Here is a 56,991-nt window from a genome sequence, read left to right on the forward strand (position 1 = left end):
CAATACAGGCTGTAACACCGTAATTTTGTCATGGTGTGTGTGCAAAAAATGTTCAGACAGTCGGGTTTGTGGTTTCGTAAAAGGACAAAAAAACAGTGACGGTGTGGGTGGGAAAACAAGGGTGCGCATAAAGGGGTGGAATGTTCTGCACGGTTTTGCCCTGACAGCGAATCGCGTCATCGCGGGGTTTTCGTTGTGCAGTGTGGCAAGTGCAGGATGTGCATGGGCAGCAGATCCACAGCCCTATGTGACTCAGCTTAAACCTACCGGACAGGGTGATCTGGATGCCGCCATAAAGGCTTCTTCAGATTTGCTGAATCTTCAGGCAACCCATGCCGTTGGGCCCTTTGCGTTATCTGGGCGTATCCGCAACGATTACGACCGGCTGCGCACAGCCTTGGAAAGCTGTGGCTATTACGAAGGCACAGTAACCATTACCTTGCACCGGATAGGGGCGGGGAAGGACGTGGTTAAAATTGATGGCCAGTCAGCCGATGTTGCTGGTTGGATAGACTCGGTCCCTGCAAAAGAAAAAATTGCTGTGGATGTGAGCGTTGAAAAAGGGCCGCTTTATCACGTTGGGGTCGTGACGCTGCGTGACCCGAAAACTGGTGCACCCGTTGACCTGACAGCACAGCAGAGCACAGCATTTGGCCTGAAGCCGGGTATGCCCGCCATTGCGGAGACAGTACTGGGTGCAGGTGGCCATTTGCTGGATGCCTTGCGGGAAGACGGCCATGCTCTGGCCACAGTAGAGACGCCTAAAGCCTATTTGCGCCCCCAGACGCGCACTTTGGATATTGCCTACAAGGCTGCACCCGGCCCCGTGCTCAACATCGGCCAGATTTCAGTGGCTGGCTTGGAAAAGGTGAACGAATCCTTTGTGCGGCGGCGCATGACCATCAAGGAGGGGCAGTTGTATCAACCGTCCCAGATTGATGCGGCCCGGCAGGATCTGACCGGGGTTGGCGTATTTTCAAACGTCGCGGTCAAGGATGGCTCTACACACGCCGTAAACGGTACCATGCCGTTAGATTTTACATTCAAGGAGGCCAAGCGCCACGCCATAGGGGCTGAGGCAGGCTATTCAACTGACCTTGGCGTTCGGGGCGGCGTGAACTGGACGCACTTCAACCTGTTCGGGAATGCAGAAAGACTCAAGCTGGCCGCATTGGTGACGGGTTTGGGCGGGTCTGCCCAGCAGGGGTTGGGCTACGACGTCTATGCTGATTTTTTCAAACCTGATTTTTACAGCCGCAAGCAGAACCTGAGTGTGCGGCTTGAGGGGCTGCGCCAGTTGTTCTGGTCTTACCAACAGACGGCGCTGTTAGCCCGCGCGGGCCTGACACGCCAGATTGGCCGATACTGGAATGTAAATTATGGCTTGTTGGCCGAGCAGGAAAATATCAAGCAGTTTGGTGTCTCACGCGACTACACCATTCTTGCCGCACCTCTTGGGGCTACGTTTGACAATACAGGCGTTGGCAACCCGATCGAACCTGCAACTCATGGCATGCGGGCCAGCATAAATGCAGCACCTTCGGTTTCCTTGGGGAACAAAGGGAGTGGGGTTTCCTTCTTCACTATTCTGAATGCTACAGCCTCGGCTTATCTCGACCTTACACATATTGGCATTAGCAAGCCGGGACGGAGTATTCTGGCGTTTCGGGGTACAATAGGCAGCATTCAGGGTGCTGGCACCTATGATATTCCGCCAGACCAGAGGCTTTACGCGGGTGGGAGTGCCACCGTGCGCGGGTTCCGCTGGCAGGGTGTAGGACCGCAATACAACAAGACCCGTTATGCTATTGGCGGGACCTCGTTGGATGCAGGTACGGTGGAATACCGCCAGCGTATTCTTAAAAGCTTTGGCATGGCCGGGTTTATTGATGCCGGGCAGGTGGGAAGTAGTAGTTCTCCTTTCACAGGCACGTTGCGTGTGGGTGTAGGCGGAGGTGTGCGTTACTACACGCCTATCGGCCCTATCCGGCTGGATGTGGGCGTACCCCTTAACCGGCCGGACCGTGGCGATAAGTGGGATTTATATATCGGGCTTGGGGAAACATTCTGATGGCGGCGCATGATGAGGCAAACGGAGCACCCCGGCGGTCTGCTCTGCGTCGTACACTTCGGATAGCTGGCCTGACGGTTGGCGTGCTGGCCGGTGTGGCCGGAATTGCCGTGGGTGTTATTCTGGTAGGGGCCAATACAGGTGCCGGACGCCGTTTGCTCATGCAGCAGACAACGGCCCTGACAGGCGGTACCGTAAGCATTACCGGTCTTTCCGGCCGTTTTCCTGACAATCTGCATGTCGGTGAAATAGCGCTTAAAGACAAGCAGGGCGTATGGCTCAGCCTTAAAAATCTGACTCTCGACTGGTCCCCGCTGGCTTTGGTGGGGCGTACAGCCAAAGTCTATGCTGTAACAGCGGATGAGCTTGATATCCCACGGCTCCCGGTTGCGGATGACACTCAGGCCACGACTGCACCGTCTACCGCTCCTTCCAAATTGGGAATGGGCATTGATATCCGTAAGTTGGAAGTGGGCCGGATTCAGGTTGGCCCTGCGCTGGCCGGTGAGGCCGCAAGCTTTGCCCTGTCAGGCCATGCAAGCCTGTCTTCCATTGATGATGTCTTGAACGGGGTTTCCCTACCTCATCTGCCAAAATCCAACATAGGTCTGAGCGTAAAGCGGCTGGATAAGGAAGGGCTGATTGACCTGACCACCAGCACAGGCACAAAAACGCTGGCTCTGCACCTGACAGCCAAAGAGGGCGCTAACGGGTTTGCCGCAAGCAAGCTGCAAATGCCTCAGTTGACCCCTCTTAGCCTGACGCTTGACCTCAAAGGCCCCACCAATGCAGCCGCTCTGGGGTTTGCTGCCAATGCAGGCCCGGTAACAGCCAAAGCCGAGGGTGTACTGGACCTGATAGATCAGCGCCTTGGTAAATTGAAGGCCCAGCTTGATTCGCCGCAACTGGCATTACGGCCCGATATGGGGTGGGGTGCCATTCATCTGGTGGCGCAGCTTAAAGGTAAAATGGCTTCGCCTGATGGTACGGGTACCCTCCAGATTGACCGTCTGGCAGCTAGTGGTGCGGAAGTGGGTAGCCTTAAAGCCTCCTTTGCCGGCCAGAGCGGGCACGTTGGGCAGGACGATCTGTTACACCTGCTGGTGACGGCGGATGGCATACGTATACCGGGCTCTGCGCCGACTTTGCTTGCCAGTGCGCCGCTGACGCTTGACGCAACCTTGAAGCCCCAAGGGCCGGGTAAACCGCTGGTTCTTGATGTCTCACACCCCTTGTTGCATCTGAGCGGCCAGATACAAAGTGCGGCCCCGCAGCGGGGAACGCTTGCGCTTGTTTTGCCGGATCTCAAGCCGTTAGGGCAGGCTGCGAATACTCCGCTGCAAGGGCAGGCGGCTATGAACGCCCGCTTTGATCTGCCAGCAAAAACCGAGGGTGACACACATGTCAGCGCTGATGGTACGCTGGCCATTACGGGGGGGCAGCCGCAGGCCGCCGGGCTGATTGGCCCAAAAGGGACGTTTGCGCTTGAGACGACCCTGCGCCCCTATTTCCCGCACACCGCACCCCCTGTGCAGCCTGCATCACCAGTGGCGGAGCAGTCTGGCCACAAGATTGATAAAGCCAAAAAAAGCACAGAAAATCAGCAGCCCGCGCCGCCGCCAGTTAAGGCAGAAGGGCAACAGATTGAATTGAAGAAATTTGTGCTGGATGGGCAGGCCCTGCATCTGGCAGCACAGGGGCAGGTGAATACGGGCCACGATATGGCATTGTCTTCCACCTTATCTTTGCCAGACTTACGTAAGGCATTGCCTAGCTTGCGGGGTGGCGTGACCGTGGCGCTGGACGCTACTGGCCCCATGCAGGACTTTGCAGCTAACCTGCATGTCAAAGGTGATCCCGGCACAGCAACTATGCCTCAGGGGCCGATAGTGCTGGATGCAGCACTTAGTCATTTACCCTCAACGCCTACCGGTACGCTGGATGCTCACGGCTCGGTTGATAAAGCGCCTCTTTTGCTCAATGCAGCTTTTGCGCAGGATGACAAAGGCGCGCGCCAGATTGATCTGAAAAAACTGTCGTGGAATAGCCTGCAAGGCGCAGGCGCTTTGTCCCTCCGTCAGGGTGAGGTTGTGCCGTTTGGGGACCTAAACCTCAAAATTGGCAGGCTGGCTGATTTTAAAAATATGATAGGGCAGCAGATAGCAGGGGCACTGGCTGCGTCTGTCCACACCACAGAGGTGAATGGTAAACCGCAGGTTGCCCTGAAATTGGATGGCAACGTTACCACGCCACAAGCCAAAATAGGGTCTTTGGCGCTTAATGGCCGTGTGATTGATCCAGCCGCCCATCCGGATGCAGACCTCACACTCAAGCTGGCGGGGCTTTCTGCCGCTGGCGTAACAGGGCAGGCGAAAGTGACCGCCAAGGGGCCAGATAACGCCATGCAGCTTACTGCGCTGGTTGGCCCTGCAACCTGGTCTGGTAGCCCGTTGTCTCTTGATACGGCTGCGTTGCTTAATCTGCCCGCAAAGCAGGTAAAGGTGCAGAAGCTCGCCGCTACCGCCAGGGAAGAAACTCTTAAGCTGCTTGCGCCTGCCCAGGTTTCGTTTGGGGATGTCATGGGCGTTGACCGCCTACGTGCCACAGTGGCGACCAAGGGCGCTGAACCAGCGACACTGGATGTGGCTGGCCGTATCAAACCCACCTTGGCGGTTACGGCAGATATTCAGCATGTAACGCCAGCATTGGCGCGGCCTTTTGCGCCGGACTTCAAGGCGCAGGGTACGCTGAGCCTACAGGCAAAAGTTGCGGGTACGCTGGATAAGCCAACAGGTCAGGCCAAGTTGACGGGCCGGGGTTTGCGTTTGCAAGGGAGTTCGGCTGCTGCGTCTATTCCTCCGCTTGCTCTGGATGCCTTGGCCAATCTGGCCGGGACGTCTGCCACGGTGGATGTAAAAGCCTCCGCTGGACCAAAGCTGAACCTCACTGTGGCGGGCAAAGCTCCGCTTTCCAGCACCGGCCCGCTCGGTTTGCGTGCCAATGGAAGTCTGGATCTGTCCATTGCAAACGGTGTTCTGGGGGCACAGGCGCGGCAGGCTGAGGGGCAGGTACAGCTTGCCCTACAAATTGCGGGCACAGCCGCCGCACCGAGTGTGACTGGTACCGTTGACCTTCATAATGCAGACATTCAGGACTTTGCGCAGGGCTTCCATCTCTCCGCCATTAATGGCCGGATTGTGGGCGAGCGCGATACTGTTGTGTTGCAAACCCTAACAGCCAAAGCGGGCGAAGGCACTATGGGGGTTACAGGCTCTGTGGGCCTTACGGCACCCGGTATGCCGATAGATTTACACCTGACGGCAAACAAGGCCCGCCCTGTTGCCAGTGACCTGATGACAGCAATTATGAATGCTGACATCACGGTTAAAGGGCAGGTTAAAACCCGCATGGATGTTGCCGGGGATGTCACCCTAAAACGGGTTGAGATAAATATTCCCAACTCTCTGCCATCGTCTGTTGCGCGGCTGGACGTGGTGCGGCCCGGAGATAAGGTGCCTGACCCCAAGCAGCAGGCTGAAGCAAATGCGCAGGCAGCGGTTATTGGCTTGAATTTGAAAGTGACATCGCCAGGGGAGTTCTATGTGCGGGGCCACGGGCTGGACGCGGAGATGGCCGGTCGCCTGACTGTGGATGGTACCGCGCAGGCACCGCAGGTCAGCGGCGGTTTTGACCTGAAGCGTGGGAACTTTGACCTTGCCGGTATTTCGTTGAACTTCACCAAGGGCCGGGTGGCATTTAATGGCAGTGGCGTAAACCATAAGCTGGACCCGACACTGGCCTTTGAGGCAGACCGTGTTGTGAACGGCCAGACGGCAATGCTGAAAGTGGGTGGCTATGCCAGCCAGCCTAAGATCAGCTTTGAATCTAACCCGTCATTACCGCAGGACCAAGTGCTGGCCATGCTGCTGTTCGGGACAGATGTGCACTCACTGTCTTCCACACAAATGTTGGAACTGGGTACAGCTCTGGCCACCTTGACCGGCGCAACGTCTTTCGACCCGATGGGGGCCATACGCAAAACACTTGGTCTGGATCGTCTGGCTGTGGGTGGTGGTTCCGGTGTTGGGAATGGCGGTACCACGGTAGAAGCCGGAAAATATGTGATGAAGGGTGTGTATGTAGGCGCAAAGCAGGCTACATCTGGTTCCGGTACGCAGGCACAGGTTCAGGTTGATCTGACCAAACAGTTGAAACTGAACACAACCGTGGGTACCGGCGGCAACGTGACAGGCTTTACAACGCCAGAAAACGATCCCGGTAGCAGTGTCGGGTTACTGTGGCAGCATAGATACTGACCCGATCTGGGCGACGAAGGAAGGGATTGGGGTAAAGCCAGCAGCCCAGCTTGGGCTGCCTTGAAACCCTATTCTTCTATGCGTGAGAGAGGGGCGAGCATGCTTTGTTGGAGTGTGAGCCCTTCACTCTCGCCTGTATCGGTTAGGCAGCCTGGTTCTCAGGCCCCGACACCGCGCGCCGAGTACAGACAATGACCATGATGGATACAAAAAAGAAATAAGCCCCTGAACGAGAGGGGCTTATTTTCTAGTCACAATTTTTATGAACGTTTTTAAACGCCTGAAAAATTATGTGCAGGAGTTTCCTGAAGTAAGGGCTCTAGCGCGTCAGGCTCGTGATTATAAAGAGAAGTCGACAGACACCGGCACATGATCGGATGGGGAGGTCCAGTCTCGTGCATCGCGCAGTACGGTCATGGTGCTGAGGTTTGGCACCAGATCTGGCGTGACCCATACATGGTCCAGCCTGCGGCCACGGTTGGATGTTTTCCAGTCCCGGTTACGGTAAGACCACCATGTATAAAGTTTTTCATGAGCAGGCACGAAATGGCGCATGGCATCTACAAAGCCCACATTCTGCCAGGCAGTCAGTCGTTCAATTTCCGGTGGCGTGTGGCTGACAATTTTAAGAAGTTGCTTATGGCTCCACACATCATGCTCCAGCGGCGCAATGTTGAAGTCTCCTACCAAGATGGTCCGTTCGCGTTTGCGGTCTTTAAACCACTCTGTAACTTCCTCCACAAAAGCCAGTTTATGGGCAAATTTGGGGTTAATGGTTACGTCAGGTTCATCGCCGCCCGCAGGTACATAAAAATCATGCAGTTCGACTGGCGCGCTCGGTGTGTGTACCACCGCGCCTATGTGGCGGCAGTCTTCTTTACCGTGCCAGTCGGGCAGGCGGTCCAGTGGGGTTAGGGGATAGCGCGACAGAATGGCAACGCCGTTGTAGCTTTTCATGCCTTTGTAATGCAGGTGCTCATAGCCGAGCGCACGCAAGGCCTCAGCAGGAAACAGAAGGTCAGGGACCTTGGTTTCCTGTAGGCAGATGACGTCCGGGCGGAGGGTGCTGGCCAGCGTTTCAAGGTGGGGAAGACGCAGGCGGAGGGAATTGATGTTCCACGTTACAAGTCGCATAGCTAGGGCATTACCCATCCCGGTTTGCGGAGCAAGTAAAATTCGGCCCATAAGGGAGGAATTGGGAGGAAGTCTTGGGCGCAACCTCTTGCAATGACAGCAGACAGGACCATTTTTGCAGCATGACGCATTCTTCATCGGCTCAGGAGAGCCAGTTCCCGGTTTCTGCCGCAGCGCAGGCGCTGCATACCAAACTGTTAACACTGGACAGCCATATTGATATTCCGTGGCCGGACCAGAAGGATGCGTTTGACGATACGCCAGCGCGCCGCGTTGACCTGCCCAAAATGCAACGGGGCGGCATGTCTGCTGGCTGTTTTGTCGCTTATATCGGGCAAGGCCCGACAACAGATACTGGTCATGCCGAAGCCCAGAGCCAGTGCCTTGCCATGCTGGATGTTATTAACCAGATGCAGGGCACACGGAATGGCCTGACGGCGCGTGTCTGTTCAACCGTGCAAGAAATTCTGACAGCTCATGCTGATGGGGTTCTGGCGGTGATACCGGCCGTTGAAAATGGTTACGCCATGGGGGATGACCTTGCTCTTCTGGCGCAGTTTAGAGCTAAAGGTGCGCGGTACGTTACCCTGACCCATAACGGGCACAATGTGCTGGCAGATGCAGCGGTGCATCGCCCAAGCCTTGGTGACAAGCCGGAAAATTATGGTGGGCTTTCTGCCCTGGGGCGTGACGCTATTGCGGAGATGAACCGGCTTGGTCTGGTTCTGGACGTTTCTCATGCCTCTAAAAAAAGCATGTTGCAGGCTGTGGCTGCGTCTCGCGCGCCTATTGTTGCCAGCCACTCCTGTGTCCGGACATTATGTGACCATCCGCGTAATCTGGATGATGAGCAGCTTGACGCCCTGAAGGCCGGGAATGGGGTGATTCAGATTACGGCCATGCCAGCGTTCCTCAAGCCTAAACCGGATGAGGGGAAACGAACCGCTAACGTGGCGGACTTTGTAGACCACATTGATTACGTGGTGAAGCGCCTTGGTGTGCCGTATGTCGGGATCTCGTCCGACTTTGATGGGGGTGGTGCCATTGAAGGATGGGAAAATGCCACTCAGGGCGTGCACCTGACACAGGAACTGATGCGCCGCGGCTATGACGAAAGCGAGATAGCAGCCTTCTGGGGCGGAAATTTCCTGCGTGTGCTGAAAGCGGCGGAGGATGTTGCGGGCTAAGAGAGCAGAATAGGGTATAGAACATGGACGGATTTTTAGGATGTTTGTCCACTTCCGTCTCTTGACTTCCTTATTCTGTCACAAAAAGTTCGCATTGACTGGTAGCTTTGCAACTGTTCTTTGCCAAAATCGTTAAAAATCAACCACTTGTTCTGTATGGCTAAAAAATATGCAATACGAGGAAGGGGGGAGAAATCTGCCATTTTTGGGGGTGCTGAGGGGGGTATTCCACAGCGTTATCCACAGAAACGGTGGATGAAATTTTTGTGTCGAAAGAACGTGTCATGACGACTGACAGGTCTGCAACCGCAGGGCCGGAAGGTGCTGCTACGGAGCAGGCAATGGCTCTCCCCCTCAAAGGGGTAGAGGTGATCCGGCTGGCATTGAAGACCATGCCGCTTTCCCCCGGCGTGTACCGTATGATCGGTGGGAAAGGTGAGGTTTTGTATGTGGGGAAGGCATTAGCCCTTAAAAAACGGGTTACCTCCTACACCCACGTTAACCGTCTGCCAGAGCGGTTGCGGCGTATGGTGTCGGAAACGGTCTCTATGGAGATTGTAACAACCCATACTGAGGCTGAGGCCCTGCTGCTTGAGGCCAACTACATCAAGCGCATGAAGCCGCGTTTCAACATTTTGCTGCGGGATGACAAAAGTTACCCGTGGCTTATGATGACGGACGCACACCCTTTTCCGCAAATTGCCAAGCACCGGGGTAAACCGGTTAAGGGAGCAAGCCTGTGGGGGCCTTTTGCATCAGCGTGGGCTGTTAATCAGACACTGAATATTCTGCAGCGGGTGTTCTTGCTCCGCTCCTGTACGGACGCCGTGTTCAACAGTCGTGTCAGGCCGTGCCTGCTTTATCAGATCAAGCGGTGTTCTGCTCCTTGTGTGGAACGGATCAGTGTGCCCGACTACGCCCAACTGGTGGAGCAGGCTCGGGAGTTTTTGACTGGTAAGGATATGGCGCTGCGTGAGCAGATGAGTACTGCCATGCACCGCGCTGCGGAGGCCATGGATTTTGAACGGGCCGCCGTTTTGCGGGACCGTATTCGTGCATTGGCGCAAATGCAGGAATCTAGCGTTATCAATCCGTCCTCACTGCATGAGGCCGATGTGTTTGGTATCTGGCAGGAAGCTGGCCAGACCTGCATTCAGGTCTTTTTTATCCGTGGTGGGCGTAACAACGGAAACCGTTCATTTTTCCCTGCACATGCGCAGGATGAAGAGGCTGGTGATATTCTCTCAGCGTTTATCGCGCAGTTTTATGATGACAAACCGTGTCCGGCGCAGGTGCTGGTTAATCAGGACCTTTCTGAAGAAGGTCTGTTAAGCGAGGCTTTGTCCCTTAAGCGTGGGCGCAAAGTTGAAGTGCTTGCACCGCAACGGGGGGAAAAGAAGCATGTGCTTGACCACGCGGTAGCCAATGCCCGGGATGCCCTGCACAGAAAGCTGGCAGAAAGTGCAGGGCAGGCCAGATTGCTGGAAGGCGTGGCCAAGGTTTTTGATCTGGAAGAGCCGCCTCAACGCATAGAGGTGTATGACAACAGCCATATTATGGGGTCCCATGCCTATGGGGTCATGATCGTTGGGGGCGCCGAGGGGTTTGACCGCCGCTCCTACCGGAAGTTCTCAATCAAAGGCCCCGTTACCCCCGGTGATGACTTTGGCATGATGCGGGAAGTTCTAGAGCGGCGCTTTGGCCGTGCCCTTAAAGAGGCCGCAGAGGGCGACACCTCTAACTGGCCGGATGTGTTGCTGATTGATGGCGGGGCCGGTCAATATTCCGCCGTTCGAGGCGTGTTGGATGATCTGGGCGTTACTAGCGTAAAGTTGGTTGGTATAGCCAAAGGGCCAGACCGTGATGCCGGGCGGGAATGGTTTTATACTGACAACAAAGAGCCATTCCAGCTCGACCCGCGAGACCCTGTTTTGTATTATTTACAGCGCCTGCGGGATGAAGCGCACAGGTTTGCAATTACCACACACCGCGCTGGACGGTCTAAAACATTGGTGCGCTCTGAATTGGATGAAGTGCCGGGTATCGGGCCAGCACGTAAGAAAGCACTGTTGAATGCGTTTGGCTCCGCGCGGGGCGTGAAGCAGGCAGGGCTGGCGGAGCTCGAATCGGCATCAGGAATTAATCGGGAAACGGCACGGGCTATTTATGGTCATTTTCATCCCGGTTGGACGCCCGATTAATGTGCCAAGCCAGCAATGCAGTGCATTTCTAAGTGAGTGGATCAAAGAGGGGCGCTAAAAGCGTTTCAGCAGCGCGCAAAATAGGATAGGCTCCCGCCAATGCTGACAGATTTGCCGAATGTTCTGACTATTTCGCGTATTGTGGCCATCCCCATAGTCGTGGGTTTTGCCGCATGGGGAACCCCACAAGCGGATGCTGCGGCCTGCGTGCTGTTCATTCTAGCGGGTATTACGGATTATTTTGACGGCAAACTGGCGCGTTCACGCCATCAGCTTTCAGACTTCGGGCGCATGTTCGATTCAATAGCAGACAAGCTGCTGGTTGGGGCCTGCCTTATGGTGTTGGCCGGGCTTCTGCGGTTACCTTACTATAGCCTGTGGCCTGCAATTATTATTTTATGCCGGGAAATTCTCGTATCCGGTATGCGGGAATACTTGGCAGAGCGCCGCGCCAGCCTGCCTGTCACGCGGCTTGCTAAATGGAAAACCGGTTTTCAGATGACGGCGATTGGCTTTTTGCTGGCCGGAGATGGAACCGGCATGCTGCTGGGCATGCCTTGGCTGCCTGTGGCACTCATTGGTGCTGTGTTATTATGGATTTCAGCCGTGCTCACGCTTATTACCGGGTGGGATTATCTGACGACTGGCCTGCGCCACGTTGAGCTGTAAGGCCCTTATGACGTGCGCGACCCCTGTGGCATAAAGAATATGGTCGTGCGCGGTATCTTGTCTCTGGCTGATAAAGCGGTATTTACCTTAGAGTAGTAAGAGCGGGATATGGTAGCCGTAGCAGGTAAGGCTTGAGCGCCTGCATAATAATGAAGGGTAGCACAGTCAGATGATGCGGAAAGCAGCGCTTCTTGGAGCGTGCCTTATTATGAGCGGATGCTCAGGCTTTGGAAAATACGTTTCAGATACCGCCTCTCTTCCCGGTGAAAACCCAAACGCTCCTGCAGGTTCTGACCTGAATATGCGGCGCATCCACGGCTATTCCACAGCTGAAACGCCCATCCTTCCACAAGGCGGAGACATCTGGCCGGGGCCACCTGCGCCATTGCCAACACTTGAAGATGTTGAAAAAGACCGTATTGGCACAGTTCTGGGTGGTGGGGGAGCCGGTACAGGCAGCATTCTGCCAGACGGCGGAGAGCTGGGACTGGGTGTTGATGCTGACAAAGAACCTGCCAGCGGTAAACTTCCGGATGCTGAGCCTGATGCCGCCGGAAAATACGGTGCTAAACGCGGGAATGCGTCAACGATTGAAATTCCCAATGGGGATGGAACTGTGACGCTCATTCATCCAGACGGATCTGTCAGCACGGTGAATGGTAAGCAGAAGCCAACGGCATCTCAGCACTGAAATCTGACTGTTTGTCAGGTAGATAAGGAAGCTTATGACAGTAGAGGTAACAGTCCTGTATTTTGCATCCCTGCGCGAGCAGGTCGGGCGGGAGCAGGATAAAGTGGCCTTGCCCAGTGGTGATGCTGTGAGCGTGCATGATCTTTTGGGTATAGTGACCCATAACAATGCTGAGGTTAAGGCTGTGTTTGAAAACATGCCCCGCCTGCGCGTTGCTATTAATCAGGCATTGGCTACGTTTGATGACGTTGTGAAGCCTGGAGATGAGGTTGCTTTCTTCCCGCCAATGACGGGGGGCTAGGCTCAAATGCCCCGCATAGTTGTAACATCTGACAGGTTTGATGTTGGGCAGGAAACCGCACGGCTTTCTGGTCTGTCGGCTGGTGTTGGTGGTCTTAGTCTTTTTATTGGGCAGGTCAGAGGGCAGGGCGATGGGCTGGAAAGCCTGACGCTGGAGCATTATCCCGGCATGACCGAAGCCATACTTGGTCAGTTGGGCCAAGAGGCCATAGAGCGTTTTCAGCTTCTGGGTTGCACCATCATTCATCGCGTTGGCACTATGGTAGTTGGCGAGCCGATTGTGTTTGTGGGGTCTGCTGCCGGGCATAGAGGGGAAGCCCTACAGGCAACAGCTTTCCTGATAGATCGCCTCAAGACCGGTGCCCCATTCTGGAAGCGTGAACAGTTTGCAGATGGCCGGAGCGCCTGGGTGGACGCCAAGGCTGCGGATGATAAAGCCGCAGCCGCGTGGGACTAAGCGTCTAGGCTTGTTCTGACAGAACACGATAAATAGTGGCAGTAAGTTTGCGGAGGTCCTGTTCCGTAATTGTGAACGCTGGTGTCAGGTACACAATTGAGCGGAAAGGCCGTATCCAGACACCTTGGGCAATAAACTGCTGACGCAGGGCATCTGGGTTGGCAATTTTTTCGAGTTCCACCACGCCAATCGCCCCGAGGGTTCTGACATCTTTGACGCCGGGCAGAGCGCGGCACGGCTCAAGAGTTTCAGCCAGAACCGCTTGAATGTGCTGGACCTGCTCCAGTCTTGGCTCCTGTTCAAACAGATCCAGCGATGCATTGGCGCACGCACAAGCCAAAGGATTGGCCATAAAAGTTGGTCCGTGCATGAGCGCATGTTCTGGATTGTCAGATAAAAAGGCGTCAAATACATGCCGCCGTGCCACGGTGGCTGCCAAGGCCATGGTGCCACCGGTTAACGCTTTGGAGAGCGTTATGATATCCGGCACAATGCCAGCCTGTTCACACGCAAACAATGTGCCTGTACGGCCAAAGCCTGTAAAAATTTCGTCCAGAATAAGCAGCATATCGTGCTCATCTGCTGCTTTGCGGAGTGTGCGCAGGACCTCCGGTGTATGAAACAGCATGCCCCCAGCACCCTGAACCAATGGCTCAGTGATAATGGCCGTTATCTCATGCGCATGGTGTTTGAGCAGACGGTAAAACTCTGCCGTGCTGGCTTCATCTTGAGGGAGGGGGGCTATGATATGCTGTGCCAGAGCGTGACCGTACAGATGGTGCATCCCTTCTTCCGGGTCGCAGACGGCCATGGTGGCGAGCGTGTCACCATGATACCCGCCTTTGAAAGCCAGCATTTTGGTGCGTTTAGTCTGACCTTTGTTCAAGCGATACTGAATGGCCATTTTCATGGCGACTTCAACAGAGACTGAGCCAGAGTCCGTAAAGAACACACGTTCAAGGTCACCGGGCAGCATGGCGCTCAAACGGCGTGCCAAGCGTAAAGCGGGCTCATGTACGGTGCCCCCGAACATGATGTGGGGCATAGCAGCCAACTGAGTTTCAACTGCTGCACGGATATGCGGGTGGTTATAGCCGTGGCAAGCAGTCCACCAAGCGGCTACACCGTCGGTCAGGGTGCGCCCATCTGCCAGTTCAAGAGTTGTACCGTATGTCTTAACGGCAGCGAGAGGAGCAGATGCGGTTTTCATCTGCGCATATGGCAGCCAGATATGAGGTAAACCTGCCTCGTACCACTCTGGGTTGGTAGGACCGTTTGGAGCCGCTGGCATCTGGTTCTTCTCCTTACTTGGTGATTGACCGAAAGCGACGGCTCCGGCACCAGTGGTGTCATGACGCGGTTTGATACTCTTTTCCAGCACGGCGTGGAAAAATTGGCCGAACAGGGGCGTCTTCGTACGTCACGCAGCCTTAACCCGGTGCAATCTGGCCTGCTCAAGCGGGCGGACGGCACTGTTTTGGTCGATTTTTCCTCCAATGACTATCTCGGTTTGCGCACGAACCCTCTGTTACTGGAGCGGGCGCTCATCTGGGGCGAGCGTTATGGAGTAGGCTCCGGAGCATCGCGCCTTGTGACGGGCACCTGTGAAGGAACACTCCATCTGGAAGCGCGGTTAGCCGCTTTGAAAGGGATGGAGGCAGCGTGTATTCTGTCTTCAGGCTGGCAGGCAAATGCCACTCTTGTGCCATCGCTAGTCCGGCTGTCACAGGCTGTACTGGGTGCGCCAGCCGTCGTGCTGGTTGATAAGTTGATCCATGCCAGCCTTTACCATGGCTGTGCCGCGGCGGGCATCCAGCCCTTGCGCTACAGACATAATGACAGCGCCCATCTAGAAGCGCTGCTGTCTAAAACAGCCGACCAACCGGGCCTGAAAATTGTGCTGACAGAAAGTGTGTTCAGCATGGATGGAGATAAGGCGGATATAGCAGCACTCTCCCGTCTCTGCCGCCAGTACAATGCATTTCTGTGTGTGGATGAAGCTCATGCCACCGGCATATTGGGCCAAAAGGGCGAAGGATTGGCTGGAGGCGCGGCAGACCTCGTGGTCGGTACCTTTAGCAAAGCCTTGGGGAGCATGGGGGCGTTTGTTGCATCCTCGCAACCCGTTTGTCAGTGGCTTATCAATAGTGGGTCTGGCTACATTTATTCTACCGCGCCGTCACCTCTAGTGTTGGGAGCAGTGGATGCGGCACTCGACCTGATTGAGACGGATACCATGACCCAGACACGCCAGCGGGTAGCCCAGCTTGCAAGCCAACTGCGCCAGCGGATGGAAACGGCTGGGCTGGATGTTGGTCCGTCCTGCACCCAGATTGTTCCTATTATTGTGGGGCCGGAACACACAGCCTTACGGGCCGCTGCTGCGGTGGAGGCTGCTGGTTTTCTGGCTGTGCCCATACGGCCACCAACTGTCCCTCCGGGAGCGTGCCGATTGCGTGTGGTTCTAAACGCCCATCATACTGTTGAGCAGGTGGACCAGCTTGCAGAAGTTTTGGTTCAAGCGGTGTCTGGTGCAGCGTCATGAGGGCAGATTTACGACCCGTCTTCATGCATGGATGGGCCTGTGGCCCGGAGATATGGCAGCCGCTTCAGCAGATGTTAGGATGGCGGGAAGTCATAACGGTTGATGGAGGGTATTTTTCTGACCCATCCCGTGTTGGCCACACAGCTTTGCCGCAGGTAAGGGAGCAGATTGGCGCACAGCCAATTCTGGGAATAGGGCATTCTCTGGGGTTTATGCAGCTTGTACTGGCTGGGCCGTGGCCGGAGGGAAGCCTGTTTATTGCCATTAACGGTTTCAGCCGTTTTGCAAGCGAGGCTGATTTTACGTGTGGCGTACCGCCGCGTATCTTGGCGCGAATGCAGGCAGGATTGCTGCGGGATGCAAGGCAGGTCGTCAATAATTTCCGTGCACGGTGTGGTTTGGCAGCGCAGGAGCAGAAGCTCTTCAATATAGCAGCGTTGCAAGCGGGGCTAGGCATGCTGGAACAAGGGGGTATCAGGCCTCAGCTCTCTATCGGGACAATCCCGGCCCTTGGGCTGGCGGCGGAGGATGACCCCATTGTACCACCTGATATGACGCGTGCTGGGTTTGCGGGCATAGAAGCGATGGAATGGCATGATGGGGGCCATATGTTGCCCCTGACGCAGCCTGAGTTTTGCGCGCAGCAGATACAGAATTTTCTTGATAAGGCCGTTTGAGTGACCCAGCTTTCTAACCGCGAGGCGCGTATTCACCATAGCTTTAACAAAGCAGCCGAAAGCTATGAGTCTGCGGCATTTTTTCAGCGGTATACCGCTAAAAAGCTCCTTGCTCACTTACGGCAAAAATTGGGTGATCGTCAGCCGCGGCGCATTTTGGAAGTGGGATGCGGCACCGGATTTTTGACGCAGCTCCTGCGTGAGGAGTGGCCAGAGGCCGACATTCTTGCCACCGACATTGCGCCCCATATGCTCGAACAGGCGCAAAAGCGGGCAGGAAGCGGGGTATCGTTTCGGATAATGGATGCAGCGCAGCCGGATGTGACTGGGCCGTTTGATATGGTGTGCGGTAACCTTGTTTTTCAGTGGTTGGCACATCCACAAGATGTCCTGAATCGTCTGAACAGTATTTTGCAACCCGGTGGAATTGTAGGATTTTCGACACTTCTGGATGGCACATTTTCTGAATGGCAGGAGGCCTGTGCCCCTGACCAAGCGGGAACGCCAGTTTATCCGTCAGCGGATGCCGTACAGCGCCTCAGACCCGCCTTGTGTTCTGGAGTGTGGGTGACAGAGACCTGTGTTCAGCCATTCCAAAATGCAGCCGCATTTCTGCACCATCTGCGGCAGACCGGGGCGCTGGTTCCTCGGGTTGGCCATAAAACCATGAGCATTAGTCGTCTCAAGCGCGCAATGGTGCGGTTTGATGCGGCCGGTCAGGGAATTAGCTGGCAAGTTGCATACGGGTGCTTTCAAAAACCAACGCGAGCAGGGGTGTTTGTCACTGGAACCGACACGGGGGTGGGAAAAACCTTTGTTTCGGCCTGTTTGGTTAAAGCGTGGAAGGCTCTTTATTGGAAACCGCTGCAAAGTGGGCTGGCTGACGAGCAAGGCGATACACCTACTATCGAAAATCTGACTGGTTGTGGACCAGATGCCTGTTTTCCTCCTGCTGGAGCATTTCAGGCTTCGTTATCGCCAGAGGCGGCAGCGCATGCGGAGGGTGTCAGCATAGACCCTGCCAGTTTGGCTCTGCCTTTACGCGATGCAGAGAGACCTCTGGTAGTTGAAGGAGCGGGGGGCCTTATGGTGCCTGCAACAGATACCCTGATGATGCTGGATCTGGCACAAAAATGGGGCTTGCCAGTTGTTCTGGTGGCCCGAAGCGGGTTGGGAACGATTAATCACACGCTGTTAAGTCTGGACGCTCTGCGCCAGAAAGGTGTGGCTATTGCTGGTGTTGTGATGAACGGCCCCTTGAATCCCGCCAATAGCCAAACGATTGCGCAAAAAGGCAGAGTGCGCATTTTGGCGGAAATACCGCATCAGGCAGAGGTTTCAGCGCAAGCCGTTTCCCATGTGGCAGCAACGCTGCCGTTATGGGCGGATATATCCACAGAGTAGTGAGTCTAAAGCTCTTTCTTCATTTTTTTTGAAGAAAGAGATGGCATGCAAAACGTGCTGTAACCGGAGAAGGTTTTACCCTTCTCCGGCTTATTTTTAATGATAACGCCGGATAAGGGCCGCCAGTCTGCCTTGAATTTTCAGGCGTTCAGCAGGCACTATACGCGTTTCATAATTAGGGTTGGCGGCTTCAAGGGCAATGGCCTTGCCTTTGCGCCGTAGCCGTTTAAGCGTGACATCATTATCATCAATAAGCGCCACCACAATCTGACCGTTCTCTACTGTGTCGGTCCGCTTAATGATGACATAGTCCCCATCCATGATCCCGGCCTCGATCATAGAATCTCCCGCAACTTCCAGAGCATAATACTCGCCTGTTCCGGTCAGCTCCGCGGGGATATCCAAAAAGGCAGTCGTGTCTGACAAGGCTTCAATTGGAAGGCCCGCAGCAATGCGGCCGTAAAGGGGGATTTTGTGGGGTGGTGCGCTTGACCGTGAAAAATCGCCACGAATGACGTTGGAAGGTAGATTTTCGCTAGGATCCGTCATTTCAGGTAACTGAATGACTTCCAGTGCACGGGCCCTGTGATGGTGGCGGCGCAGAAAGCCGCGTTCCTCCAGCCCTGAAATAAGCCGGTGGATGCCAGACTTGGAGCGCAGGCCCATGGCTTCCTTCATTTCATCAAACGAAGGAGAGAATCCGGTCTGTTTGAGGTGAGAATCAATAAAAAGCAAAAGCTTGTGCTGTTTACGGGTTAGCATGGGGTGGCACCTCAAAACAGAACGATGTACTTGGTCAAAAATCTTTATTTGTTCTATATAGGTTCTCTTTTTGGGTCAAGGGCTTATGTTGCTTTTTATTCTGCCACAACGGCGTATCAGGCGTCCGACATTAGCCGTTTTCAGTGCAGTTTATTCACGCTAGGCCCTCTGGCATGAACTATTTTGTTTCTCCAGAAAAATCATGAGGCTCTTCTGTTTTCTGAAAAGGAAGCTGGTAGCAGAAGGCATGATAACCGCCCTGTGTCTTGCGAGTGTGGCGCAGCAGGGTGCTGGGGCTGAAGCATACCCCTATTCAGAGAGTTTGACCGGAGACTGGGGTGGTTTTCGTACCACGTTATTCAGCCATGGCGTTGATTTTAAAATAAATGACCAAAATGAATATTGGGGGGTGCCGGTAGGCGGAAGCCAGCCGTCAAACAATTATATTGGCGCAACCACGGTAGCCCTGACGCTTGATTTACGGAAAATAACCGGGTTGCGGTTAGGGCAATTGAGCATAAGCGCTGTTGATATACGAGGAAGGCCGTTTAGCAACACGCCTCTGTATGTGTTCAATCAGGTTTCAGGCATTGAGGCGGATGACAACCTGCGGCTGTATGAACTTTGGTACGATCGGGCATTCTGGCAGGATAAACTTGATCTGCGGATTGGTAAGCTAGATCTGAGCCACGATTTTATGAGCAGTGATACGGCTCAGAATTTCCTAAATGCCTCTTTTTCCTGGCCTATGGTGCCGGATAATAACCTTTATGATCAAGGCCCTACATCACCACTCGCAACACCTGCTATCCGGTTGAGCTATAAACCGGATCAGGCTTGGCAGATCTTGGCATCTGTAGGGGACGATAACCCCATAGGGGCAGGGTTTTACAATAAAGATGATCCGTGGAACCAGAATCAGGACCCCAGCGGCACGCGCTTTCATTTTGGCACAGGGGCTCTGTTTTTCCTTGAAGCGCAATATCATCGGCAAGACGCTGTTTATGAAGGAAATTTCAAGCTGGGCGGATACGGCGATACCGGTTTTTTTCCAGATCAGGCAACACAAGAACTAAAGCATAAGGGCAATTGGGCGCTGTATGCTGTGGCGGATCAGATTGTGGCCCGTTTGTCTGGCCAGGAACGTCTGGCAGCATTCGCCAGAGGAACATGGACAAACCGCGCTGACCGCAACCAGATTGTGTACAGTATTGATACTGGAATAGTGCTGCAAGCGCCGTTTCAGCGGAGTGACGATGCCTTGGGGCTGGGGTTTGGTATGGGGGCACCCAGCTCTGTTTTAGCCCGCTCGGAGCGGCGTGCAGGCACAACACCGCAAGGCAATGAATATCATCTGGAGCTGACGTATCACTATCAGGCCGTTGGCTGGTTGTCAGTCCAGCCAGATATTCAAGGCATTATTGCCCCCAGCGGGGGCGTGCAGGATAGCTTTGGCCGCCGTGTAAAAGACGAAGCCATCTTTGGGCTTCATACGAACGTATCGTTTTAAAATATTGTTTTTAAAACATTATGGGAGGCGTATAATGCGACAGGCCGCCCCTGTTTTTTCTGCTGGGGCAAAAGGTGCGCGTACAAGCAGTGCATCGCTTTGCGCCAGAATGTTAAGTTGCGCGGAATCCTGAGATGGAAAAGGCGTAACGACAGGCAGGCCTTTTTCAGCGTGTGGGCTAAGCGTACAGCGCATGAAGTCCTGTCGCTGGTCATTCTCACGCACATCTGCGCCCAGTATGGCGGCTTCAGTCTCAATTTCTGTGCTTATATGCTGGCCCATCAAGGCGCGTACAGCAGGGGCCACAAACACCAGAGAGCATACCATGGCAGCCACTGGATTACCGGGTAGGCCGATCATGGGGGTGTTGCCCAGTTTGCCAGACATGAGTGGCTTGCCGGGGCGCATGGCTATTTTCCAGAAATCTAGCGAAAGCCCGTGATCTTTGAGCGTTTGCTGCACCAGATCATAAGTGCCCACGCTTGCCCCACCAATAGTGACCAGAAGGTCCAGATGGGCTGCGTGGGCGATCGAGGCTGAAAGCGAGGCCGCGTTGTCCCGCGCTACGGGGAGCAGGATAGCGTCTGCACCAATGCTGTTCAGATAAGCACTCACCATGAACGCGCCGGAATTGACGATGGAATCTGGCTTGGCAGGCTCACCGGGTAGAATAATTTCATCCCCGGTGGCCAAAATGCCCACACGGGGGCGGCTGGCAACGGGTAGCCATAGGTGCCCTGCAGCGGTTGCAAGGCCGATATCACGGGCAGACAGAGTTTTGCCGGCCGGGAGAAGCATTTGCCCTGCCGTAAAATCCTGCCCTTGGTGGCGGATAAACTGATTGAGCCGGCCCGCTGCTTGCAGAGTGGCTAGAGTACCGTCACGCTGGATATTTTCCTGTATCAGTATGCAGTCCGCCCCCGTAGGGATCTGGCTACCCGTAAACACCCTCAGGCACTCACCGGGGCCGACTGTGAGCGGGGAGGGGTGGCCTGCCGGGGCTTCTCCCACTACGCGTAGGGTAGCGCCTTCTAAGGCATCCTCAGAACGGGCTGCATAACCATCCATAGAAGAGACGGATACCGGCGGGTTGGAGAGGCGTGCCGTAAGAGGTTGAGCAAGAACACGACCGCATGCGGCTGCGACTGAAACGGTTTCTGAACCGCAGGAAGACAAATTTTCGAGGATTCGGGCGCGCGCAACAGCCACATCCAGCATGTTTTTTTACTCCTTTTGGCTATTCTCGCGCATAAACGCTGTAAGAATACTTGACCTTTGGCTCTTGTATGCGCATTTTGCCCGCACTTGAACACCACCCGGGCGTTGTGCCCGGTATAATCATGCTCTGCTGAGGAAGCCATGGCCAAGACCAATGTTATCAAGATCCGTCTCGTTTCCACGGCGGACACCGGTTACTTCTACGTCACGAAAAAGAATGCTCGTGCACACACCGGTAAAATGGAACTGAAAAAATACGATCCTGTTGCACGCAAGCACGTTGTGTTCCGCGAAGCCAAGATCAAATAATTCACCCTTCCTTTAGGATGAATTAAAAAAACGGTGCCTTAGGGTGCCGTTTTTTTTGTTTATACTGATAGAGCTAGGTGGTGGCACGACATAGTGCGCACGGGTACGAGCTACTGAGGCCGTAGGCACAGTCTAGCAATGCTGTGTCAGGATCGCCTTGTAGTCCGCACTAAGCGAGCCACGGCAAAGTATAGTACTTAACCTCTGAAGGTCCGCTGGCCCGCTACAGACTTAATAAAGCGGGTCCCGGCGGTCATAGGGCACAACAATATCGTTTTTGTCAGCTAGATTGAGCATGGCACGGGCACGCTCATCCAGTGTGTCACGGTCAAGGGAGTGGTCACGCAGGCCATTGACCCGGCGGCGCCATGCGGCTTGTTCGGCCGATGCATCCTGCTGGGCCTGTTTGGCCTGATCCAGCAAGCCAAGCTGCTGCTGATAGGCTTTCATGCCGTGGTCGCCCTGTGTGGCGTTCCAGCCGAAATATCCAGCGATTCCTAGAAAAACGAGCGGGGGAACAACGGCCCGTACGGCGCGTCTGATCATGCGGCCCAATTTCACGTTCGTTTAATCCCTTCGCTACACTCAGCCATATCTAGCACATTAAGCGTGTAAATTTGTTTAAACTATGCAGATGCCTACGCGTAAAGAGTAAAAAAGGGCCGTGGGTTGTCCCCACGGCCCTTTGCTCCTGTCCGGTGTTCCGGAGAAAGAGCGGTTTAGCGTTTCAGAATGCTACGGCCTGCATATTGGGCTGCTGTCGCAAGTTCCTGCTCAATACGGATAAGCTGGTTATACTTTGCTGTACGGTCAGAGCGGGAGAGAGACCCTGTTTTGATCTGACCGCAATTGGTGGCAACTGCGAGATCAGCAATGGTGGAATCTTCTGTCTCACCTGAGCGGTGGCTCATGACGGCCGTGTAACCAGCCTTGTGGGCCAGTTCGATTGCCTGAAGGGTTTCGGTCAACGTGCCAATCTGGTTGACCTTGACCAGCAGGGAGTTACCAACGCCAGCTTCAATGCCACGGCGCAGGCGCTCAGGGTTGGTTACGAACAGATCATCCCCAACAAGCTGAACTGTTTTGCCAAGAGTCTGAGTCAGCAGGCTCCAGCCTTCCCAGTCATCTTCAGCCAGACCATCTTCAATGGAAACGATCGGGTAACGCTTGGTCAGGTCTTCAAGGTAAGCCACCATCTGGCCTGCATCAAAAACCTTACCTTCACCTTTCAGGTTGTATTTGCCATCGCGGTAGAATTCACTGGAAGCGCAATCGAGGGCAAAGGTCACGTCCTCACCCAGACGGTACCCTGCGGATTCTACAGCGCGGGAAATAAAGCCCAGCGCGTCATCTGCAGATTTAAGGGCAGGGGCGAAGCCGCCTTCATCCCCCACGTTGGTGTTGTGACCAGCGTCTTTGAGGGCTTTTTTCAGGTGTGCAAAAATTTCAGCACCCCAGCGAATGCCATCCGATACTGTTGGGGCACCAACAGGCTGGATCATGAATTCCTGAATATCAATCGGGTTGTCTGCGTGTTCCCCACCGTTGACAATGTTCATCATCGGGACGGGCAGGGTGTGGGCAAATACGCCACCAACATAGCGGTACAGTGGCACCTGAAGTTCGGCGGCAGTGGCTTTAGCAACGGCGAGAGACACGCCCAGAATGGCGTTGGCACCCATGCGGCTTTTGTTGGGTGTCCCGTCAAGGTCGATCATCGCATTGTCGATGTCGATCTGGTCGGAGGATTCGGCACCCTGAAGAGTCGGGAGAATTTCGTTCTCGATATTTTCAATGGCGTTCAGCACGCCTTTGCCGCCGTAGCGCTTGGGGTCGTTGTCACGGAGTTCAACGGCTTCATGTGCGCCAGTGGATGCACCGGACGGAACAGCAGCCCGGCCTTTTGCGCCGGAAGCCAGCTCTACATCGACCTCAACCGTAGGGTTGCCGCGACTGTCGAGGATTTCACGCGCAATGATATCTACAATGGCACTCATGCTTTTTTCATTCCCGTTTATAGCGCCGGATAAGCGTGCATCCGGCGGCGGTGTCTTGCTTTTTGTTATCGTGCTTCACGAAACATGGACTCTGCCGTTTCCATGTTGTTGCCTAGTGGCATCGTGTTGGGCTTTTCTGTCAACCGATCAGATGCAGGAAAACGTGCTGAGGAGGCACTTCTACCGCTTATGAAAAAACTTCCCTTCCTTGCCGTTGTGCTGACCATGGCAGGCTTGCTGCCCTTTATTTTTGGCGCGTGCTGTATTGTGTTCTTCAACTCCGGCGTGCCTGTGCCCAATTTGCTCATGGCTTTTATTTTCTATGGGGCCATGTGCCTCAGCTTTTGGGGGGCGGTGCAATGGGGGCTGGCACTGGAGCCTGAGCCCAGCATTGTAACGGCGACTACAGGCCAGTTGGACACAACGCGTCTGCTGCTTGGGGTAGTGCCAGCAGCATTGGGCTGGCTTGCAGCCTATCTTGCTTTTGCATGGCAGCCCATCGCAGGGCTGGCAACTCTTGCCGTTGCGATTCCCGGCATCGCGCTGGTTGAACGCGCAGGGTGGCGGCGTGGGGCCTTGCCCACAGGGTATATGGGCCTGCGCTGGATAGCGACAGCCATTATGGAATGCTGTGTCGTGATTGTTCTGCTGTTGCGTCTGGTGTGACATCAGACCATGGCAGTACGGGATGACGCTGGTCTGGGGAGTGTTATAACGCCTCAAGGGTCACACAAACCCGGTTGAGCATACGGCATAGCCGGCGTGAGAGGATATGAGAGATGCAAGGCACACCGCGCATTCTGGTAAAAGGGGCTGGTGTTGCGGGCATGACCGCGGCCGTAACATTGGCTGAGCGCGGTGGGCGCGTAACATTGTATGATCCCGGTGGCAGGGTAGGTGCCGGAGCATCATGGATGGCTGGCGGCATGCTGGCTCCTTGGTGCGAGGCTGAGTCAGCGCCGGAAGAGGTCACAGCACAGTCAGTTGCTTCGGTGGACTGGTGGGCTGCTCATGTCCCTGACGTTGTGCGGGCAGGGAGCCTGGTTCTTGCTCCCCCACGGGATGTGGGGGAAGTCGCCCGTTTCGGTCGCCGGACGTCTCATTTTCAGACGGTTGATGGGGAGCAGATTGCTGAGCTGGAGCCTGATCTGGCGGGGCGCTTTCACAAGGGGCTGTTCTTTGCAGAAGAAGGGCATGTTGACCCGCGCAAGGCCTTAGTGGCGTTGCTGGCCAGCCTCAAGAGTATGGGCGGTCAGGCCATCTTCAATGAAGCGGATGAGCCTGACGCTGCGGGTTTTGACTGGGTTGTGGACTGTACAGGCCTGAATGTCCGCAAAGCTTTGCCAGCCCTGCGTGGTGTGCGGGGTGAAATGCTCCTGCTGCGATGCCCGGATGTTGCTTTACACAGGCCGGTCAGAATGCTGCACCCGCGTATTCCCATCTACATTGTCCCGCGTGCGGATCATGTCTTTATGGTGGGCGCTACCATGATTGAGAGCGAGAATGCGGGTGGCATGACGGTACGGTCCATAACCGAACTATTGAATGCGGCATGGGTTCTACACCCAGCGTTTGCTGAAGCGGAAATACTGGAAATGGGAACCGGTGTGCGCCCCTCTTTCCCCGATAACATGCCCCGCGTGATTCAAGACGGGCATACAGTGTATGTTAATGGCATGTACCGGCATGGTTTTCTGCTGTCACCAACGCGTGCGCAGGAGGCTGCCGATATTGTGTTTGGTAGGGCAGGCTAAAAGCTTGCGTTGACGGCATAGAGTGCTTAGGTGCCGCTGCATGAGCAAGGGAGAACGGCCCATGAAAATCGTGGTTAATGATGAAGTGCAGGACGTTTCAGCCACCACGCTGGCCACATTGCTGGATGAACTGGGTTATGGTGGCGCACGCGTTGCCACAGCACTTAATGGAGATTTTGTGCCGGTAGCGCAGCGCATTCAGGCCCCGCTGCATGAAGGTGTAAAGGTTGAAATTGTTGCACCCATGCAGGGAGGTTAACCCATGACCAGACATTTTTACGGCACTGAACTGACTTCTCCGCTGATGTTGGGAACAGCCCAATATCCATCCCCCGAAATTTTAAGTGATGCTGTCCGGGCCGCTCAGCCGGGTGTGGTTACGGTCTCTCTACGCCGGGAATCAGCCGGGGAAAGAGCTGGGCAGGCCTTCTGGTCGCTCATTAAAGATCTGGGCGTTCCTGTTCTTCCCAATACTGCGGGCTGCCATACCGTGAAGGAAGCTGTGACTACCGCCCACATGGCGCGGGAAGTGTTCGGTACGGACTGGGTCAAGCTGGAAGTGATTGGTGAGCTGGATACGTTGCAACCTGACGTATTTGGCCTGGTGGAAGCCGCCCGCATTTTGTCTGATGATGGCTTCAAGGTGTTTCCCTACACAACGGAAGACCTTGTGGTGGCCGAGCGACTGCTGGCGGCGGGCTGCGAAGTGCTCATGCCGTGGGGCGCGCCAATTGGCTCTGGTAAAGGGCTGAACAACATATTCGGCCTGCGTGCGCTCCGGGCGCATTTTCCGGATGTGCCTCTGGTTGTTGATGCCGGGATTGGTGTGCCATCCCACGCCACACAGGCGCTGGAACTGGGTTATGACGCTGTGCTGATTAATACTGCCGTTGCCAAGGCAGGAGACCCGGCAATCATGGCCGAGGCCTTCCGGCTGGCTGTGCAGGCTGGGGCTCTTGCCTGTAAGGCTGACCCCATGGAGGAGCGCGATATGGCTGTGCCCTCTACCCCTCTTATAGGAAAGGCCATGCTGGCATGAGCGCACTCCCTCAGAAAATTTATCCGGTTGTTGATACGGCTGCCTGGGTTGACCGGCTGGGAGCCGCTGGCGCCCGTTTCATTCAGCTTCGTGTCAAAAATCTGGAAGGGGACGCTCTGCTGGCGGAAATCCGCAAGGCGCATGATTTTGCCAAGCAGCATGGCGTCTGCCTTGTGCTCAATGACTACTGGCAAATCGCGATTGAGGAGGGGATAGACTATATCCACCTTGGTCAGGAAGACCTTGATACAGCAGACCTTGATGCAGTGCGGAAAGCTGGCATACGGTTTGGCCTGAGCACCCATAGCCATGAGGAACTGGACCGCGCTCTATCCTTCAAACCGGATTATGTGGCGCTGGGCCCTGTGTGGGAGACCCGGCTCAAGAAAATGGCTTTTAGTCCGCAAGGTGTGGAAAAGCTGACCGAATGGAAAAAACTGATAGGCGATCTGCCGTTAGTAGCCATCGGCGGCATTACCTTTGAGCGTCTGCGTGCCTGTCTGGATGCCGGAGCCGATAGTGTTGCCGCAGTGTCAGATTTTACGCTGAATGCAGACCCGGAGGGGCAGGTGCAACGCTGGCTGGCTGAAGCCGAACGCGCCTAATTTTCCTCGGGTTTTCTATGCGCCCTACAAGAAAGCCGCGCCTTTGGGGGCGGTTTTTTTTGTAAAAACTAGCCTCCTGTAAAAATACGGGCCGCATCTGTTTTGTTGAACAGGCTCAGCAAAACTTCGGCTGACTGGGGAAGCGCGGGGTCGGCTAGGGGGGCGGTGTCGGGCAAAATGCGTTTTGCTTCCTCGTGCGCTGCGTCCAGAAGCATATCCACCAGTAGTTCAGACGACATACGATAGTCAGGCAGGCCAGACTGCCTGCGGCCTGTTACATCCCCGCCGCCGCGAAGGCGAAAGTCTTCATCGGCTATCAAAAAACCGTCTTCAGTTTCTTTCAGGCAGGTCAGGCGGCGGCGCGCGGTCTGGCCTAACCCGTCATCATGCAGCATCAGGCAATAGGAGGCCTCAGCGCCACGGCCAACGCGCCCTCTGAGTTGGTGCAACTGGGCAAGGCCAAAGCGCTCAGCATGTTCTATCACCATGATGGTGGCTGTGGGGATATCGACCCCTACCTCAATCACTGTTGTGGCCACCAGAAGGCGTGTCTCTCCTTGGGCAAACGCCTCTAACGCCTCTTCCCGCACGGCAGAGTCCTGCTGGCCGTGGGCCAAGCCTGCAATGGGGCCAAAATAGCTTGTCAGTTCTGCGTGGCGGGCCTCCGCGGCTGCAACGTCCAGCGCTTCACTCTCCGATACAAGAGGGCACACCCAGAAAATCTGTGCGCCTTTTGCCAAGGCTCGGCGCAGGCCACTCAGTACATCGTCCATTGCACCAATGCTGTGCAGGGATGTGCGGACAGGTTTACGGCCAGCGGGTTTGCCTTCCAGCCTGCTGGTTTGCATGTCCCCAAACCGGGTGAGCAGAAGGGTGCGGGGGATGGGGGTGGCTGTCATGACCAGCATGTCAGCATCGCGCCCTTTTTCCACCAACGCCAAACGTTGCTCCACACCAAAGCGATGCTGCTCATCAATTACGGCAAGTGCGAGGTCTGCAAATTGCACGGCGTCCTGCACCAGTGCATGCGTGCCCACTACAAGCGGAGTGGTGCCCTCGGCAATGGCTTGCAGGGTCTGTTTCCGTGCCTTGCCTTTGACTGCGCTGGACAAATAAGCAACAGGTACGGGGGAAAGCCGCTCAAATGTTTTGGCGTGTTGTCGGGCCAGAATTTCAGTGGGGGCCATGAGTGCTGCTTGTGCCCCATTTTCTGCTGCACGCAGCATGGCCAGTAAGGCAACCAGTGTTTTACCTGCGCCCACATCCCCCTGTAGCAGGCGGCTCATGCGGTATGGGGCGGCCATATCGGCTTCTATGTCCCGTAGCGCCTTTTTCTGGCCCGGGGTTGGGGTGTGCCCAAAAGCGGTTAAGGCCTGCTGCTGTAAATGCCCATCCCCGGTAATGGAGCGCCCGGGTCTGCTGCGGGCGGCGCGCTGGGCGATGCGGGTGGCAAGTTGGTCTGCCAATAATTCATCGCAGGCCAATCGGGCATGGGCACGGGTTTGTTCGCCGCGCCAGGCATCCCCCTGTTCACTGTCGGGAATGGTTGCCGGAAAATGCATCCAGTGCAAAGCAGTTGTGAAGTCAGGCCAGCGGCGGCGCTCCAGCAAGGTGGGGGCGTGCCACTCTGGTAGTGTTGTGGGAAGTCGCGCTAATGCTGCTGTCATGGCCTGCCGGACCTGCCCGGTAAACAGACCAGCGGTGAGCGGCCAGACAGGGTCTAGCAAAGGGATGCGGTCTGCTGAGCGTGCGGGCAGCAGGTAATCCGGACTGGTCATGGTAAGCCGCTCATGAAAGCGCTCAACCTTGCCCGAAACTATGAGAGATTCGCCTTCCACAACATTTTGAGCCTGCCATTTTGAAAAAAAGGCCAGTTCTAGTGTGCCGGTTGTATCTTCCAGTGTGACCCGCCAGGGTTGCCGTGTACGTGGCGCGGGCGGACGAATGCCGCGCACAATGCCGGTTACAGTTGCAATGCTGTCCTGTTTGAGGTCAGCAATAAGGGGCCGTGCGCGGCGGTCTGTAATACTTTCAGGAAGGCAGAACAGCAGGTCCAGCACGCGGTTGCCACCTGCAATACGGCTGAAAAGCTTGGCCCGTGCAGTGCTGACACCGGGAAGACTGTCCAGAGGTGCCAGAACAGGGGCCAGCAGGCTTGGGTCAAATTGACCCGCACCCGAAGCGGTTGTGATGGAAAAGGGACTGGACACCAAAGAAACTCAGGCCTTTGTTTGCGGCTGACAGAAAGTCGTCTGAAGGCTATAGACACCATGACCATGCAAGACAATTTTAGCACGCCTCCATCAGAAAATGATCCGTTTGCAGCACGCCGCCGCAGGCTGATTTTCCGTGCCAATCATCGCGGAACATTCGAGACCGATATTCTGATTGGCGGATTTGTGGAAGCCAATGTTGCAACCATGACGGATGCTGAACTGTCTGACATGGAAGCCATTATGGAAATGCCGGACCCGGAACTGACGGACTGGCTATTTGGGCGCCTGCCATTGCCAGAAGAAAAAGCCACACCCATGTTACGGCGCATGGTGGACGCCAGCCGTGCAAAAGGAGCCGGGAAGACCGTATGACAGCAGAAACAGGGGTGGACAGTCGCGCACAGGGGCGGGTTGTTCCAGTTTGGGGCGTAACGGAAGGGTATGATGCCTTTTTGCTGGCCCGTAGAGCACGCGAACATAGCGGCCCCGTTGTGCATGTTGCACGGGATGAAGCCTCTACCGTAAGGCTGGCGGAAATGCTGGCCTATATGGCCCCGGATGTGGAGACACTGCGCTTCCCCGCGTGGGACTGCCTGCCTTACGACCGGGTTTCTCCCAACCCTACTCTGGTTGCGGAGCGCGTAGCAACGCTCACCCGGTTGCTGGAACCCGCCAATGGCAAGCCAAGGCTCGTTTTGACCACCGTTGGTGCCATTGTGCAGCGTGTTTCACCCCGCGCCACATTTAAAGGGCAGTCCCTTACCGTCAGGCAAGGGGAAAGCCTTGATCAGGAATTCCTGATCGAACTGCTGATAGCCAATGGCTACACGCGCACGGATACGGTGATGGAGGCGGGTGAATTCGCTACCCGTGGCGGTATTTTTGACCTCTACCCGGCAGGTGCGCCGGAACCCCTGCGGCTTGATCTGTTTGGCGATGAAGTAGAGAACATTCGCGCCTTTGACCCCGGAACGCAGCGCTCTACCGGCAAACAGACAGAGCTTACTCTCCGCCCTGTTTCCGAACTGTCACTGGATGCGGAAAGTATCTCGCGGTTTCGTACGGGCTGGCGCGATGTATTCGGGCCGGGTGCTGCGAGTGACCCGCTGTACGAGCATGTTTCAGACGGGCGGCGCTATCCGGGGCTGGAGCATTGGTTGCCGCTTTTTCATACTGAACTTGAAACGCTGTTTGATTATTTGCCCGGTGCTTCGTTCTCGTTGGATTATCAGGCAGAAGACGTCCTGAAAGGGCGTCTGGAAATGATAGAGGACCACTATCAGGCCCGGCGTCAGCCTGTGAGGGAGGGGGAAACACCGTATCGCGCCCTGCCGCCGCACCTGCTTTATCTTGATCAGAAAGGTTGGGATGCCGCTCTGGCGCGGGCACCGGTTGTAGCCTTCAGCCCCTTCGCCAAGCCAGATGGGGCGCAGGGGATGGATGTAGGTGGCCGCCCCGGCAAAATGTTCTCTAAAATTGTGCCTAATGGGGAGCGTGAACAGGTTTTCCGCCTTTTGGGAGACCAAGTGCGGGAATGGGGTGAAGTTAACCGGAGGGCCTATATCGCCGCGTGGTCTCGCGGGTCCCGTGAGCGTATTGGTACATTGCTGCGTGAGCACGGTGTTGCGACCCAGAGCTATGAGAACTGGAAAGAGGCGCAAAAAGCAAAGCCCGGTACTGTTGCCCTTTTAACGCTGGAACTTGAGCGCGGCTTTGTTGCGGAAAATCTTGCTTTTGTGTCCGAGCAGGACCTGCTGGGCGAGCGTATTGGCCGCCCACCGCGTCGTCGCCGCAGAGCGGATGAACTGATTGCCGAAGCGGGAGAAATTACCGCCGGGGATCTGGTCGTGCATCAGGATTACGGGATCGGGCGGTATGACGGGCTGGAGACAGTGAGTGTGGGTGTGGCGCCCCATGACTGTTTGCGCCTGTTATACGATGGCAATGAAAAGCTGTATCTGCCCGTTGAAAACATAGAGCTTCTGAGCCGCTTTGGTTCCGACCAGTCCGGTGTACCATTAGACAAACTCGGCGGTGTTGCCTGGCAGGGCCGTAAGGCGCGGATGAAGCAGCGCATCCGGGATATGGCGTCTGACCTTATCCGGACAGCAGCAGCACGCGCCATGAAAGAGGCCCCGGTTCTCACCCCCGCTGAAGGGTTGTGGGATGAATTCTGTGCCCGCTTCCCGTTTGTAGAGACGGACGATCAGGCCCGCGCCATTGCCGATGTGCTGGATGACATGACATCCGGCAGGCCTATGGATCGTCTGGTGTGTGGGGATGTCGGGTTTGGCAAAACCGAGGTCGCCTTGCGTGCTGCGTTTGTGGCGGCAATGTCGGGCGGGCAGGTTGCTGTTGTGGTGCCAACCACTTTGTTGGCCCGCCAGCATTACCGCACCTTTGCCGCACGATTTGAGGGATTTCCGCTCAAGGTGGCGCAACTCTCCCGCATGGTCACAGGCAAGGAGGCAACGGCCGTCCGTAAAGGTCTGACGGATGGCTCCATAAACGTGGTGATTGGCACCCATGCATTGCTCGCCAAAACAGTGCAGTTTGCGGCCCTTGAACTGCTTATTATTGACGAGGAGCAGCATTTTGGCGTGGCGCATAAAGAAAAGCTGAAAGCCCTGCGTGACGATGTGCACGTGCTGACCCTTTCCGCAACGCCGCTGCCACGCACCTTGCAGCTCTCTTTGTCTGGTGTGCGAGAAATGAGCCTGATTGCCACACCGCCGACGGATCGTCTGGCGGTGCGGACCTTCATTATGCCGTTTGATAGTGTGGTTATTCGCGAGGCAATACAGCGTGAGCGTTTCCGTGGTGGTCAGATTTTCTGTGTTGCCCCACGTATTGAAGACCTTGACCGTCTGGCAGAACGCCTGAGCACCATTGTGCCGGATGCCAAGGTGGTGCAGGCGCATGGTAGGCTGAGCCCTACCGAGCTTGAACGGGTGATGACCGAGTTCTCGGACGGGAAATATGACATTCTGCTTTCCACCAACATTGTGGAAAGCGGGCTGGATATGCCTGCCGTGAACACGCTGATTATTCACCGCGCAGATATGTTTGGCCTAGGCCAGCTTTATCAGTTGCGCGGGCGGGTAGGGCGCGGGAAGCAGCGTGGCTACGCATATCTGACATGGCCGCAAACACATGTTCTCTCTGCCGCAGCAGAAAAGCGGCTTGAGATTATGCAGACGCTGGACACATTGGGCGCAGGCTTTACGCTTGCCTCTCATGACCTTGACCTGCGTGGCGCGGGTAACCTGCTGGGTGACCAGCAGTCGGGCCATGTGCGTGAGGTAGGCATTGAGCTGTACCAGCAGATGCTGGAAGACGCCGTGGCAGATCTACGCTCTGACGCCAACCGCCGGAGTGCGGAAGATCGGGACTGGACGCCTAACATTATTGTTGGCCTGCCTGTTCTTATCCCGGTCGAGTATGTGCCAGACCTGCCTGTGCGGTTGGGCCTGTACCGGCGCATTAGCGGCATAGCATCAGACGCTGAGCTGGAAGCTATGGAAGCCGAACTGGTTGACCGCTTTGGCCCTGTGCCGGATGAGGTCAAGAACCTGCTGGATATTGTGGACCTGAAGCGCCTGTGCCGCGCTGCCGGAGTAGAGCGGCTTGAAGCCGGGCCAAAGGGTATGGTGCTGCAATTCCGTCATAATCACTTCCGGAACCCGCAAGGGCTGGTGCAGTGGATGGCCCGTTGGAAAGACGGCACAGTCCGCCTGCGAACGGACCATAAAATGGCTGTTGTGCGGGAGTTGACCAACGTGCAGCGTATAGATCTGGCGCGTAGGGTTTTGCGGGACCTCTCCAAACTAGCCCAGAAAATACCAGCAGAAGCTGTTTAAGACAGTTTATGCCGCAACAGAAAAAGGCACGGAGAGCATGAAGCTTTCCGTGCCTTTTTGTTTTTAGAACCTTAGCAACGGGTTGACCGCCTAACCCACAGGTCACCTATTTTGGCTCACAGCTAAGAGCAGGAGTGTTGGTGGGTTATTTTAGGGGAAGAGGAAAACCGTTGACGGTCAGAACGCCGCTGGACCACGTGGCATCCCACACGCTTGCACCATTCTGTGCGTGGCTGACAAGGCGAGCCAGCACCATACCGGCGGCTAGTTTCATTTGATTGGCAGCCCGTACTTTTTCAATCAACGTCTCAATGTTCACCACTTCCAGATGGCCGGAGGCTGACGTGGCATTCACATTGCCTGTCAGAGTGGCGGTGCCATTGCCTTTCAAATGGACCGTGTCGCGCAGAGCATCAAAGTTGGAAATGGTGACGTGCACTGCCGGTGCCTGTTCTGCTTTGCCGCCCACAGCAGCCATCAGCGCTGGGATTTCAGAAGCTGGCAGAGAAAATGCGGCGTGCGCAGCCGTTGGCAACAGGTCCTGATTGGGAATGTTCTTAAAAGTAAGGCCAGTCATCCCCAGCGTTGCAGCAGCATTATGCTCGGACGTATTTCCCGCCAGTTTCAGGCTGGCACTCCCTATGCCCACATGAGCAGAGGCGTGAGTAACAGCAGCCGTGTTCCAGACGACAGAATAGGTATTGCCAGCTTTCAGACCATTGGCAATGCTTTGGCCCTGTTTGTTCAACCACGCGGAGCAGGCGGCGTTATGGCGCCCTGTCAGTGCAGAAACCAGCAGCAAAGATGCGGCGTCAGCCTGATCTTGCACGGACTCTGCCGTACTGCCGGACGCTGTGGTCGTGTAGGTCATTTGCTTGATGGTGAGGGAGGTACTGCCATCCGGCGTGTGGATACTTGTGGTATCAAAACTGACGTTCTGGTCCGTTGCATGCGTACCACCGTGGGAGATAACGGCACAACTGGCTGGCGGAGCAGCTAGTGCAGGCCGGGCGAATGCAGCGCTCACGAGCATGAGAGATGCGAGAGGGAGAATGGTGTGTGCTTTCATTTGCGCATAAAGGTGGCGTAAGCAGAGGCCCTGCGCAACGAAGATTTTTATGCCCTTAACGCAGAAAGCTGTAAGGGCTTGTAAAGTCTGTGCGTCGGCACATGAAACAGGAAAGAACTGAGCACGATGTTTGGTCTGGACCCATTCCTTTTAAGCCTGATCGGGACTGTGGTGCTGGCCACATTTTTGCCGTGCCAAGGTGCGGCAGTTCCCGTGTTTCAATGGCTGGCTATTGTTGTCATTGGCATCATGTTTTTCCTGCAGGGTGCCAGATTGTCACGCAAAGCTGTTGTGGATGGTCTTACGGCTTGGCGGCTGCATCTGCTTATTCTTTGCTGCACGTTTGTGCTGTTCCCCCTTTTGGGGCTGGCGCTGCATCTAGTCTTTCCCGCATTGCTACAGGATGAGGTCTGGCTAGGAATATTGTTCCTGTGCTGCCTGCCTTCCACGGTGCAGTCATCCATTGCGTTTACCTCTATTGGCGGAGGGAATGTCCCTGCGGCTGTTTGTGCTGCCACCGCATCCAATATTTTTGGTATTTTCATCACACCGTTTCTTGTCGGGTTGGTTCTGGCGCGGCATGGAGCACAGGGCGGTGGTGTGATGGCTATTGTGCTGCAACTGCTGCTGCCTTTTGTGCTCGGGCAGATCTTACAGCCCTGGATTGGTGCATGGGCCGTGCGAAACAAGAAGATCCTGTCACTTACGGACCGTGGTTCCATCCTTATTGTAGTCTATCTGGCGTTCAGCGATGCTGTGATGCAGGGCTTGTGGCACAAACTGCCTCCCAGTCAGCTTGGCATGATAGCGTTGGTAGATTTTATGCTGCTAGCCTGTGTGCTTATTCTTACCGCTGTAACAAGCCGCGCTGCTGGCTTGCCGCTGCGGGATGAAATTGCAGTGGTTTTTTGCGGGTCTAAAAAAACACTGGCGTCTGGCGTGCCCATGGCCAACGTGCTGTTTCCACCGGCGAGCGTGGGGCTTATTGTCCTGCCGTTAATGATTTATCACCAAATCCAGCTTTTTATCTGTGCAGTGTTGGCGCGGCGTTTTGCTGCTCGCACAGCGCAGGACAAAAGCATGAACGCAGGAGACTGATATATGGCTGGCCTTGATCCTAAAAACTGGGACGAAATGCGGGCTCTCGGCCACCAGATGCTGGAAGATATGTTTGATAACCTGCAACATGTGGCGGAGGGGCCGGTCTGGCAGCCCATGCCGGATGGGGTGAGGCAGGGTTTTGCCGAACAACCGCTTCCACAGACAGGCACAGATTTACCAGAGCTTTATGGGCAGTTTACCCAGAGCGTACTACCTTATGCGGTGGGTAACCGGCACCCGCGCTTTATGGGATGGGTGCATGGTGGTGGGACAGTTCAGGGTATGCTGGCTGAAATGCTGGCAGCAGGCCTGAACGCAAACCTTGGCGGCAGGGACCACGCGCCTGTTGAAGTAGAGCGCATGGTTATTCGCTGGGCAGCAACCATGCTGGGTTTTCCGGAAACGGCAACAGGCGTTCTGGTAACTGGGTCTTCTCTTGCCAATTTCATTGCTGTTTTAACGGCAAGCCGTGCGGTCAAGGCAGGTCGTGCACTCCGTACGGAGGGTCTTAATGGGCGCAAACTGGTTGGTTATGCCGCCCAGACTGCCCATGGATGTATTGCGCGTGCATTCGATATGGCAGGCCTTGGCACGGAGGCATTACGCCGTATGCCCGTTGATGCCGCATTTAAGATGGATATGGCAGCCCTTGATGCTCAGCTAAAGGCTGACCTTGCCGCTGGGCTGGAGCCGTTTATGGTTGTGGGGACTGCGGGGACTGTAGACACGGGCTCTATTGATCCGTTGCCCGAGCTTGCCGCTTTTGCGCAGGCCTATGGCCTCTGGTTCCATGTGGATGGAGCTTTTGGAGCATTGGCACGTCTCTCCTCAACCTACGCGCCGTTAGTGGCGGGCATGGAACAGGCAGACAGTATAGCGCTAGATTTTCATAAATGGGCGCAAACCCCGTATGACGCTGGGTGCGTGTTGGTGCGGGAGGAGGGCAGGCAGGCGGCAACGTTTGCACAGTCACTTGCTTACCTGTCCAGAGAAGACAGAGGAACTGCTGCCGGCGCACCGTGGTTCTGTGACCTTGGGCCTGATCTCTCGCGCGGGTTCAGGGCGCTTAAAGTCTGGTTCACACTTGCCGGGTTTGGCGTTGAAGGGCTGGGGAGCGTTGTTGACGGGTGCTGTCGTGTTGCCCGTTATCTGGCTGCGCGGGTTGAGGCGCATCCTGATTTGGAAATGCTGGCTCCCGTTACCCTGAATATTGTGTGTTTCAGGGTGAGTGTGGGGGCTGACAATCTTGATGCTCTCAATGGTGAGCTTGTCAAAGATATGCAGGAAAGCGGGGTGGCCGTCCCCTCCGCCACTGTGGTGCAGAGCAAACGCGCCATTCGGGTTGCTGTTGTGAATCACCGCACAGCCGAGCAGGATATGGACATCATGCTCGAAACATTGCTAGCTCTTGCGGCCAAGCGCTCAAAGCTTGACGTAAGCGCCCCGGCTGACCCGTTACCAGTGTGACATGGTCCGGCGGCGTCCCCCTTTTGCGCGTTTGTCATCAAACAGCGCAGAGAGGGATTGCAGCATGGTGCCTCCCAGTTCTTCTGCATCGGTAATAGTCACAGCGCGCTGATAGTAACGCCCTACGTCATGGCCGATACCAATGGCGGAAAGTTCTACAGGGCTGCGGTCTTCGATCATATGGATGGTCTCGCGCAGGTGATCTTCCAGATAGGAGGGGGGATTGACGGAAAGTGTGCTGTCATCCACCGGCGCACCATCAGAAATGACCATCAGAATCTTGCGGGATTCCGGGCGACTTTTCAGCCGTTTGTAGGCCCAGAGTAGGGCTTCACCATCAATATTTTCTTTAAGTAGACCTTCGCGTAGCATGAGGCCCAAATTGGTTTTAGCACGACGCCAAGGCATGTCTGCCGCTTTGTACACAATATGGCGCAGGTCATTCAAACGCCCAGGGTTAGCGGGCTTACCCTCTTTCAACCATTTTTCACGGCTCTGACCGCCTTTCCAAGCGCGTGTCGTGAAGCCCAGAATTTCCACTTTCACACCACACCGCTCAAGGGTGCGGGCCAGAATATCGCCGCAGGACGCCGCCACAGATATGGGCCGCCCACGCATGGAACCGGAGTTATCTACCAAGAGGGTGACAACCGTGTCCCGGAACTCCGTATCCCGTTCCTGTTTGTAGGACAGAGAAAGTGTGGGATTCACCACAATACGGGAGAGGCGCCCTGCATCCAGCAGGCCTTCTTCCATGTCAAAATCCCACGACCGGGTTTGTTGCGCCATCAGTTTACGTTGCAGCTTGTTCGCCAGACGCGAAACAACTCCGTGTAGGGTGGCGAGCTGAAGGTCTAGTTGGTGGCGCAAACGGTTAAGTTCTTCCGGGTCACACAACTCTTCAGCGCGAACTTCTTCATCAAACTGGGTGGTGTAGGCGTGGTAGGTTTTGGCTGTTTCACCCGGAGGGATGTCTGAGCGTTTTCCCGGCCCTGCGGCTTCACCAGTTCCTTCTGAGCCGCTGCCTTCTCCTTCTTTTTCCTGCATATCTGGTGAAAAATCACCTGATCCGGCCATCATTTGCGGTTCAGGGGCGGAGGGAGTAGGTTCTGGTTCCGGTGGACTGGCCTCATCCTGCTGCTCGGGCGGAGAGGCGGAGTTCTGATCTTCAGTATCGGATGTGTCAGACCCGTTTTCGTCTTCTTCTGTGTCGTCAGAAGCTGCGTCGTCTTCAGTCAGAGCGCAGGCTGCCAAAATTTTACGCGTGGCACGGGCATAGTCTGCTTGACTGTCCTCATGCGCCTTCAGGTGAGCAAGCGCCTGTTGTGCCTTGGCTGGCAATGTCTGCCGCCATTTTTCCAGAATAGCTTGGGCAGAAACAGGCACAGCTTCACCGGTCAAGGCCTCACGTGCCAGCAATTCCAATGCTACTGCGGGGGAAAGCTGATCTGGCGTTGTCATCTGTGCCAAGCCAGCTTCCCGACATTCGGTTTCCAGCCTGTAACGCAGGTTGGCCGCTACCCCCTGCATGTGGCGGGCGCCTAGGGATTCAATGCGGGCCTGCTCCAGCGCATCGTAAACCTCCCGCGCCATAGGTTCGGCAGGCAAGTTATTCTGGTGCAGGCTACTATCATGATGTTTGAGGCGGAGCGCCTGTGCATCGGCAGCGCCACGGATACGTAAAACTTCCTCGTCTTTTAGCCGGCGGGAAGGGGCGGGAAGGCGCGCTTTGCCACCAAGGCTGAGCGGAGCAACCGGCATATTGCCGGTATGGAACGACACATCAGCATCGCGTTGGCCACCCATGGCACGCAGCGTTGCAGCCGTGGCCTGCTTAAAGACGTCAACGCGGTTTTCTTGCTCGGCAGCCGTTGGCTGGTTATGCCCGACCGGGGGTGCCTGCGAACCTGTCCTGCTGTCTGCCATAAGTGAAGCGCCTTCCCTTTTAAACCTTACGCGCCCTGTTTGGCGTACGGGCTGGAGTTGAAGCAGCGCTGGTAATACTCAGCCACCATGGTGCGTTCAGCCTCGTCACATTTGTTCAGGAACGTCACGCGGAAGGCAAAGGCGGTGTCTTTGAAAATAATTTCGTTTTCAGCCCATGCAATGACCGAACGCGGAGACATGACAGTGGACAGATCACCCGCCATGAAGCCCGCACGTGTCAGATTGGCCAGCGCCACCATGTTTTCAATCATGCCGCGTTTGGCTTTGTCATCCGGGTTAATGCCAAGACGGGACAGTACAATGCCAACTTCCTGTGCATGAGGCAGGTAGTTAAGAGAGGTCACGATGTTCCAGCGGTCCATCTGGCCTTGGTTAATCTGCTGCGTGCCATGATACAGGCCAGTGGTGTCTCCCAACCCAATGGTGTTGGCGGTTGCAAACAGTCGGAACCACGGGTGCGGTTTGATAACGCGGTTCTGGTCCAGCAGAGTAAGTTGCCCTTCTACTTCCAGCACACGCTGGATGACAAACATTACATCCGGGCGGCCTGCGTCATATTCGTCAAATACCAGAGCGCAGGGATGTTGCAGGCACCAGGGCAACAGGCCTTCCTGAAATTCCGTAACCTGCTGGCCATCCCGCACGACAATGGCGTCTTTTCCCACCAGATCAATACGGGAGACGTGGCTATCAAGGTTGATACGGATACACGGCCAGTTGAGGCGGGAGGCTATCTGCTCAATATGGGACGATTTGCCTGTGCCGTGAAAGCCCTGAACCATAACGCGACGATTGAACGCAAAGCCTGCCAGAATGGACAGGGTGGTGTCATGATCAAACAGGTAAGCCGGGTCCTGTGCAGGCACATGTTCCGTTCTGACAGAAAAGGCCGGTACGGTCAGGTCCGAATCAATGCCAAAAACATCTCGCACTGAAACTTCAAGGTCCGGTGCTGAAAGAGCAGAGATCGGTGGGAGGTCACCGGTGGAGACCGGGTTTGAAGAATCAGTCATTCTTTATCCGTCTTTGTCTGGTTTGTGCGTGCAGAGAGGAAAAATAAAAGCAGCCATGGTACAGGCTGCCAGAGAGAAGCGTGGAGCAGGATGGCACGATCACCCCGCTTTTTCGAGCCCCTCAGAGGTAAGGTGTGTCCTCACAATTGTGAAGGCAACATTAATGACTTTCAGCCGTTCCTCGGCTTTACGGTCCCCATTATTTGTATCCGGGTGGTGTTTGCGCGCCAATTCGCGGTAGCGCGCCTTGGCAACGTCCAGCGTTACAGGCCAGTCCAGACCAAGTGTGGCCAGAGAATCTCGTAACCCTTCAGGCGCACGAGGGGCTGCGGCCTGACGTTTGCGCTCGGCTCTTGCTTCCCGGCTGCGGCCCAGAATGTCCAGCGGGTCTAGAATTTCTTCTTCATTAAATGTCTTACGTTTTGTTTGGGCTGCACTTTGGCCAAAAGCCCAGGACGGGCGGTCCCACGCAATATCAGCCCGCAGATGGGCTTCAATCTGGCCGGGTGACATGCCTTTGTAATAGTCCCAGCGTGCATTATACTCCCGCACATGCTCTAGACAGAACCAGTAATACTGGTTCAGCGTCTCGCGGGAGCGGGGGGCGCGATAGCCAGCAGACTTTGTACATTCAGGCATGTCACAGCAGCGCTGCGGGGCGTCCGGATCTGGGTCGAACGCCCTGTGACGGGTATTCCTTCGCTTCATCATCAGGGTTATGTGCGCCCTGAGCGCTTCTGTGCAAGGGGGAAGATATGGCAACGGTTCGTAATTCAGCATCAACACACGCACCTCAGGGGCCTCGTGCCATACGGGTAAGGGACGTACTGACGCAGACATTTGCACCATTGAAAATGGATATTCAGGATGAAAGCCACCGTCATGCACACCATGTTGCCATGGTGCGTGGGCCGGAAGCTGGTGCCTCTGAAACACATTTTCGGATTCTGCTGGTAAGCGCCGCTTTTGACGGAGTGGGTCGGGTTGCCCGGCACCGCATGGTGAATGACGCTCTGAAAGCTGAGTTCGATACCGGACTGCACGCCTTGGCGCTCACCTTGCGGACGCCGGAAGAGGACGCAAAAATTTCATGAAAAAATGGACAGAGTGCAAAAGCGGTGTAGCTACCATGCAACGGCGAAGCCTGTTTATACTAGGTCCTCTTTTGCTGGCATCCTGCGCCGGAGGTGGGAAAGGTCTGACCAGTGCCGGGCAGAGTGATGTGGCGCGGGTTGAGGCCTATATGCGGGATGTGCAGTTAAATGCAGTACCCTTCCAGCAAACATGGCCCAATGGAGCAACTGGCGGTGGTTTGCTGACCTATCATGCCGGTTATCTACATCTGGTGTATACCATGCCCCATAGTATGGATCTGGAAGCATCCGGCACACATGCAGTGTTCAAGGATTCTCGTGCGGGGTCAGAAACCCGCATGGGTCTGGCTCATAATCCACTAGGGGTGCTGATGGGTAATCCGGTGCATCTGTCAGGGGATGTTACGGTCACAAATATTCAGAAGCCGCCCGGTATCCTGCAAATTTCTCTGGCAAAAACAAACAACCCGTCCCAAGGGCTGGTCACGCTTGTTTTTAAGGACACAGGGCGTACGCTTCGACTGTTCGAAATGCGTCTGGTCGATGAGCGGCGGCAGACGCTGTTTATTCGGCTTCCACCTCAGTAAACCCTGACGGCAGGCTGCCAAATACAGTCTGCCAGTTTTCTGCTAAGGCTGCGTCTAGTTGGTCCTGAGACACAGTGAATCCCAGCTTTTCAAAGCTGGTTACGCCATATTCCCGAATACCGCAGGGCACGATGCCTTCAAAGTCAGCCATGTTGGGGCGAAGGTTGATGGAAATACCGTGCCAACTCACCCACCGTGAGACACGGACCCCGATAGCTGCAATTTTTTCTTCCTGACCTGTTTTGGGGTCGATAACCCACACCCCCACACGCCCTTCACGGCATTCTCCTTTTAACCCAAAGGTGGCTAGGGTGCTGATAACCCAGCTTTCCAAGCCGTGTACGTAAGCTCGTAAGTCTCGCGCGGGGATTAGTCCGTGTGACTTATGCAGGTCCAGCATGACATAAGCGATTCTCTGGCCGGGACCGTGATACGTCCATTGCCCGCCGCGCCCGGCATCGTAGGTAGGGTAGTGGTGCGGATTAAATAAGTCCTCGGCTTTGGCGGAGGTGCCTGCTGTAAAAAGGGGTGGGTGCTCCAGCAACCAAACACGTTCCACGGCCTCAGTCTGACGAATTTTTTGGGAAATTTCCTGCATTCTGGCGAAGGCAAAGGGGTAGGGAACAGGTTTTTTACTGATTTCCCATAAAAAATGCTCGTTGGTCATTGCCGCCTGATGATGGTTCGGTTATAGGGCTTCTCACCAAACGGTATCGCACTTTTTGATACTGGTTGTCACGGGCGGCCGTGGCGGAATGGTAGACGCGCAAGCTTGAGGTGCTTGTGGGGGAATACCCCGTGGAAGTTCGAGTCTTCTCGGCCGCACCATATTTAGCTCCAAGAAAAATTTGTTAGTGTATGAGTTTTTCTTGGAGCTAAATTTTTACTAAATCACACAATTTGAAAATAATATGACTGCCATATTCAGGCCGTTGTTCTGCTGTTTAAAATCTTCGTGATATGCGCTAGCTTTCTCGACGGCTTCGCTGTGGCCCTTTCTCTTGCTATTTTAAAGGCAAAGGCGCGCAGTAGATGCTCTTGATTTGACGAAACAGGCCGGCTGATATTAGCTGCCTACTGCGCAATGTGTTGAAACTGAACTTTTTATTAAAGGTGTTGTATTCGTGTCCAAGCCCAAGCCTTTACGTAAAGCGGTCCTGCCTGTAGCGGGGCTGGGTACGCGCTTTCTGCCTGCAACAAAAGCCATGCCTAAGGAAATGCTGACGGTTGTTGACCGTCCGCTTATCCAGTACGCGATTGATGAAGCACGGGAAGCGGGTATTGAAGAGTTCTGCCTTATTACAGGTCGCGGCAAAGACTCCCTCATTGACTATTTCGATATTGCTTATGAACTAGAAGCAACCCTGCGTGAGCGGAATAAGCTGGATGCCCTTGCCGCGCTGGAACCAAGCTCTATTGAAGCCGGGTCTCTGGTTGCCGTGCGCCAGCAGGAGCCGCTGGGTCTGGGTCATGCTATCTGGTGTGCTCGCAGCTTTATTGGTGATGATCCGTTTGCCATCCTGCTGCCAGATGACATTGTGCAAGCAAAAACGGGCTGCCTGAAACAGTTGGCTGATGCCTATTATCAGACCGGCGGGAGCGTTGTTGCTGTTACGGAAGTGCCGCGTGAGCATACGAACCGCTACGGCATTCTGAAAATGGGTGCAGATGACGGTAAATTGGTTGAGGTCAAGGGGCTTGTTGAAAAGCCGAAACCAGAAGAGGCTCCATCCAACCTGTCCATCATCGGTCGTTATATCCTGACACCCGACGTTATGCCGCACCTTGCTAAGCTTGAAAAAGGCGCTGGTGGGGAAGTTCAGTTGACGGATGCCATGGCTAAAACCATAGGACATGTGCCTTTCCATGGGCTGCGTTATGACGGCCGTCGGTTTGACTGCGGGAATAAGATCGGCTTCCTTGAAGCGCAGGTTGCATTCTCTCTTGAACGCCCGGATCTGGCTGATGACGTCAAAAGCTTCCTGAAAGAGTACGCCGCAAAGCTTTAAGTTTGCCTGAAAGCATTGGGGTTATGGTCTGATCCCGTATGCTCGTAATGCTTATCAAAACAGCCAGTGGTTCTTCCCATTGGCTGTTTTTGTTTGGCAGGCCTCTTTAATCTGTGTGGTAGAATTTCGACACGATGCTAACGTTTTGCTATATAGTGGACCTATGTTGTCCTCTTTAATTGACCCCACGGGTCGGCACATTTCCTATTTGCGTGTTTCTGTCACGGACCGGTGCGATATGCGCTGCGTTTACTGCATGGCGGAAAGCATGCAGTTTCTGCCGCGTGAGGACGTGCTTTCGTTCGAGGAACTGCTGCGCCTTTGTCAGGTGTTTGTAAAACAAGGCGTTCGTCGCCTGCGCATTACGGGCGGTGAGCCTCTGGTGCGGCGGGATATAGGGCCATTTTTTGAAGCACTGGGCTCGTGGCTTCATCGTCCCGAGCAGATGGGCACTCTGGATGAGTTGACTCTGACCACAAATGGTAGCCGCCTATCACACTATGCAGAAACTCTGTTTAACGCAGGGGTTCGCAGGGTAAATGTGAGCCTTGATACGTTAAATCCGGAGCTGTTCACTCAGATTACGCGGCGGGGGAAGTTGGCTGCCACGTTGGACGGTATTTACGCAGCACGTGCGGCTGGAATGGCGGTTCGCGTGAACGCCGTTGCCATGGCGGGGGTAAATGAAGACGAATTCGATTCCATGCTGGCATGGTGCGGAGAGGCGGGCGTTGACCTCTGTCTGATTGAAACCATGCCTATGGGCGATACCGGGGAAGACCGGACTGCAACCTATCTCCCTTTGTCTCAGGTCAAAAAAGACCTGATGCAGCGTTGGACATTAACCCCTTTACCAGATCGCACGGGTGGTCCAGCACGGTATATGCGGGTGGAAGAAACAGGGCAGAGAATAGGTTTTATTACGCCTATGAGCCATAATTTCTGTGATAGCTGTAACAGGGTCAGACTGTCGTGTACGGGCCGTTTATACACGTGCCTTGGGCAGGAAGACGGAATTGACCTGCGCGAAATTATGCGTGGAGGTGGAAACGATCAGGCAATACTGGCTGGAATACAGGATGCTATTGCGCGCAAGCCCACAGGCCACTCGTTCTTGCTGGGGGATGTTTCTGGGCGTGTTGAAGGGCCAGCACGGCATATGAGTGTTACGGGCGGTTAGTGCGCTCCCTCATTCTGGATCCGGCAAGTTTGTAAGAGTAGATGCTAAAGACTGCGTAAAGGCACCGGGTTGGAGTGGCTGAGGCTGAGTTTGATCAGGTGCCCATGCGGTCAGTATCGCCATTTGCAATGGCATAGTGAAAGATCCATCTGGTGCAGTGCGTATTTCCGCCCCAGCAGCAGGGAACAACATACGTGGGGGCGGTGTATGGCTGCGCAGGGCCAAGGCATTGGTTTCACCCGCTGCGCGTAGGTCCTGTAACAGCCCGGCCAGAGAGTTGTAATGGAGAGGTAAGACCTCAGCATCAACGACAGGCAGAGCAAACCCTGCGCGTTGAAGCAGGCCTGCACAGCTCGGTAGCGTGGGAAGGGGTGAGACCCGGGGAGAGATCCCATCTGATAACGCCAGTTCAGCCATCTCCAGCGCCTGCTTGAGGGTTCTGAGCGTTGGAAGAATAGGCAGTGCGGCTAGGAAGAGACCATCTGGCCGTAGAATTTGGCGTATCTGCGCAAACGTGCCCGGAAGATCATTCACCCAGTGCAGGGAGAGGTTTGCTATAACCAGATCAAAGCTATGGGGTGCAAAGGGTAGAAACTCTTCATCTGCGCAAACGGTTTCTATGTTGAAAAAATGCGTTTTGCGCGCAAGGCTGAAGGCGCTTTCACATTGCACAACGTCAATGCCACGGTCGAACAGGCGAGGGGCCATGAAGCCTCTGCCGCCAATATCCAAAGCCGTTTCAAATGTGCGGGTAACATCCGCCAGACGCTCCATCAGAATGTCTGCCGCAGCCTCAAAGATAGGAGCAGCCTTGTGTTGCGTGTATGCTGCGCGATTACGATGCTGTCGGACCGCTGCACGGTCAAAGATAATGGGAGCGTCCATGCAGTTAAACGTGCGCTTCTCTCGCCTGTTTGCCAAGGGGCTATGATGTAATGGTCGGCCGGGTCGGGCAGAGTAGGCCTTTAGGGCGGTTGTTCAAACAGGGATGCGGCGTAGTTCTTAACGCATTATACCCTCCGTTCTGCCTGCTATGTGGTGCAGAGACTCACAAGGCAGGTCTTATCTGCTCAGACTGTTTTGTGCGTGTGACGCCTGTCAGTGCACCATTTTGTAAAAAATGCGGCACGCCACAACCTTCTGCGGCTTATCTGAATAACCAGGGAGCATGTGCGGTTTGTGAGCGGCATCCACCGTTGTGGTCTCAGGCACGTGCGGCTTTTGTTTACGATAAAGCAATCAGAGACCTGATACTTCAGTTAAAATATGCAGACCGACAGGAGAACGCCTCTTTTCTGGGTGAGCATATGGCCCGCATTGGGCAGGGTTTCATCCAGCCAGAGAGTATCATCATTCCGGTGCCCGCACACAGACGTAGGTTGCGGCAGCGTAGATACAATCAGGCAGCTCTCTTGGCGCAGGTTACTGCACGTAAAACCGCGGCACGCTATGTGCCGGATATGCTGGAGCGTACACGGGCTACCACGCGTCTTTCCGGATTTTCCCGCCGGGAGAGGTATGAGGAAATGAAGCAGGCTATAAGAGTTAGGCCTCACTTGCGATACTCAGTGGCGGGGCGGCACATCGTGTTGGTGGATGATCTCTTGACGACGGGTGCCACGGCATCCGTGAGTGCCCAGGCATTGCTTGAGAGCGGAGCAGCCTCGGTTTGTCTGCTTGTGGCGGCCTTAGTGCCCATGCAAAAAGAGATTGACCTTGATTCTCCAATAGCGGAAACCGCCTGACATCTATGTGACGCATCACGGACTACTCTGTTGGTGCCAGTTCATTCAGGAAAGAGGGGAAATGCCATGCCGTCCATCGAGATTTATACCCAGCCCGGTTGCCCTTTTTGTGTGCGTGCTGTGCAGCTTTTGCGGAGCAAGAATGTTGATTTCAAGGAAATCAATGCGCCCCGTGGTACCCCTGAGCGTCAGCAGGCTTACGAGCGTTCAGGCGGTGGGACCACTGTGCCGCAGACTTTTGTAGATGGGACGTGTCTTGGTGGATGCGATAACCTGATGGCGCTTGAGCGGCAGGGCAAGCTGGACGCTGCGTTAGGGCTCGCTTAGGTTAAACGCAGGGAAATAAAGTGCCATGATCTGCTACCGTTTGCGGTGTCGGCATGACCATCAGTTTGAAGGCTGGTATAAGGACAGCGCAACATTTGCCATGTTGCAGCAGAAAGGCCTGCTGACTTGCCCCGAGTGTGGGGATGCAGAGGTACAACAGGCGCTTATGGCTCCGGCTATCGCCAAAAGCGGGGTCTTGGCACCACAGGCTGAGCGATCAGCCCCTCAGGTGGAGCAAGGTAGTGAGATGCCTGATCTGGGTAGCGGCCTTTCTGATCAAGCCATGGTTGCATTGCAAAAGGTGCGGCAGGCGGTAGAGCAAAACTGCGAAAATATGAAAGACCAGTTTGCGCGGGAAGCTCTACGTATCCATCATGGGGAAGCGCCTGAGCGTGGTATTTATGGCAGTGCTACAGAGCATGAGAAGGATATGCTGCGCGAAGAGGGAGTGAATGTTCTTGCCCTGCCGTGGGTAAGGCGTGCAGACAGCTGACGATTAGAGGATCTGCTTGGCGGAGAGGCTCCTTCGGCAGAAATAGACAATGGAGAAGGCCAGAGTGAGCAGAAACATACAGCGTCTTGCAGCATTTCTGTGCCTGTTTCTGGGGGGGTACACGGTTCTGCTTCCCGGTGTAGCTCATGCAGAAACACACCCCGAAGCTGCGTTTATGGGATACTGGCTGAGCCAGGGCCATGATGGTGTGTTCAAAATTGATCGGTGTGGCGACACGGTCTGTGGCCACTTGGTCGGCTTGCAGTACGATGGAACAAACGTACCGCATGACAAAGCGGGGGACACAATGTGCAACCTGCTAATGTTGACGGATTTCAAAGCCTCGTCTGACGATACTGGCCGATGGAATGGGAAAATCCTCGATCCGGATACGGGCCATATTTATCAGGCGCAGATCTGGTCCCCGCGGCAGGATGTGCTGAAGCTGCGTGGGTATATCGGCCTGCCGTTATTTGGGGAAACCCAGACATGGACACGGTATAACGGAAGGCTGGGGCCTGTATGCAAAATGCCGCATTAGGCACGCGTGGAACCAAGAAGAATAAGGCAGTTTCCTGTATGACGCATTCTCTTTCCCGCCGCCTGTTTGGGTTGGGGGGCATGGCTGGTGCATTTGTTGTGACAGCTAGTGCTGCCAGTGCCGCCGATGACACAGCCAAAGCTCCCACCCAAAGTGAAGCACAGCCTAAAGAGCGCACGTTCTGTTATGTGGGGGGCTACACAAAACATGGTCCGCCCGGCGGAAATGGAGATGGAATTACGGTTTTTGAGATGGACCGTAAAACAGGCGGTCTGACCAGCCTGATGACGTTTACCGATATTGCCAGCCCCTCTTACATTGTTCTTTCCCCAGACCGCCGTTTTTTATATGCGGTAAGTGAAATTGATGATTTTGATGCAACACACAGTGGCTCTGTCACGGCATTTTCAATTAATCACTCAACGGGTGCTCTAACAAAACTCAATACTGTTGCGTCAGGTGGGGCTAATCCCGCGCATTTAAGCGTGCACCCTTCTGGACGCTACGTGTTTGTGGCGAATTATACCGGCGGGACAGTCGGTGTTCTCCACGTTTTGGCAGACGGGTCTCTGGGGCGCATGACTGAGCTTGTCCATAATAGTGGCCCAAGAATGCCAGATCGTGCGGCAGATAATCCTTCCGGAAATTTTGCAGTCAGTGACCATTCCTCAGCGCACCCTCATATGGTCAAAAGCGACCCGAGTGGAAAATATGTGCTGGTGATGGATGCAGGGCTAGACAGGGTGTATGTCTGGAACATCAACAGCAATACAGGGAAGCTGACCCCAGCCGCCGTGCCGTTTACGCCTATGACTCCGGGTTCGGCACCCCGTCATTTCGAGTTCGGTGCGGACGGCAAAAAGCTCTACCTGTTGTGTGAGCAGGACTCAAAAGTAGTGGTGGCGGATTTTGACCCCAAAACAGGCAAAATTTCCCCCCAGCAAAGTGTCAGCAGTCTGACTGCGCATTTCCACGGTAGTACGCTTGCTGCGGGAATTCTTCTCTCTCCTGATGAGCATTTTCTGTACGTATCAAACCGTCTGGGGGATTCTTTGGCTGTTTTTCAGGTTGCTCAGGACGGCAGCCTGACTTTGGTAGATGAGATATGGACCCACGCAGATTATGGGCGTGCTCTCATGTTCGATCCGTCTGGCAGCTATTTGTATGTTGCAAACCAGAGGAGCGATTCTATCACGTCTTTCCGCGTGGATAAAACAACAGGAAAAATCAGTTTCACATGGGACTTTACCCCGATTGGCAGTCCAACCTGTTTTGAGTTTCTGACTGTTCCTGCTGCCTGAACTCACAGTTTCCGGAATGCGGCAATATAGTTGACGTCCAGATTCCGGCTCTCTTTCCAGCCTGATAGGGAGGGGACCATGCCAGCAATGGCCTGTATGGACAGGTTGGCATGGCGGGCGTAGCGACCCAGTTCTGCCGGGGTAATAAATTTGCGCCATGTGTGTGTGCCCACAGGCAGAAGGCGCAGCAAATATTCAGCCCCGATTTTCCCTACAGCGAGAGATTTCAGGGTGCGATTCATGGTCGACACAATCACCACTCCACCGGGCTCAGCCAGATCAGATAGCATGGTCATAAACCGTTCAGGATCAGTGACATGCTCGATAATTTCCAGAGCAATCACGGCATCAAACTTACGCTGCTCCGTGACCAGTTCTTCCGCGCTGCCGACACGATAGGCAAGCGGGCCGGAGCCATCTGGTAGCGGGTTGTTTTCCAGATGCGCGCGCCCGGCCTGAATGCCATTGGGTGACGCATCCAGCCCCAATACATCATGTCCGGCCTTTGCCAGAGCCTCGCTTGCAAGACCGGCTCCGCATCCAATATCCAGCACTCTCACGCGTCTGCTATGCCGCCCCTGAAGGGGCAGGTGCCGACAGGCCCAGTTAATGCGCAAGTCGTTCATGGCGTGAAGGGGGCGCATGGGGCCGGAGGGGTCCCACCATTTTTCTGCCAGAGCACCAAAACGCGCAATTTCTTCAGGTGAGACGGAGGATTCAGCGCCGTGGCTGGAGGGTTGCATGGAACAAAATTCCTTATCCACTGATCTCCCCCGCTGGACGAGAGGGGGCCGACAGGGCTATGTGACGCGCCTTGTGGAGCTTCGCAACCGTCCTTTTATACCTTTCACACTTGCAGGTGGAGCGGTAGGAGCAAAAAGCGGTCTGTTTACGGCCTGTTCTGGTGGAGAAAAAATATGCCCGGTTCCGTACCTCGGATCGTCATGAAATTTGGCGGAACGTCCGTGGGGGATATTGAGCGCATCAAGGCCGTGGCCGCGCGTGTTAAGAAACAGAAAGACGCTGGCTGTGATGTGCTGGTGGTTGTGTCCGCCATGGCAGGGGAAACCAACAAGCTTGTTGGCTTTTGTGACGCCCTGTCAGACCTGCATGACCCTTGCGAATATGACTCCATTGTCTCAACCGGGGAAATGGTGACCAGCGGTCTGTTGGCCATTGCTCTTCAGAAGCTGGGTGTGAACTCCCGCTCTTTTGCTGGGTGGCAGGTTCCTATTCGTACCGACTCGGTACATGGCAAGGCCAGCCTAGATGCCATTGATGGAGCTCACCTGCTGGGCTGCATGGCAGAAGGTATTGTGCCCGTGGTGGCAGGCTTTCAGGGCGTAGGCCCAGATGGCCGCGTCACCACGTTGGGCCGGGGCGGTTCCGACACATCAGCCGTTGCCCTTGCTGCGGCCATTAAAGCAGACCGTTGTGACATTTATACGGATGTGGACGGAATTTATACCACGGACCCGCGCATTGTGAGCAAAGCGCGCAAGCTTGAAAGAATTACTTACGAAGAAATGCTGGAACTGGCCTCTGTCGGGGCTAAGGTGCTGCAGACACGCAGTGTCGGACTTGCCATGCGCGAGGGTGTGCGTGTGCAGGTTCTTTCCAGTTTTGAAGATGGACCGGCTCTGATTGAAGGTGAACTCCCAGGCTCTCTGGTAGTGGATGAGGACGAGATAGTGGAAAAGAAACTGGTGACCGGCATTGCGTATTCTCGTGATGAGGCCAAGCTGTCTGTGCGGCGCATCCCTGACCGTCCGGGTATTGCTGCCGCTATTTTTGGCCCCTTGAGTGAAGCCAATGTGAATGTGGACATGATTGTGCAGAGCACCGGGGCAGATGGCACAACAAATATGACCTTCACAACCAGCAAGACAGACCTGCCACGGGCTATAAGCACGTTGGAGAGTGTGCGTGGTGCCGTGCAGTACGAAGAGCTGGCAACAGATGCAGACGTGGTGAAAATCAGCGTTGTGGGGACCGGTATGCGGTCTCACGCAGGGGTTGCAAGCACCATGTTCCGGACGCTGTCAGAGCGCTCCATCAATATTCAGGTTATCTCCACCAGCGAGATCAAAGTGTCTGTGCTGGTATCTGCCGAGTACGCCGAGCTGGCAGTGCGTGCCCTGCACACTGCGTACGGACTGGATGAAGCCTGAGATCATGACACAGCCACTCACTACTGCCCCAACTGACGCAGAAAAGCTTGCCGCCCGTAAACAGTGGGATCATCTCTGCAAGCGCGGCACAGATTTTCTGGGTACCGAATACGCTATTCTCGCCGGGGCCATGTCCTGGGTGAGCGAGCGTCATTTGGTCTCGGCTATTTCCAACGCGGGTGGCTTTGGGGTGATCGCCTGCGGTGCCATGCAGCCTGAGCGCCTGGCTGAGGAAATTGCCGCGACCCGCGCTATGACCGACAAACCCTTTGGCGTGAACCTTATTACCATGCACCCTCAGCTTCTTGAGCTGGTTGATGTCTGCTTGCAGGCTGGTGTCGGGCATATTGTTCTTGCGGGGGGTATTCCGCCAGGAGCAGCCATCAAGGCAGCCAAGGATGGTGGCGCAAAAGTGATTGCTTTTGCCCCAGCGCTTGTTCTGGCCAAGCGGCTGATAAAAATGGGCGTGGATGCGCTGGTGATCGAAGGGGCTGAGGCTGGCGGTCACGTAGGTCCTGTGTCTCTGACCGTGCTGGCTCAGGAAATTCTGCCGCATATTGACCAAGTGCCAGTGTTTGTGGCGGGTGGTTTGGGGCGTGGCGATGCCCTACTGGCTTACCTTGAGCAGGGAGCCGCTGGTGGACAGTTGGGTACCCGGTTTGCTGCTGCGGCAGAAAGCATCGCGCATGAAAAGTTCAAACAGACTTTTGTGCGGGCCAATGCTCGTGATGCTGTGACATCTGTGCAGTTGGATGAGCGTTTTCCAGTAATTCCTGTCAGAGGCCTTGCCAATGAAGGAAGCCGCAAATTTCTGGTGCATCAGGCCGATGTTATCAACCGCTTTCAGAGTGGTGTGGTGTCAAAGGAAGAAGCACAACTGGAAATTGAACATTTCTGGGCTGGTGCACTGCGCCGTGCTGTAATAGAGGGTGATGTTGAGAGCGGGTCTGTCATGGCCGGACAGTCCGTAGGTTTGGTGAAGGCCGTTCAGCCTGTGGCTGAAATTATTGCAGACCTTGTTGATCAAGCTGTTGAGGCGCTGGTGCGCCAGAAACGGCGTATGGATGCTGATGGCTGAAACCGGTTCTGGCCCTGAGCAGGAGATTCCTGCGGCTTCTTCCCCACTACCTGATGCTGTTAGCTTAGGGGTAGGTAATGCGCTGCGTAAGCGGCGCGAGCAGCTGGGCTGGACACTGCCTCAGGTTGCTGCGTGGCTACGTATTCGCGAATCCTATCTGGAAGCATTGGAAAGTGGGCGGAACAACGTGTTCCCGGCCGAAGCCTATGCGTTAGGTTTTTTGCGGACATATGCTGAAGCAATAGGATTTGATGCGTCCTTTATGGTGGCGCGTTACAGGCTGGAAGGGAAGGGGCTTGTTCGTAAGCCTGAACTGACTTTTCCAGCCCCGCCGCCAGACAAGCATATGCCACCTGCCTTGACCGTATCTCTAGGGATCGCTGTTGTCGTGGGGGCTTATATGGGGTGGTATCACTTCATGGGCCATGCGCCGCCAGTACCTGAGCATGTTCCGCCTGTTGCGGATATTATTCCGGGCGAAAAGACCGCAAATGCGCCGTCTCCGCAAGTGGCTTCGCTTTTGCCGGGAGCAGGCTCTTCTCCGCTGCCCACACCTAAGCCCGTAACGCCGCCAGAAACCAAACCAACTGATACGACTACGCCTGAAACGGGCAGCACAATGGTTCCGGCCGAAGCTTTGCCTGCAGATGCGCAGAAGACACAATCTGCCCAGCCGGTAGAAACTGCTCCTGCGGCTCCAACTACAGCCGAAGAGCGTGCGGCTAGTGCGCGTCAGATGGCCGTTAAGGCGGATGCAGCAACTTGGGTGCAGGTTAAGGACTCGACGGGTCGTGTTGTGTATGATCACATCATGCAGCCGGGCGATGTCTGGCTTGTGCCTTCTGACAGCGCGCCCTACAGCCTGACTGTAGGGAATGCTGGCGGTGTTGTGGTAAGTGCCGGGACACAGGTTACGCCGCATCTGGGCCGCAATGGTGCTGTGAGACGTAATCTGGTGCTAACGCCGGAAGTTGTGCTGGATGGTAGTTTGGCAGGGCCGCCTACAGCCTCCGCTCTGCCAGTCTCGGTACCGCCCATAGAACCGAGTGCGCCTAAGCAACCTGCGTCAACGCAGAGTGTATCTTCCCCCGTGTCTAGTCCTGCGCCAGAGGGGGCTGTTACGGTTGCTCCTGTTGGTTCCGACGGGAGCGGTGAAAGTGCTGTGCTGCCTGCTCCGCCCAAGCCTAGGGCTCGTAAGGCTGCGCCAAAGTCAGCACCGGAAATGAGTACGGATGATCTGAATGCACGTCAGCTTCAGGGCATAACTGGGCACTGAATGCCTCCCGTGTGCGCTTTCATGTAGCCAACGCACGTTGATTTTGGCAGGAAGGCAACAAACGTAATGGGTGACCGTGCTGCACGGTGCGGTTTGCTCGACTAAACTGTCGTCTCGACAAAAGGATGTAAGATGAGTGGCTACCGGCCTTACCAGCATATCGAGCGTCGGAAATCACGGAAGATCCATGTCGGCAAGGTAGCCGTCGGTGGGGATGCGCCGATTTCCGTGCAGACAATGACCAACACCCTGACCAGCGACGCACAGGCTACGATCGAACAGATCCGCCGTGCTGAATTAGCCGGTGTTGATATTGTCCGTGTGTCCTGCCCGGATGAAGAAAGCACCGCGGCACTGAAGGAAATTGTACAGGAAGTGAATGTGCCCATCGTGGCCGATATTCATTTCCACTACAAACGTGCCATTGAAGCTGCCAAGGCTGGCGCTGCGTGCCTGCGCATCAATCCTGGCAATATCGGCAGTGCGGAGCGCGTAAAGGAAGTTGTAAACGCAGCTAAGGATTATGGCTGCTCCATCCGCATTGGTGTGAATGCTGGTTCTCTGGAAAAGCACCTGCTGGAAAAGTACGGTGAGCCTAACCCTGAAGCGCTGGTGGAAAGCGCTCTGGAGCACGCCAAAATTCTGGAAGATCATGACTTCCGTGAGTTCAAGATCAGCGTAAAAGCATCAGACGTCTTTATGGCTGTGGCGGCATACCAGCAGCTTGCTGATTCTTGTGACTATCCGCTCCATATCGGTATTACCGAAGCGGGCAGCAAGCGGGCAGGGACAGTCAAATCCTCCATTGGTCTTGGCAATCTGCTTTGGGCTGGTGTGGGTGACACAATGCGTGTCTCCCTCTCTGCTGCGCCGGAAGAAGAAGTGCTGGTTGGCTGGGATATCCTGAAATCTCTTGGGCTGCGTCATCGTGGTGTGAAAATCATCTCCTGCCCGTCTTGCGCCCGTCAGGGTTTCAACGTGGTTGAAACGGTACAGACGCTGGAAGACCGGCTGGCCCATATTAAAACACCGCTCACGCTCTCCATTATCGGGTGCGTGGTTAACGGCCCTGGCGAAGCGCTGATGACCGATCTGGGTGTAACGGGCGGTGGGTCTGGTCGTCACATGGTGTATTCAGCAGGCAAGCAGGACCACACGGTTCCTGGTGCTGACATGATTGAGCATGTGGTTGAACTGGTTGAAGCCCGCGTGGCTGCAATTCAGGAACAGGAAGCCAAGGAAAAAGCCGAAGGCAAAGCGCCTGAGCTTCCTGAGATGTCTTCCGCAAAATAAAAAGCGGGTTGAGGAGTGTGCGGGATATTCGGGCCGCACACTCACTGCGTTGCCTGAATAGTTTAAGAATTTGGGACAGTACCATGCCTGTTATTTTTAGAATGATGGGTGTGGCGTTTAATCAGGGAAAAATCTGTGAGCACCATTCAGCCTGTAAGAGGCACACACGACCTTATTGGTGAAGATCAGCGGCGTTACAGCCATGTGGTGACAACCGCGCGGCATCATGCTGGCCTTTACGGGTTTGAAGAATGGGCTACCCCAATATTTGAAGATACCCGTGTATTCTCCCGGTCTTTGGGGGATACATCGGATGTTGTGTCCAAGGAAATGTATTCCTTCAGTGACCGCGATGGCGATAGCCTCACTCTGCGGCCTGAAGGCACTGCCGCTATCTGCCGCGCGCTGGTGACAAACGGGCTAACCCAGTCTCTGCCACAAAAGGCTTTTTATGCCGGCCCCATGTTCCGCTATGAGCGCCCGCAGAAAGGCCGCTATCGGCAGTTTCACCAGATTGGTGCGGAACTGATGGGCGCAGCCGAACCTCTGGCTGACGCTGAGGCCATAGCCCTTGGGTACCAAATTCTAACGGCGCTTGGTGTCGCTGACGATGTGACACTTGAACTGAATACCTTAGGAGATACAGCCAGCCGGGACGCATGGCGTGCGGCCTTGGTGTCCTATTTTTCTGGGTATAAAGACAAATTATCAGAAGATAGTCTGGCGCGCCTGGAAAAGAACCCACTGCGTATTCTGGATAGTAAGGATGCGGGAGACCGCACTTTGGTCGCCAATGCGCCTATGATGGCCGAATATCTTACGCCGGACGCAAAAGCATTCTGGCAGGACTTGCAGGCTACGCTGGACGGGTTTGGTATTGCGTATCAGGTCAATACCAGCATTGTTCGGGGTTTGGACTATTATAACCATACCACGTTCGAGTTCGTGACGCGTAAGCTAGGGTCACAGGGTACGGTGATGGCAGGCGGCCGTTATGATGGTCTGGTACAACAGATGGGTGGGCCGGAAGTGCCCTCCATTGGTTGGGCTGCGGGCGTTGAGCGCCTGTCCATGCTGCTACAGGCGGCACCTGCTGCAGCGCAATCTGTTGTGATTGTGCCGATCGGGTCGCCAGATCAGGCGGCTCTGTTCCAAATTTTGCAGGGTTTGCGGCAGCAGGGTGTGCGTACAGAAATCGGGTATCGTGGTTCCTTGCGCAAACGTATGGAGCGTGCGGGCAAGCAGAACGCAAGCCATGTCCTGTTCGTGGGGGAAGATGAACTGGCGCGGGGAGCTTTTCGCGTTAAGGCTATGGCGACTGGGCAAGAGGAAGAAATTTCGCACGCTCGCCTTTTATCCGAAGCCAAGGCGGTGTTTGCGACTGGGTCTGTCTCTCCATGACTCTTGACGAGCGGTTGGACCGAATTGTCAGTCGGGCTCTTGAGCTGGAAGCTCTGCTGGCTAGTGGTATTAGTGGAGATGACTTTACACAGGCTTCACGCGAGTACGGTGAGATTGAACCCGTTGTGGCGCAGATCACCGCGCTCCGACAGGCTGAGCAGGAAGTAATACAGGCAGAGCAGCTTCTAAATGACCCGGAAATGAAGGAGTTGGCCGAGGCCGAGCTCTATGACGTTCGGGCGCGTTTGCCAGAATTACACCAGAATGTTCGGCTGGCCATGTTGCCTAAGGATGCTGCGGACGAACGAAGTGCTATTCTGGAAATTCGTCCGGCAGCAGGCGGCGATGAGGCGGCTTTGTTTGCATCCGAATTGTTTGATCTCTATCGTCGCTACGCTGACCTGAGGGGTTGGCGTTTTTCAGTCATGGAATATGACGAAAGCGAGTTGGGCGGCTTGCGTGTGGGTATTGCGGAAATTACAGGCAAGGGCGTGTTTGCCCGGCTAAAATATGAGTCTGGTGTGCACCGCGTTCAGCGTGTGCCTGCTACGGAAAGCCAAGGGCGTATCCACACTTCCACCGTAACTGTCGCGGTTTTGCCCGAAGCGGAAGAGGTGGATGTTACTGTAGCAGATACGGATTTGCGGATAGATGTGTATCGTGCATCCGGCGCTGGTGGGCAGCACGTTAACAAGACCGAAAGTGCTGTACGTATTACCCATATACCTAGCGGTATTGTGGTTGCTATGCAGGAAGAGAAAAGCCAGCATAAGAACCGTGCAAAAGCCATGAAAATTCTGCGGGCACGGCTATACGAGCAGGAGCGAGCGCAAGCCCATGCAACGCGGGCTGCTGACCGTAAGTCTCAGGTTGGTACGGGTGATCGGTCCGAGCGCATTAGGACCTACAATTTTCCACAGGGTCGGGTGACGGACCACCGGGTTAATCTGACGCTCTACAAAATTGATAAGATCAT

Annotated in this window: 51 protein-coding genes, 1 tRNA gene and 1 pseudogene (1 of these 53 cut by a window edge); 39 read left to right on the forward strand and 14 right to left on the reverse strand. The window is 55.2% G+C overall.

Translation table 11 applies throughout. The features are described 5' to 3' along the window. The first annotated feature begins 121 nt into the window (after positions 1–121). Entirely contained in the window at positions 122–2,071 is a 1,950-nt protein-coding gene (locus tag ACTIDN_RS04670) for an autotransporter assembly complex protein TamA (protein ID WP_441376154.1), read from the forward strand. Beyond that, positions 2,071–6,387 carry a translocation/assembly module TamB domain-containing protein gene (locus ACTIDN_RS04675; RefSeq protein WP_441376155.1) on the forward strand — a complete coding sequence of 1,439 codons (4,317 nt, stop codon included), beginning with the start codon at positions 2,071–2,073 and terminating at the stop codon, positions 6,385–6,387. Before ACTIDN_RS04670 ends, ACTIDN_RS04675 begins: the two co-directional genes overlap by 1 nt. Positions 6,388–6,726: 339 nt before the next feature. Here ACTIDN_RS04675 and ACTIDN_RS04680 read toward each other — a convergent pair whose 3' ends face one another. Then, on the reverse strand, positions 6,727–7,521 hold the full coding sequence (locus ACTIDN_RS04680) for an exodeoxyribonuclease III (RefSeq protein ID WP_441376156.1): 795 nt from the start codon (positions 7,519–7,521) through the stop codon (positions 6,727–6,729). 122 nt (positions 7,522–7,643) lie between these two features. Here ACTIDN_RS04680 and ACTIDN_RS04685 point away from each other — a divergent pair, with 122 nt between their 5' ends. The 6 genes from ACTIDN_RS04685 to ACTIDN_RS04710 all read left to right on the forward strand — a co-directional run bounded on the left by ACTIDN_RS04685 (position 7,644) and on the right by ACTIDN_RS04710 (position 13,026). Then, positions 7,644–8,708, forward strand: coding sequence for a dipeptidase (locus ACTIDN_RS04685; protein ID WP_441376157.1), 1,065 nt, complete (start codon positions 7,644–7,646; stop codon positions 8,706–8,708). 341 nt (positions 8,709–9,049) lie between these two features. Beyond that, positions 9,050–10,909 (forward strand): excinuclease ABC subunit UvrC, encoded by a 1,860-nt coding sequence (gene uvrC, locus ACTIDN_RS04690; RefSeq protein ID WP_441376203.1) that lies wholly within the window; start codon positions 9,050–9,052, stop codon positions 10,907–10,909. Between the two features lie 99 nt (positions 10,910–11,008). After that, the gene (gene pgsA, locus ACTIDN_RS04695; protein ID WP_048839343.1) at positions 11,009–11,578 is read left to right on the forward strand and encodes a CDP-diacylglycerol--glycerol-3-phosphate 3-phosphatidyltransferase; all 570 of its coding nucleotides are present in this window, start codon (positions 11,009–11,011) and stop codon (positions 11,576–11,578) included. A gap of 172 nt (positions 11,579–11,750) precedes the next feature. Then, complete coding sequence (locus ACTIDN_RS04700) at positions 11,751–12,269, forward strand: hypothetical protein (protein ID WP_415507498.1); 519 nt, start codon at positions 11,751–11,753, stop codon at positions 12,267–12,269. A gap of 34 nt (positions 12,270–12,303) precedes the next feature. Next, the gene (gene moaD, locus ACTIDN_RS04705) at positions 12,304–12,570 is read left to right on the forward strand and encodes a molybdopterin converting factor subunit 1 (RefSeq protein ID WP_415507473.1); all 267 of its coding nucleotides are present in this window, start codon (positions 12,304–12,306) and stop codon (positions 12,568–12,570) included. 6 nt (positions 12,571–12,576) lie between these two features. After that, positions 12,577–13,026 carry a molybdenum cofactor biosynthesis protein MoaE gene (locus ACTIDN_RS04710; protein ID WP_441376158.1) on the forward strand — a complete coding sequence of 150 codons (450 nt, stop codon included), beginning with the start codon at positions 12,577–12,579 and terminating at the stop codon, positions 13,024–13,026. A 4-nt stretch (positions 13,027–13,030) separates the two neighbouring features. Here the strand turns inward: ACTIDN_RS04710 and ACTIDN_RS04715 are convergent, their stop codons facing one another. Continuing rightward, the gene (locus ACTIDN_RS04715) at positions 13,031–14,317 is read right to left on the reverse strand and encodes an adenosylmethionine--8-amino-7-oxononanoate transaminase (protein ID WP_441376159.1); all 1,287 of its coding nucleotides are present in this window, start codon (positions 14,315–14,317) and stop codon (positions 13,031–13,033) included. 60 nt (positions 14,318–14,377) lie between these two features. Here ACTIDN_RS04715 and ACTIDN_RS04720 point away from each other — a divergent pair, with 60 nt between their 5' ends. Genes ACTIDN_RS04720 through bioD form a run of 3 tightly spaced genes read left to right on the forward strand, consistent with a single transcriptional unit; the run spans position 14,378 to position 17,652 of the window. After that, positions 14,378–15,571 carry an aminotransferase class I/II-fold pyridoxal phosphate-dependent enzyme gene (locus ACTIDN_RS04720; protein ID WP_441376204.1) on the forward strand — a complete coding sequence of 398 codons (1,194 nt, stop codon included), beginning with the start codon at positions 14,378–14,380 and terminating at the stop codon, positions 15,569–15,571. Beyond that, a complete protein-coding gene (locus tag ACTIDN_RS04725) occupies positions 15,568–16,248 on the forward strand; it encodes an alpha/beta fold hydrolase (protein ID WP_441376160.1) in 681 nt (226 codons plus the stop codon). Before ACTIDN_RS04720 ends, ACTIDN_RS04725 begins: the two co-directional genes overlap by 4 nt. Next, positions 16,249–17,652: a dethiobiotin synthase gene (gene bioD, locus ACTIDN_RS04730; RefSeq protein WP_441376161.1), complete on the forward strand. Its 1,404-nt coding sequence runs from the start codon at positions 16,249–16,251 to the stop codon at positions 17,650–17,652. It begins immediately after the preceding gene. A gap of 96 nt (positions 17,653–17,748) precedes the next feature. On the opposite strand, the gene lexA is transcribed toward bioD, so the two are convergent. Continuing rightward, complete coding sequence (gene lexA / locus ACTIDN_RS04735) at positions 17,749–18,414, reverse strand: transcriptional repressor LexA (RefSeq protein ID WP_441376162.1); 666 nt, start codon at positions 18,412–18,414, stop codon at positions 17,749–17,751. A 247-nt stretch (positions 18,415–18,661) separates the two neighbouring features. Between lexA and ACTIDN_RS04740 the strand changes: the two genes are divergently transcribed. Beyond that, the gene (locus ACTIDN_RS04740; protein ID WP_441376163.1) at positions 18,662–19,924 is read left to right on the forward strand and encodes a carbohydrate porin; all 1,263 of its coding nucleotides are present in this window, start codon (positions 18,662–18,664) and stop codon (positions 19,922–19,924) included. 18 nt (positions 19,925–19,942) lie between these two features. Here the strand turns inward: ACTIDN_RS04740 and ACTIDN_RS04745 are convergent, their stop codons facing one another. Beyond that, positions 19,943–21,142 carry a molybdopterin molybdotransferase MoeA gene (locus ACTIDN_RS04745; RefSeq protein WP_441376164.1) on the reverse strand — a complete coding sequence of 400 codons (1,200 nt, stop codon included), beginning with the start codon at positions 21,140–21,142 and terminating at the stop codon, positions 19,943–19,945. 141 nt (positions 21,143–21,283) lie between these two features. Here ACTIDN_RS04745 and rpmG point away from each other — a divergent pair, with 141 nt between their 5' ends. Next, positions 21,284–21,451 (forward strand): 50S ribosomal protein L33, encoded by a 168-nt coding sequence (gene rpmG, locus ACTIDN_RS04750; protein WP_003623017.1) that lies wholly within the window; start codon positions 21,284–21,286, stop codon positions 21,449–21,451. Between the two features lie 231 nt (positions 21,452–21,682). Here rpmG and ACTIDN_RS04755 read toward each other — a convergent pair whose 3' ends face one another. After that, positions 21,683–22,012 (reverse strand): FtsB family cell division protein, encoded by a 330-nt coding sequence (locus ACTIDN_RS04755; RefSeq protein ID WP_048839334.1) that lies wholly within the window; start codon positions 22,010–22,012, stop codon positions 21,683–21,685. A gap of 158 nt (positions 22,013–22,170) precedes the next feature. Next, a complete protein-coding gene (gene eno / locus ACTIDN_RS04760) occupies positions 22,171–23,448 on the reverse strand; it encodes a phosphopyruvate hydratase (RefSeq protein WP_086651922.1) in 1,278 nt (425 codons plus the stop codon). A gap of 189 nt (positions 23,449–23,637) precedes the next feature. Here eno and ACTIDN_RS04765 point away from each other — a divergent pair, with 189 nt between their 5' ends. The 5 genes from ACTIDN_RS04765 to ACTIDN_RS04785 all read left to right on the forward strand — a co-directional run bounded on the left by ACTIDN_RS04765 (position 23,638) and on the right by ACTIDN_RS04785 (position 26,846). Then, positions 23,638–24,114, forward strand: coding sequence for a DUF3429 domain-containing protein (locus tag ACTIDN_RS04765; RefSeq protein ID WP_415507465.1), 477 nt, complete (start codon positions 23,638–23,640; stop codon positions 24,112–24,114). Positions 24,115–24,227: 113 nt separating this feature from the next. Beyond that, positions 24,228–25,202: a glycine oxidase ThiO gene (gene thiO / locus ACTIDN_RS04770; protein WP_441376165.1), complete on the forward strand. Its 975-nt coding sequence runs from the start codon at positions 24,228–24,230 to the stop codon at positions 25,200–25,202. Positions 25,203–25,263: 61 nt separating this feature from the next. Further along, on the forward strand, positions 25,264–25,461 hold the full coding sequence (gene thiS, locus ACTIDN_RS04775; protein WP_048839331.1) for a sulfur carrier protein ThiS: 198 nt from the start codon (positions 25,264–25,266) through the stop codon (positions 25,459–25,461). Between the two features lie 3 nt (positions 25,462–25,464). After that, positions 25,465–26,241, forward strand: a complete 777-nt coding sequence (locus tag ACTIDN_RS04780) for a thiazole synthase (protein WP_441376166.1) — start codon at positions 25,465–25,467, stop codon at positions 26,239–26,241. Further along, positions 26,238–26,846: a thiamine phosphate synthase gene (locus ACTIDN_RS04785; RefSeq protein ID WP_441376167.1), complete on the forward strand. Its 609-nt coding sequence runs from the start codon at positions 26,238–26,240 to the stop codon at positions 26,844–26,846. The genes ACTIDN_RS04780 and ACTIDN_RS04785 overlap by 4 nt, the downstream gene beginning before the upstream one ends. Positions 26,847–26,914: 68 nt before the next feature. Here ACTIDN_RS04785 and recG read toward each other — a convergent pair whose 3' ends face one another. Next, entirely contained in the window at positions 26,915–29,056 is a 2,142-nt protein-coding gene (gene recG, locus ACTIDN_RS04790; RefSeq protein WP_441376168.1) for an ATP-dependent DNA helicase RecG, read from the reverse strand. A 66-nt stretch (positions 29,057–29,122) separates the two neighbouring features. Here recG and ACTIDN_RS04795 point away from each other — a divergent pair, with 66 nt between their 5' ends. Next, the gene (locus tag ACTIDN_RS04795) at positions 29,123–29,434 is read left to right on the forward strand and encodes an FAD assembly factor SdhE (RefSeq protein ID WP_415507496.1); all 312 of its coding nucleotides are present in this window, start codon (positions 29,123–29,125) and stop codon (positions 29,432–29,434) included. Continuing rightward, on the forward strand, positions 29,431–32,922 hold the full coding sequence (gene mfd / locus ACTIDN_RS04800) for a transcription-repair coupling factor (RefSeq protein WP_441376169.1): 3,492 nt from the start codon (positions 29,431–29,433) through the stop codon (positions 32,920–32,922). The genes ACTIDN_RS04795 and mfd overlap by 4 nt, the downstream gene beginning before the upstream one ends. A gap of 145 nt (positions 32,923–33,067) precedes the next feature. Here the strand turns inward: mfd and ACTIDN_RS04805 are convergent, their stop codons facing one another. Then, the gene (locus ACTIDN_RS04805; protein ID WP_441376205.1) at positions 33,068–33,955 is read right to left on the reverse strand and encodes a hypothetical protein; all 888 of its coding nucleotides are present in this window, start codon (positions 33,953–33,955) and stop codon (positions 33,068–33,070) included. Between the two features lie 162 nt (positions 33,956–34,117). On the opposite strand from ACTIDN_RS04805, the gene ACTIDN_RS04810 reads away from it, so the two are divergent. Together ACTIDN_RS04810 and ACTIDN_RS04815 are read left to right on the forward strand one after the other, a co-directional pair. Further along, on the forward strand, positions 34,118–35,089 hold the full coding sequence (locus tag ACTIDN_RS04810) for a bile acid:sodium symporter family protein (RefSeq protein ID WP_441376170.1): 972 nt from the start codon (positions 34,118–34,120) through the stop codon (positions 35,087–35,089). A 3-nt stretch (positions 35,090–35,092) separates the two neighbouring features. Then, complete coding sequence (locus ACTIDN_RS04815) at positions 35,093–36,559, forward strand: pyridoxal phosphate-dependent decarboxylase family protein (protein WP_441376171.1); 1,467 nt, start codon at positions 35,093–35,095, stop codon at positions 36,557–36,559. On the opposite strand, the gene cobT is transcribed toward ACTIDN_RS04815, so the two are convergent. The 3 genes from cobT to ACTIDN_RS04830 all read right to left on the reverse strand — a co-directional run bounded on the left by cobT (position 36,548) and on the right by ACTIDN_RS04830 (position 40,230). Further along, positions 36,548–38,485 carry a cobaltochelatase subunit CobT gene (cobT, locus tag ACTIDN_RS04820; protein ID WP_441376172.1) on the reverse strand — a complete coding sequence of 646 codons (1,938 nt, stop codon included), beginning with the start codon at positions 38,483–38,485 and terminating at the stop codon, positions 36,548–36,550. The two genes, ACTIDN_RS04815 and cobT, sit on opposite strands and share 12 nt — an antisense overlap. A 26-nt stretch (positions 38,486–38,511) precedes the next feature. Continuing rightward, a complete protein-coding gene (locus ACTIDN_RS04825) occupies positions 38,512–39,519 on the reverse strand; it encodes an AAA family ATPase (protein ID WP_441376173.1) in 1,008 nt (335 codons plus the stop codon). A gap of 99 nt (positions 39,520–39,618) precedes the next feature. After that, entirely contained in the window at positions 39,619–40,230 is a 612-nt protein-coding gene (locus tag ACTIDN_RS04830) for a J domain-containing protein (RefSeq protein WP_441376174.1), read from the reverse strand. A 44-nt stretch (positions 40,231–40,274) separates the two neighbouring features. On the opposite strand from ACTIDN_RS04830, the gene ACTIDN_RS04835 reads away from it, so the two are divergent. Both ACTIDN_RS04835 and ACTIDN_RS04840 read left to right on the forward strand, forming a co-directional pair. Next, entirely contained in the window at positions 40,275–40,613 is a 339-nt protein-coding gene (locus ACTIDN_RS04835; protein WP_441376175.1) for a BolA family protein, read from the forward strand. Further along, positions 40,610–41,200 (forward strand): LolA family protein, encoded by a 591-nt coding sequence (locus ACTIDN_RS04840; RefSeq protein ID WP_441376176.1) that lies wholly within the window; start codon positions 40,610–40,612, stop codon positions 41,198–41,200. The genes ACTIDN_RS04835 and ACTIDN_RS04840 overlap by 4 nt, the downstream gene beginning before the upstream one ends. Here the strand turns inward: ACTIDN_RS04840 and lipB are convergent. Continuing rightward, positions 41,178–41,867 (reverse strand): lipoyl(octanoyl) transferase LipB, encoded by a 690-nt coding sequence (gene lipB, locus ACTIDN_RS04845; RefSeq protein WP_441376177.1) that lies wholly within the window; start codon positions 41,865–41,867, stop codon positions 41,178–41,180. The genes ACTIDN_RS04840 and lipB overlap by 23 nt on opposite strands. 74 nt (positions 41,868–41,941) lie before the next feature. Between lipB and ACTIDN_RS04850 the strand changes: the two genes are divergently transcribed. From ACTIDN_RS04850 to moaA, 3 genes are all read left to right on the forward strand, one after another. Then, positions 41,942–42,028, forward strand: a tRNA-Leu gene (locus ACTIDN_RS04850). Positions 42,029–42,324: 296 nt separating this feature from the next. Then, positions 42,325–43,209, forward strand: a complete 885-nt coding sequence (gene galU, locus ACTIDN_RS04855; protein WP_441376178.1) for a UTP--glucose-1-phosphate uridylyltransferase GalU — start codon at positions 42,325–42,327, stop codon at positions 43,207–43,209. A gap of 163 nt (positions 43,210–43,372) precedes the next feature. Then, the gene (moaA, locus tag ACTIDN_RS04860; protein ID WP_441376179.1) at positions 43,373–44,389 is read left to right on the forward strand and encodes a GTP 3',8-cyclase MoaA; all 1,017 of its coding nucleotides are present in this window, start codon (positions 43,373–43,375) and stop codon (positions 44,387–44,389) included. Positions 44,390–44,398: 9 nt separating this feature from the next. On the opposite strand, the gene ACTIDN_RS04865 is transcribed toward moaA, so the two are convergent. Beyond that, positions 44,399–45,274: a methyltransferase domain-containing protein gene (locus tag ACTIDN_RS04865; RefSeq protein WP_441376180.1), complete on the reverse strand. Its 876-nt coding sequence runs from the start codon at positions 45,272–45,274 to the stop codon at positions 44,399–44,401. A 50-nt stretch (positions 45,275–45,324) separates the two neighbouring features. On the opposite strand from ACTIDN_RS04865, the pseudogene ACTIDN_RS04870 reads away from it, so the two are divergent. The 6 genes and pseudogenes from ACTIDN_RS04870 to ACTIDN_RS04895 form a co-directional block, all read left to right on the forward strand. Then, positions 45,325–45,558: pseudogene (locus ACTIDN_RS04870) on the forward strand (double zinc ribbon domain-containing protein); the annotation flags it as partial. Positions 45,559–45,585: 27 nt separating this feature from the next. After that, positions 45,586–46,134 carry a ComF family protein gene (locus ACTIDN_RS04875; protein ID WP_441376206.1) on the forward strand — a complete coding sequence of 183 codons (549 nt, stop codon included), beginning with the start codon at positions 45,586–45,588 and terminating at the stop codon, positions 46,132–46,134. Between the two features lie 66 nt (positions 46,135–46,200). After that, entirely contained in the window at positions 46,201–46,461 is a 261-nt protein-coding gene (grxC, locus tag ACTIDN_RS04880; RefSeq protein WP_415507447.1) for a glutaredoxin 3, read from the forward strand. Between the two features lie 25 nt (positions 46,462–46,486). Next, positions 46,487–46,954, forward strand: a complete 468-nt coding sequence (locus ACTIDN_RS04885; protein WP_441376181.1) for a DUF1178 family protein — start codon at positions 46,487–46,489, stop codon at positions 46,952–46,954. Positions 46,955–47,018: 64 nt separating this feature from the next. After that, positions 47,019–47,495 (forward strand): DUF2147 domain-containing protein, encoded by a 477-nt coding sequence (locus ACTIDN_RS04890; protein ID WP_441376182.1) that lies wholly within the window; start codon positions 47,019–47,021, stop codon positions 47,493–47,495. A gap of 38 nt (positions 47,496–47,533) precedes the next feature. Continuing rightward, positions 47,534–48,796: a lactonase family protein gene (locus ACTIDN_RS04895; protein ID WP_415507444.1), complete on the forward strand. Its 1,263-nt coding sequence runs from the start codon at positions 47,534–47,536 to the stop codon at positions 48,794–48,796. A 2-nt stretch (positions 48,797–48,798) separates the two neighbouring features. On the opposite strand, the gene ubiG is transcribed toward ACTIDN_RS04895, so the two are convergent. Beyond that, complete coding sequence (ubiG, locus tag ACTIDN_RS04900; protein ID WP_441376183.1) at positions 48,799–49,539, reverse strand: bifunctional 2-polyprenyl-6-hydroxyphenol methylase/3-demethylubiquinol 3-O-methyltransferase UbiG; 741 nt, start codon at positions 49,537–49,539, stop codon at positions 48,799–48,801. A gap of 174 nt (positions 49,540–49,713) precedes the next feature. Here ubiG and ACTIDN_RS04905 point away from each other — a divergent pair, with 174 nt between their 5' ends. From ACTIDN_RS04905 to prfA, 6 genes are all read left to right on the forward strand, one after another. Then, positions 49,714–50,967 (forward strand): aspartate kinase, encoded by a 1,254-nt coding sequence (locus tag ACTIDN_RS04905; protein WP_441376184.1) that lies wholly within the window; start codon positions 49,714–49,716, stop codon positions 50,965–50,967. Positions 50,968–50,971: 4 nt separating this feature from the next. Continuing rightward, a complete protein-coding gene (locus ACTIDN_RS04910) occupies positions 50,972–52,045 on the forward strand; it encodes an NAD(P)H-dependent flavin oxidoreductase (RefSeq protein WP_415507441.1) in 1,074 nt (357 codons plus the stop codon). Continuing rightward, positions 52,038–53,321, forward strand: coding sequence for a RodZ domain-containing protein (locus ACTIDN_RS04915; RefSeq protein WP_441376185.1), 1,284 nt, complete (start codon positions 52,038–52,040; stop codon positions 53,319–53,321). Before ACTIDN_RS04910 ends, ACTIDN_RS04915 begins: the two co-directional genes overlap by 8 nt. A 132-nt stretch (positions 53,322–53,453) precedes the next feature. Further along, positions 53,454–54,614 (forward strand): flavodoxin-dependent (E)-4-hydroxy-3-methylbut-2-enyl-diphosphate synthase, encoded by a 1,161-nt coding sequence (ispG, locus tag ACTIDN_RS04920; RefSeq protein ID WP_415507439.1) that lies wholly within the window; start codon positions 53,454–53,456, stop codon positions 54,612–54,614. A 135-nt stretch (positions 54,615–54,749) separates the two neighbouring features. After that, positions 54,750–56,015, forward strand: coding sequence for a histidine--tRNA ligase (hisS, locus tag ACTIDN_RS04925; protein WP_441376186.1), 1,266 nt, complete (start codon positions 54,750–54,752; stop codon positions 56,013–56,015). Next, positions 56,012–56,991, forward strand: partial view of a peptide chain release factor 1 gene (gene prfA, locus ACTIDN_RS04930; protein ID WP_415507437.1) — the 5' portion only. The gene runs 79 nt beyond the window's last position; the window shows 980 of its 1,059 coding nt (coding positions 1–980); it begins with the start codon at positions 56,012–56,014; its stop codon lies off the right edge, out of view. Before hisS ends, prfA begins: the two co-directional genes overlap by 4 nt.

It is taken from the genome of Acetobacter sp. (assembly GCF_052102375.1).
Lineage (GTDB): Bacteria > Pseudomonadota > Alphaproteobacteria > Acetobacterales > Acetobacteraceae > Acetobacter.

Coding starts and splice junctions, on each gene's coding strand:
- ACTIDN_RS04680 (WP_441376156.1), bottom strand. CDS start 7,521: ATGCGACTTGTAACGTGGAACATCAATTCCCTCCGCCTGCGTCTTCCC.
- ACTIDN_RS04685 (WP_441376157.1), top strand. CDS start 7,644: ATGACGCATTCTTCATCGGCTCAGGAGAGCCAGTTCCCGGTTTCTGCC.
- ACTIDN_RS04745 (WP_441376164.1), bottom strand. CDS start 21,142: ATGCTGGATGTGGCTGTTGCGCGCGCCCGAATCCTCGAAAATTTGTCT.
- thiS (WP_048839331.1), top strand. CDS start 25,264: ATGAAAATCGTGGTTAATGATGAAGTGCAGGACGTTTCAGCCACCACG.
- ubiG (WP_441376183.1), bottom strand. CDS start 49,539: ATGCAACCCTCCAGCCACGGCGCTGAATCCTCCGTCTCACCTGAAGAA.
- ACTIDN_RS04805 (WP_441376205.1), bottom strand. CDS start 33,955: ATGCTCGTGAGCGCTGCATTCGCCCGGCCTGCACTAGCTGCTCCGCCA.
- rpmG (WP_003623017.1), top strand. CDS start 21,284: ATGGCCAAGACCAATGTTATCAAGATCCGTCTCGTTTCCACGGCGGAC.
- uvrC (WP_441376203.1), top strand. CDS start 9,050: ATGGCTCTCCCCCTCAAAGGGGTAGAGGTGATCCGGCTGGCATTGAAG.
- ACTIDN_RS04895 (WP_415507444.1), top strand. CDS start 47,534: ATGACGCATTCTCTTTCCCGCCGCCTGTTTGGGTTGGGGGGCATGGCT.
- lexA (WP_441376162.1), bottom strand. CDS start 18,414: ATGCTAACCCGTAAACAGCACAAGCTTTTGCTTTTTATTGATTCTCAC.
- lipB (WP_441376177.1), bottom strand. CDS start 41,867: ATGACCAACGAGCATTTTTTATGGGAAATCAGTAAAAAACCTGTTCCC.
- ACTIDN_RS04720 (WP_441376204.1), top strand. CDS start 14,378: ATGACGCGGTTTGATACTCTTTTCCAGCACGGCGTGGAAAAATTGGCC.
- ACTIDN_RS04835 (WP_441376175.1), top strand. CDS start 40,275: ATGGCAACGGTTCGTAATTCAGCATCAACACACGCACCTCAGGGGCCT.
- ACTIDN_RS04740 (WP_441376163.1), top strand. CDS start 18,662: ATGATAACCGCCCTGTGTCTTGCGAGTGTGGCGCAGCAGGGTGCTGGG.
- ACTIDN_RS04840 (WP_441376176.1), top strand. CDS start 40,610: ATGAAAAAATGGACAGAGTGCAAAAGCGGTGTAGCTACCATGCAACGG.
- ACTIDN_RS04915 (WP_441376185.1), top strand. CDS start 52,038: ATGGCTGAAACCGGTTCTGGCCCTGAGCAGGAGATTCCTGCGGCTTCT.
- moaA (WP_441376179.1), top strand. CDS start 43,373: ATGTTGTCCTCTTTAATTGACCCCACGGGTCGGCACATTTCCTATTTG.
- ACTIDN_RS04725 (WP_441376160.1), top strand. CDS start 15,568: ATGAGGGCAGATTTACGACCCGTCTTCATGCATGGATGGGCCTGTGGC.
- mfd (WP_441376169.1), top strand. CDS start 29,431: ATGACAGCAGAAACAGGGGTGGACAGTCGCGCACAGGGGCGGGTTGTT.
- ACTIDN_RS04905 (WP_441376184.1), top strand. CDS start 49,714: ATGCCCGGTTCCGTACCTCGGATCGTCATGAAATTTGGCGGAACGTCC.
- ACTIDN_RS04815 (WP_441376171.1), top strand. CDS start 35,093: ATGGCTGGCCTTGATCCTAAAAACTGGGACGAAATGCGGGCTCTCGGC.
- ACTIDN_RS04700 (WP_415507498.1), top strand. CDS start 11,751: ATGCGGAAAGCAGCGCTTCTTGGAGCGTGCCTTATTATGAGCGGATGC.
- ACTIDN_RS04795 (WP_415507496.1), top strand. CDS start 29,123: ATGCAAGACAATTTTAGCACGCCTCCATCAGAAAATGATCCGTTTGCA.
- ispG (WP_415507439.1), top strand. CDS start 53,454: ATGAGTGGCTACCGGCCTTACCAGCATATCGAGCGTCGGAAATCACGG.
- ACTIDN_RS04830 (WP_441376174.1), bottom strand. CDS start 40,230: ATGATGAAGCGAAGGAATACCCGTCACAGGGCGTTCGACCCAGATCCG.
- ACTIDN_RS04715 (WP_441376159.1), bottom strand. CDS start 14,317: ATGCCAGCGGCTCCAAACGGTCCTACCAACCCAGAGTGGTACGAGGCA.
- ACTIDN_RS04825 (WP_441376173.1), bottom strand. CDS start 39,519: ATGACTGATTCTTCAAACCCGGTCTCCACCGGTGACCTCCCACCGATC.
- ACTIDN_RS04910 (WP_415507441.1), top strand. CDS start 50,972: ATGACACAGCCACTCACTACTGCCCCAACTGACGCAGAAAAGCTTGCC.
- ACTIDN_RS04865 (WP_441376180.1), bottom strand. CDS start 45,274: ATGGACGCTCCCATTATCTTTGACCGTGCAGCGGTCCGACAGCATCGT.
- ACTIDN_RS04780 (WP_441376166.1), top strand. CDS start 25,465: ATGACCAGACATTTTTACGGCACTGAACTGACTTCTCCGCTGATGTTG.
- thiO (WP_441376165.1), top strand. CDS start 24,228: ATGCAAGGCACACCGCGCATTCTGGTAAAAGGGGCTGGTGTTGCGGGC.
- moaD (WP_415507473.1), top strand. CDS start 12,304: ATGACAGTAGAGGTAACAGTCCTGTATTTTGCATCCCTGCGCGAGCAG.
- ACTIDN_RS04810 (WP_441376170.1), top strand. CDS start 34,118: ATGTTTGGTCTGGACCCATTCCTTTTAAGCCTGATCGGGACTGTGGTG.
- eno (WP_086651922.1), bottom strand. CDS start 23,448: ATGAGTGCCATTGTAGATATCATTGCGCGTGAAATCCTCGACAGTCGC.
- ACTIDN_RS04885 (WP_441376181.1), top strand. CDS start 46,487: ATGATCTGCTACCGTTTGCGGTGTCGGCATGACCATCAGTTTGAAGGC.
- ACTIDN_RS04785 (WP_441376167.1), top strand. CDS start 26,238: ATGAGCGCACTCCCTCAGAAAATTTATCCGGTTGTTGATACGGCTGCC.
- ACTIDN_RS04710 (WP_441376158.1), top strand. CDS start 12,577: ATGCCCCGCATAGTTGTAACATCTGACAGGTTTGATGTTGGGCAGGAA.
- ACTIDN_RS04675 (WP_441376155.1), top strand. CDS start 2,071: ATGGCGGCGCATGATGAGGCAAACGGAGCACCCCGGCGGTCTGCTCTG.
- grxC (WP_415507447.1), top strand. CDS start 46,201: ATGCCGTCCATCGAGATTTATACCCAGCCCGGTTGCCCTTTTTGTGTG.
- ACTIDN_RS04765 (WP_415507465.1), top strand. CDS start 23,638: ATGAAAAAACTTCCCTTCCTTGCCGTTGTGCTGACCATGGCAGGCTTG.
- pgsA (WP_048839343.1), top strand. CDS start 11,009: ATGCTGACAGATTTGCCGAATGTTCTGACTATTTCGCGTATTGTGGCC.
- cobT (WP_441376172.1), bottom strand. CDS start 38,485: ATGGCAGACAGCAGGACAGGTTCGCAGGCACCCCCGGTCGGGCATAAC.